The organism is Corallococcus sp. AB045, from assembly GCF_003668895.1.
GTDB lineage: Bacteria > Myxococcota > Myxococcia > Myxococcales > Myxococcaceae > Corallococcus > Corallococcus coralloides.
In genome coordinates, this window is record NZ_RAWN01000053.1 from 1 (window position 1) to 52,413 (window position 52,413).

Genomic DNA, 52,413 nt, shown 5'->3' on the forward strand with positions numbered 1-52,413 from the left:
GGCTGACGCTGGAGAAGCTGAAGGGCGCCAAGGCGGCGTGGGTGGACCGCGATTCGGTGGCGGGCTACCTCCTGCCCAGCGCGTTCCTGAAGACGCAGGGGCTGGAGCCGTCGCGCGCGTTCGTGTCGCAGCAGTTCACGGGCTCATACCAGGGCGCGCTGGAGGCGGTGCTGGAGGGCAGGGCGGACGTGACGAGCGTCTTCTGTCCGCCGGCCTCCACGGGGCTCACGTTCACCACGGGCGTGGAGGACGTGCTGGGGCGGGGCATGGGCGCGAAGTTCGAGCTCCTGGCGTACACGGACGAGGCCCCCAACGACGGCGTGCCGGTGGCCATGGGGCTGCCCGCGCCGCTGGTGGCCGCGCTGGAGACGGCGCTCCTGGGGCTGCAGTCCACGCCGGACGGGCAGGCGCTGCTGCGCGACATCTTCAACGCGGAGCGCTTCGAAGTGGCGCCGCGCATGGGCTACCGCGCGCTGTACCGCGTGGCCCTGGCGAGCCTGTAGGCGCGCGGCTCCGGCTGGAGCCTACTTGTCGGAGTCGGGCCCGTTGCCGCGCACGGGGCGCCGGGCGGAGGACACGGAGCCTTCGGTGCGTCCCGTCTTCGCGGGCGCCTTGGTCCCGACGGAGTCCTCCGACGCACGCACGGCCTTCGCGGCGGAGCGGCTCCCCGTCGCGTCCCCGGTGGCCTTCACGGCCTTCGCCGCGGAACGGCTTCCCGTGGAGCCCTCGGTCGGACGGGACGGCTTCGAGCCCTCCGCGCGCACGGCGCCGAACTGGGCGGTGGACGAGCGGCCGGTCTCCGCGCGCACGGCCTCATGCTTCGCGGTGGAGGCGCGAGCCGGACCCGCGTCCTCGCCGCGCACGGCCTCATGCTTCGCGGTGGAGGCGCGAGCCGGACCCGCGTCCTCGCCGCGCACGGCATCGAACTTCCCGGTGGAGGCACGCGCCTCGCCGCGCATGGCCTCGTGCTTCGCGGTGGGACGGCCCGCGTCCTCGTCGTGCAGGGGGCGGGTGTCCGCCAGGCTCACGCCCGTGTTCTCCCTCGTCCTCACGGGCCGGGCCTCCGGGCGGCTCAGTCCGGAGTTCTCCTTCGTGCGCGAGGTCCGCTCCGCGGCAGGTCCCACGCCGGAGTCCTCCGGGCGCGCGGCGGCCTTCGTCGACGACTGGCTCACCGACGGCTCCGGCGCGCGCGGCGGCGTCTTCGCCGGGGCCTGCGCCTTGCCCGCGGACGGCGTCGCCCCGGGGGCCGGTGCCTTCGCGGGCGCGGCACTTCCCGGCCGGGCCATCAGGCGCGGGTCGAAGTAGATCATCGTCGGCTCGGCCGCGAAGCGCTCCTCCTCCAGCTCGTCCGAGTACACGTCCCGCATGAACGCCGCCAGGTGCGCGCTGGTGCCGGGCAGCTTCTCCTGCTGGAGGAACTCCTCCAGCGCCAGCTGCAGCTCGCCCGCGGTGGAGAAGCGGTCGTCGCGCTTGCGCGCCAGCGCCTTGAAGACGATGGGATCCAACGACTTCGGAATCCCGGGCACCGCTTCCGACGGCGGGACGATCTTGTGTCCCACGACGGCCTTCAGCGTGGCCATCTCCGTCTCGCGCTTGAACAGGCGGCCGCCCGTCAAGAGCTCGTAGAACACCGTCCCCAGGCCGAACACGTCCGAGCGCGCATCCAGCGGCTCGCCCCGCGCCTGCTCCGGGGACATGTACGCGTGCTTGCCCTTGATGGTGCCCACCACCGTCTGCGACAGCTTGCCCTGCGCCTTCGCCACGCCGAAGTCGATGAGCTTCACGCCACCGTTGAAGCCCACCAGCACGTTCTGCGGCGACACGTCCCGGTGGATGAGCGACAGCTTCCGGCCGGACGGACTGCGCGCGTTGTGCGCCGCGTCCAGGCCCGCCGCCGCCTCCGCGATGATCCGGCACCGCAGGCCCAGGGGAAACCCGCCCGGGTGCGCCGACGCGCGCGGCACCAGCGAGCCCAGCGGCTCGCCGTGCACGTACTCCATCGCGATGTAGTACTGCCCGTCCACGTCCCCCATCTCGTAGATCTGCGCGATGTTGGGGTGGTTGAGCAGCGCCGCGATGCGCGCCTCGTCCAGGAACATCTGGAGGAACTCGTCGTCCTCCGACAGGTGGGGCAACAGCCGCTTCACCACCAGCAGCTTCTGGAACCCGACCGGTCCCTTCTGCCGGGCCAGATAGACGGCCCCCATGCCGCCGGTGGCCAGCTTGCGCAGCAATTCATAGCGGCCGAACGTTTCCACTCCGGCCGTGACGATAGCCGTGTCAGCGCGGATCTCAAAAGCCCGGGCTTCCGCAAAAACGCGAACCGGGCCGACCCCCTCTGGGACCGGCCCGGCCGCGCTGCGTCACGAACCTGTTCCGGCTACGGCGTCGCGGCGCAGATGCTGCGGTAGCGGATCTCCACGGCCTGGCCCGGGGTGGGCACGGAGCCCGCCGCGAAGATGACCGCGTTGCGGCCCGCGTCGTAGGTCCACTGGTCCGCACCCAGCGTGCGGCCATTCACGCGCACGCTCATCTCCGCGGTGCCGTCCGGCGTCGCGGTGAGGTGGAAGTCCGCCTGCGGCTCACCGGCCTGCTGGATGATGGGGTCCAGGAACCCGCGGTAGTCCCCCTCGCAGATGGAGCCCACGGAGCCGCCCGTGCCCCGGGCCACCGAGGTGAAGCGATCCGCGCTGGACCCGGCGGTGGAGCAGGACGTCCCGGCGGGGACGAGCGCGTGCAGGTTGCTGCGCTGGGACATGCCCGTGCCCTTCAGCGTCTGGAGGAACTGGATGTAGCTGTCCGGTTCGAAGCCGGAGTGGTCGTCCTCGTCCGCCAGCACCACCACGGCCATGCGGGCCGCGGCGCGGGTGAAGCCCAGGTTGCCGTCGTTGGGCTGCGGGGTGCGGACGTCGTCGGCCTGGTCGGACAGCGGGGCAGACAGGCCCTGGCGCATCGTCTCCAGGCCCTGCACCAGGTTGTGGCACAGGCCCACGTCGAGGTTGGACTGGATGGTGGCCGCCGCGTTGGCGCTGTTGCCGGACACCACGCGGGCGCGGCTGCCGTCCACCGGGAAGAGCCGGCCGGCCTCACCGCCGTTGGCGCCGCCGCCGCACAGCCCCGGGCGCTGCACCAGGCCCGTGCTGGTGACACCCACGCGCACATCCACGTTCAGCTCCCTGGCGCGCGTCAACCACCCGGGAATCGCGTTGCGCAGGCGCTGCTGGTACGTCTCCATGGTGGTGGTGTTGGAGACGACGAAGAGCACGTCCAGCTGGCTGTCGGTGCCCTGCGTGAAGCGGTCCACCTGGATGCCTTCGTGGTTGGTCTCCGCCAGCATCGGGACGAGGAAGCGGTTCGCCTCCGTGTCCGTCTGGAAGTACAGCGGGCTGTAGTGCTGGCCCAGCACGTTGCGGGCGTAGTCCACCTCCATCTCGAAGCCCTCGCCGGGCTGGAGCGTGATGGGCGACGTCACCGGCGTGAGCAGGGAGAACTGCTTGGACGTGCCGTTGCCGATGATGGCGTCCGCCACGGTGAGCGGCTCGCTGCAGCGGTTGGACAGGAACGTCTTGCGCGGCTTCGCCGGGCAGTCGTAGCGGATGGGCCCGAAGTCCACGAAGGACGGCGTGGCCACCAGGCACGACGGGTTGGACACCGCGTGGATGGGCAGCGTCACCGTGGGGTGGGCCGGGTTGTTGACGGTGAGCATCAGCTCGCCGTTGAACTCGCCGCCCGTGGTGGGCGCGCGGAAGGCAATCATGGAGCTGAAGGCCGTGTCGTAGAGCACCACGCCGCCCGTGATGGGACCGCCCGGCATGGTGAACACGCCGCCGCCGTCATTGGACAGGTGCACGTTCTTGATGGCGCACTCGGCCCGGCCCGGGTTGCGGAAGTAGAAGCCCAGCACCGCGCCGCGGCCCGGCACCACGTTGGCGAACTCCAGCGACGGCTGCGGCAACAGCTCGTACACGCAGGGGCCGGACGTGCGGGCGCGCCCCGTCAGGGTGATGGCGCGCTCGGGCGTGAAGAGGTCGTTGGACTGCACGTAGAGCGTGGCGGTGAAGGTGCCCTCGTTCCTGGGCTCGAAGTAGACCTTCAGCTCCAGCGCGTCGTCGCCCGGGTTGATCTGCAGGCCGTTGGCCTCCAGCGTGGGCCAGGTGCCGCCCTTCCAGGGGTAGTTCTGCGTGCCGCGCGTGGGCGTGGCCACGTTGAACTGCACCGCGTCGCCGTCCGCGCGCACGCCGGTGAAGGTGAGGGGGCCATTGCTGCCCGCGTTGGTGATGCGGATGACCTGCTCCACCTTGCCGCCCACCGGCAGCTCGCCGAAGTCCAGCGCCACCGGGGCCACCGCCAGCGTGGGCCGGCCACCGCGCGCATCCAGCATCACGCGCGACTCACGCGCCTTGTCGGACGCGTACGCCACGGTGAGGTTGCCCACGTTGGGGCCGGAGAAGCGCGCGGCGAACTCCATGCGCATCTCCACCACCTCGCCCGGCTGCACCGTGGCGCCCTCCGGCTTGGACAGCGGCGAGAAGGCCCGGTCGCTGGTGGCCAGCGCGGAGATGGTCACCGGGCGCCAGGTGATGTTGCGCGCGCGGGTGAAGGACTCGGTGCGCTCGTGCACCGGAATCTCGTCGAAGGGCACGGGCGCCGGGTCGAACACGAAGGCGCTCGCCACGGAGTTGCCCTTCAGGTCCACCACGGACGGAGTGCACGTCTCGCAGGACACGACCTCCAGCCGCGCGCCCATCTGCCCCAGCGCGCGGGGCAGGTACTTCGTCTTCACCACCTGCGTGCTGTTGGGCGGCACGGTGATGGTGTCCGCGGTGAACGGATCCGCGCTCTCGCCCGCCACCTTCAGCGTCAGCGGCAGGTCCACCGGGTTGGTGACGGTGACCTCCAGCGTGCGGTCGCTGTCCACCTCCAGCGTCTCGTAGTCCAGCACCGGCGGGTTGACGCCGATGCGCGTGGGCGTGCCCAGGCCCTGCACGGGCAGCTGCTGCAGGGCGCCCACGTTGGCGTCCGTCGTCACGCGCAGCGTCTCCTCCACCGGCCCTTCGGCCAGCGGGTGGAAGCGCACCTTGACGACGTGCGACTCGCCCGGCGGAACGCGGCCTCCTCCGTCCGTCAGCTCCACCTGGTAGGACGGGTTGTTGCCCAGCCCCAACGCCTCCAGCGCGGAGAAGGGCACGTAGCCGACGTTGCGGATGCGGACCTCCTTCTCACGCCACTCGCCCACCGGCACCTCGCCGAAGTCGAGCGCGTCCACGTCCAGCACCGCCGTGGCCTTCACCCCGCGCGTCTGGTCCTCCTCGTGACACGCCATCGTCCCTGCCACCAAAGACGCCAGCAGGACGAACCGACCCCTCCACCCCATCACCATTGTCCGCTCCCCACCCTTCCCCACCACACGCACACGGATGCCCGGGACACGTGATTCATCTCGGGCTCTCCCTAATCAAGACCCGTGCCGCGCGTGAAGGCCCCTCAGCAGTGACCGAAAATCAAGGACTTGGCGGATGCTGCGGCGACCAAGTGAGCGCTGGAGGGAAGAGGGGTGCCCTGGAGGGTGAAAGGTTTTTCCCGACCCTTTGCCAAGGTGCACCCCCAACTTTTCAGGTCATGAACCCGACGCTTCCGGCGCCGGGGCGTCAGCGGCTCCGGCGACGAAGGCCGCGATCGCAGCGGCCACGCCAGCGGGCTGCTCCAGGTGCACGTGGTGACCGCCTTCGAAGAAGCGGGGCGGGGCGGCCAGCGTGCGCAGGGCGGCCAGCCGCGCCTCCAGCAGCTCCGGGGCGGGGGACAGGCCTTCGGTGCCGCGCAGCAGCTGCACGGGGCAGGTGACGGCGGACTCCAGCGCCAGCCACTGGGCCTCGTCGTAGCCCTGGCCGAAGCGGCGGCGGTGGCGCGGATCGAAGGTGAAGGCGAAGTCGCCCTCCGGCGTGCGCCGGGTGCCATGGCGCGCGAAGAGCAGCGCCGCGTCCGGGGAGAGGGTGGGGTTGGCCTGCCGCAGGCGCTCCGCGGCGGCCTCCACGGTGGGGTAGCGCTTGCGGTTGGGCGGCCGGCGCGTGTCGTCCAGGAAGCCGCGCAGCCGCTGCACGGCGCCCGTGGGCGGGCCACCGGACGGCCCCAGGCTTTCGATGAGGGTCAGGCTCTTGACGCGCTCCGGGCGCGCGGCGGCGTACGCGAGCGCGACGATGCCGCCCAGCGAGTGCCCCACCAGGTGCACCGGCGGCAGGGCCAGCCCGTCCAGGGTGGCCTCCACGTCCAGCAGGTGGTCGCTGAAGTGGTACGCGGCGCCGGGGCCCGCGTGGCCGCTCTCGCCCATGCCGCGAAAGTCGAGCAGCACCGTGCGCCAGGCTTCGGGCAGGTGCTCGCAGAGCGGATCAAAGCTGTGGGAATGGTCCAGCCACCCGTGAAGCATCAGCACGGCGGGGGCGCCCTGGGGGCCACGCTGCCGCACGTGCAGCGGCAGCCCTTCTGCGTCGACGGTGAGGGATTCGAATGCGGCGGCGGGCACGGGTGTCTCCTCGTGCCTCTACGCCTTACTCCGTCCCCCAGGGTGCTGGCGACCCTACGCGACGGTGCTGGACGACGACGCCGCCGGGCGCGGTGGGCCGCCGGTGTCCGGCTTGCCGAGCACCATGGCCAGCTGCCGGGCCTGGCTCTCCGTGGCGCAGCGGTACTCCTGGGTCTTGCCGTTGGGCCGGTCGATCCGAATCACCCAGACGTCATTCTCCTTGGTCACCACAGGCGCTTGAGACATGCATTCCCTCCGTGTGCAGAAAGGAAAGCATCCTTCGTGCCGACCTCGCGGACGGAGCCAAATGCCTGATTTCCGGCCGTCTCCCACGCCCGGCGGCCGAGCAGGTGACAAAATTCGTTCAGCGAGGCGACAAATTTCGGGCGCCCGGGTCGCACTCCTTGCGTAGTCCCCCGGGGCAGCCCTGAGTCGTTGGGATGACAATCATTGTTCAGCGGGGTCTGGCCACTCCCAGGCGGAGCGGTAGCCGCCGTCCGTCTGGGTTCCTTCGATGAAGCGCGCGTAGAAGGGGTGGCTGCTGAGGGTGGCGGAGTCGCCCACGACGAACAGGTGCCGGCGGGCGCGGGTGAGGGCCACGTTCATGCGGCGCAGGTCGTTGAGGAAGCCCAGCTGCCCCTCGCTGTTGGAGCGGGTCATGCTCACCAGGATGGCGTCCTTCTCCCGCCCCTGGAACGCGTCCACGGTGTCCACCTCTACCTCCGGGTGCACGGCCTCCAGGGCCTCGCGCAGGTGGCGGGCCTGGGCGCTGTATGGGGCGATGACGGCGACCTCGCGCGGCGCCAGGCCCAGGGCCAGCAGCTGGCGCACGCGGGCGATGACGTAGGTGGCCTCGCCCGGGTTGAGGAGGGAGTGCGTGGTGGGCTCCACCTCTTCGTCGAAGCCCTTGCCCGCGGTGTCCAGGTAGAGCACCGGCGGTGCGTCCACCTCCGCGCCGGTGTTGAGCACCCCGGTCAGCGTGCGGTCCGCCACGGACGGGTGGGCGCGCAGCTCGCCGCCGTACATCTCCTGGGAGGGGAAGGCCATGATGGCGGCGTTCATCCGGTACTGCTCGCGCAGCATGCGCTTCACGTCGTCGCCGTGGTCCTTGAGCAGGCGCTCGAAGAGGCTCGTGCCCAGGCCCGCCTTGGAGGCCTCCTGGGACAGCACGGTGGGCGGCAGCTGCTGCGGGTCTCCGGCGAGCACCACCTTGGGCGCGCGCAGGAAGCCCAGCAGGGCCAGGGGCTCGGTGGCCTGGGTGGCTTCATCCAGGAGGGCGCGGTCGAACTCCTCGCCCGCGAGCACGCCGGAGCCCAGGCTCGCGAGCGTCACGCACACCACGTCCGCGCGGGCGAGCACGGCCTTCACGGCCTTCTTCTCCAGCTTGCGCGCCTCGTCCATCAGGTCCTTGGCTTCGGCCGTGGACGAGCGCGCGTTGGAGAAGCGCTCGCGGCTGCGGCCCTGGTTACGCTGGCGCCGCGCGTAGCCGAAGAGGTCGAAGGCTTCGTCGAACAGGTCGCGGCTGACGACGCGGTCCGGGTGCTCCTCCACCACGATGTCCAGCGTGTGCTCCTGCAAGCGGGCGGCGACGCGCGCGGGGTGGCCCACGCGGATGGCGCGCAGGCCCTGCTCCAGGCACAGCTCCAGCAGGTGGTCCACCGCGGCGTTGCTGGCCGCCGTGCACAACAGGCGCTCGCCGCGCGCGACGGCCTGGGCCGCGACCTCCGCCAGCACGGTGGACTTGCCGGTGCCGGGCGGGCCGTGGACCAGGAAGAAGTCCTCCGCGGCGAGCGCGCGCTTCGCGGCGTCCTGCTGCTCCGGGTTGAGCGGGCGGGTGGGGGTGAAGTCCTTGGTGTTGTCGAAGCGCGGGGGCTCGTTGCCCAGCAGCACCTCGCGCTTGTGGCGCTCCTGGCCCTTGTCCATCGCCTTCACGCGCTGGAGGCCCGCGCGCACGCGCTCGTAGGTGACGTCGTTGGGCACGACGTCCAGGCGCAGGAGGCCTTCGGACAGGTAGGCGGGCGGCTCGCGGTCGAAGGCCAGCTGGATGCGGGTGGAGGTGGCGCGCGACACGAGCGCCTTCGCGGGGTCCTTCACCTCCGCGCGGCGGGGCAGCACCGCCACGAAGTCGCCGTTGGACAGGCGCGTGGGCAGCTTCCCCCGGTCCGCGCGGGCGAGCGTGAGGAGGATGCGGCCGCCCAGGCCCACCTCCTCCTCGACGGTCTCCAGGTCCAGCACCGACAGGCCCTGCTCCTCGCGCTCGCGCAGGGAGAGCCCCTGGGCGAGCGCGGTCGTGCGGGCCTTCTCGGCCTCGCGTTCCTGGGCGAGCAGCGAGGCGAGCTTGTCGAAGAACGAGACGTCACGGGCCATGGCCCTGGGTCATGCCATCCCGGGGCGCCCGCCGTCACGGCCCGTGTGCCGGACTGTCCTGCCTACTGACAGGAATACGTGTACGAGGACGGCGTGCTCCAGGTGCCGTCCGGGTTGATGCTGCGCACGGTGTAGCCGCTCGCCGGGTAGGTGGTTCCCCAGCAGTCGCGGGCGCGCACGTCGTTGCGCAGGGCGGTGCCCAGGTCCCAGTTGCCCACGCGGCGCTGCTTCTCGTACGCGGCCACGCGGTCCACCGCCTCCACCCAGGTGGAGTCCCCCGCCAGCACGTCGCGGCGCTTCTCCAGGAACTTCTGGAGCCAGGCCGTCTCCGTGATGCCGTTGTAGCCAATCACCGGCGCCACCTGTCCGCTGTTGCCCAGGGCCGTGTTGGCCTTGCGGATGAGGTCCTTCATGCCGTCGAAGCCGTGGTTGATGGACGCGTCGTAGAGCGCGGCCTTGGTGAGCGCCTGGGTGAGGCCCCACTTCGCGGCCTCGGTGATGGTGGGCGTGTAATAGAGCGCGTCGTTCACCTGGTCCTGGCACTGCTTGAAGTCCGCCTTCGTTGCGGCGGTGTTGAAGCTGGCCGCCCAGTCCGAGGTCCAGTTGCCCACCGCGTCCAGCTCCGCCGTGGACGCCTGGGATTGGCCGGTGGACAGGAAGCGGTTGTTGATGACGGTGAGCGCGTTCCAGTACTTCGCCATGCGGTTGCCGTTGGCCTCCGTGCGCAGGGCCCGGTAGCACTGCACCACCTGGATGGCGTCGCCCGTGCCGGTGCAGAAGCCCGCGCGCCCGCTGGTGTAGCCGCGCCCGTCGAAAATGTTCTCCGAATAGGCGTAGTCCAGCGTGGGCGTGTCGTTCTCCCAGATGCTCGTCAGCCCTTCGGCCACCTTCTTCTGGTTCGCGGTGAGGCCGGAACCGCCAGGGGACGTGCCGCCGCAGCTGTCGGACTGGACCTTCACGTTGGTCGCGGTGAACGACGTGTTGGAGTTGGTGGAGTAGTTGAACGTGTAGGACGCGTTCACCGCAACCGTCAGCGACGACGTGCGAGTGAAGGTGCACGTGCGGCCCGACTGCGTATGCGTCCAGCCGGGCTGATCATCGTCACACGTCACGCCCGAGGGCACGTCGAGCGCGATGACCGGGTTGGCGATGGCCACCGTCCCCGTGTTCTTGATGACGAGCGTGCCCCAGTAGTCCGGCCCGTTGTACGTGTTCGTCGTCACCGAGTGCGTGCACGCGCCCAGCGCCTGCTCCACCGCGGCCGGCATCACCGCGTCCTCCTGTGCGCCACAGCCGCTGGCCAGCGCCAACAGCCCCGCCGTCATCCACGTCCGCGAATCCGCCATGTGCCTGCCCCCGCTTGGGTAAGGGACGGCCCGCCCTGCGGCGAGCATCCCGGATAGAGCAGGAATAGCTGTATTCGCGGCGAATCGCCAGTGGCGCTCAGCCCTGCACGTCCGGCAGCGGCAGCACGCGCCACAGCTGCGGCTTGTCGTACTGCGGCGGAATCATCCCCAGCGGCCAGCCTTCGGCGGTGAGCTCCGCGTACTGGTACCCGCGCCCCGCGAAGGGGATGCGGGTGCCGGTGCCGGGCAGCCCCACGCCGATGGCCGCGTGCGCGAGCGCGTCCGAATAGAGCATCACCGCGTCCACGCCCACCTGCCGCAGCAGCATCAGCGCCAGCACCGCCTTGGAATCGCAGTCGCCCCGGTCCTGCGCGGGCACCAGTCCCGGCGGGACGATGCCGAAGGGCTCGTCGCCGGGCAGCTCGTAGCGGATGCGGCGCACGAAGCCGAGGATGAGCTCGGTGGCCTGCGCCGCGTCCAGGCCGCGCTCGCGGATGGAGGTGGCGAAGCGCTCGCCCAGCACGCGCACCGGCTCCGCGTTGCTGCGCATCAGCTCCGCGTAGATGCAGCGCATGTCCGTGCCGCAGCCCGGCGGCGCCACGTAGGTGAAGCGCTCCGGGCCCATGGCGCGGTAGCGCAGCCGCACGCTGTAGTCGCGGTGCGCCTGCTCCAGCCCGCGCTCCACCGCTTCGCCCAACCCGTAGGCCAGTTGCTGACGGGCGGGCTCCATGCCGTCCACGCGCCAGTCATAGGACTTCGCCCGCTCCGGCGGCGTGTCCTCCGGCACCAGCACCACGCCCAGGTCCCGCATCGCCTCCTGCGGATCCGCCGCGGGGACTTCCGTCCGCGGCTGGGGGGGATCCGGAAGCCGGCCCGCCTTCCGGCTCACCACGAGCCCCCAGCTGGCGAAGGCCATGAGCGCGCCCATCAGCACCAGCGACAGCAGCGTCTTCCACGAGCGCGCGACCATGGCGGCTTCAGGCGGGCGCGCGCAGCACGCCGGTGGGCAGCTGCGGGAAGGGGATGAGCCCGTTGAGCGCGGCCTGGAGGCCCGGCGCGGTGAGCAGCGCGATGACCAGCAGGAACGCGCACAAGAGGAGCGCGGCGGCGATGTTGCCCTTGCGCACCTCCGCCAGCTCCTCGATGCCCGGCGTCATCTTGTCGAACAGCCGCACGCCCAGGGCGAGCACCGCCACGCCCACCGCCAGCGACAGCGCCACGTGCACCAGCGCCAGGCCCAGCAACTGGAGCACCGAGAGGGCGGACACGGGCGGGTTCTGCACCGCCAGGTCCACCGCATCGCCCGTGGCCTTCAGCGCGTGCTGCACCAGCAGGCCCAGCGACACGAGGCTGGTCGCATGCACCAGCCCGGAGGCGACGTTGCCCTGGCGCAGCTCCTCCACGGGGTGGCTGTCCAAGAGGCGGCTCAAACCGCGCATGCTCAGGCCGATGCCGAGCGCGGCCACGAGGCCGCCGAGGACGACCTTCATGAGTCCGACGACGAAGAGGGTGAGGTCCATGGGGCGCGCAGGGGACTGTAGCGGAAGTCCCCCTCGCCGCCATGGCCCATGGTTCACCCGCGTGGCTTGCCGTCCTTCAGACGGCGGCTGAGCGTCCAGGCGAGGGCGACGAGCGCGACCCAGCCCACCGCCGACTCCGGGCCGCTGCCCACCGAGCAGCCCATGCTCTGCCGCATGTCGCTCGTCGGGTCGTACTGCACGGTCAGGTGGAAGTCGCAGAGCGCCGCGTTGCCGGCCGCGTCGATGGCGGTGACCTGCACCGCGTGCAGGCCCGGCGCGAGCGGCGTGCCCACGACGGGGCTGTAGAGGAGCTCCGCTTCGGAGACGCTGTCCGCGGCGGTGGCGGCCGGGTACTCCGCGCGGGTGCCGGACATCACCGAGGTGGTGAGCGTCTGGTCCTCCGGGCACGTGAGCGCGGGCGGGCGCGAGTCGCGCACCCTGACCTGGATTTCGCACGTGGTGCTGTTGCCCGCATCGTCGGTGCTGACGACCTGCACGCGGGTGAGGCCCAGCGGGAACAGGTCGCCGGACGCGTGCGTGCTGGTGACGGTGACCTGGCTGGAGATGCTGTCGCTGGGCGTGAGGTCCGGCCAGAACGCGTGCGCGCCCCCGGGGCCTTCCGCCTCCACGCGGACCTCGTTCACCTTGCAGGCCCGGCCAGGCCCCTGGTTGTCGCGGACGGTGACGGGGAAGGAGCAGGTGTTGACGTTGCCGGACGCATCCTTCGCCGTCACGGTCATCTGGGTGGTGCCCAGGGGCAGCACGCTGCCGTTCTCCGGACTGTAGGTGACGAGCACGTCCCGGCTCGTCTCGTCCACGATGAGCAGGCCCGGATAATAGAAGGTGACGCCCCGGGCGGATTGCGCGCTCAGGGTGAGCGCCGTCGGGCAGTTGTTCATTGCCGGCGCCGTCAGGTCCCGCGACGTCGTCACGGTGGTGCAGTACGCGAAGCGGCCCAGGGCGTCCTCGGCCTGGTAGGTGATGGGGGTGGGCTCATGGAGCCGAAGCAGGCGGCCGTTCATGAAGGTGGAGCGGATCGCCGCCCCCTCCGGCCCGCTTCGCAGCTCGGGAGGGTGGTTGAACAGATCCGTGCCCTCCGGACGGTTGGAGGGGACGTCCTTCGTGGCCGGGCACACGAAGGTCAGCGACGCGTCATCCCGCTCCAGCCGCCACAGGGCGCGCGGCGTCCACGCGTCCCCGGCCGTCGTCAGGAGCGCACCCTGGAAGGGCACCAGCCCCGCGGACGTCGCGGACGGTTGGCCCGAGGGCAGCCGCGTCAGCCGGGACGTGCCCGCGTCCGTGCCATCCGTGCGCCACAGCTCGCTGGCGCCCTCGCCCGTCGTCACGGTGAACGCGAGCCCTCCTTCCCACGCGGTGGCGCCGTCAATGAACGCACGCTCGAACGGGGCGGGACGCGGAAGGCGCGTGGTGCCCTCCGGGGTGCCGTCCGTCACCCACAGCGAATCCCCGGCGACGGAGTCCTGGCCCACCAGGTAGAGCCGGTTGCCCACGGGAAAGAGGCCCTGGCTCGTTCCCCCGATGAGCGACGCGGGCTTCGTCATCACCGGCAGGGTGCCCGCCTCGGTGCCATCCGAGCGCCACAGCGAGATGCCCTCCGGTGCGTACGAGATGAAGAACACCGTGTCGCCCAGCGCCGTGAGATGGAAGATGTGGTTCCCCGCGCCCTCGCGCGGGAAGTCCGCGACGCGCACGGTGCCCTCCGCCGTGCCATCCGACTTCCAGAGCGAGTGCCCCTCCTGGCGGGTCTGGGCCGCGAAGTAGACGAGGCCCCCCACGGCGGTGAGGTCCCGGGGAAACGCGCTCCCCGGGCCCGGATTGAGGTCCCGCACCATCAGGGTGCCCGCCTCGGTGCCATCCGTGCGCCACAGCTCTTCGCCCGCGGGGCCAGACGCGGTGAAGAAGACGGTGTCTCCCAGGCGTGCGCTGCCGCCGGCCGTCACGTAGGCGGAGTCCGCGGCGACGTTCTTGATGGGCACGGTGCCCGCTTCGGTGCCGTCCGACTTCCAGAGCTCGGCTGGCAACCCACCCGTGCCCAACACGGTGAAGAGCACGCTGTCCCCGACGGGGATGATGGGCGTCTGGTAGCCAACGCCATGGATCCGGTCGGGGGGGAGCTCGCGCGTCAGGTGCGTCCCCTCGCGCGTGCCATCGCTCGTCCAAAGCTGGAAGCGGGCGCCCGGCGTCCTCGCCGTGAAGAACAGGCGGTGGGGTGTGGCGCGCAGCGACAGCGGATCAATGCTCGTGGAAGGCGGAAGCCATTCCTGCAGCGAACGCGTGCCCTGGGGCGTGCCGTCGGTCACCCAGAGTTCGCCGACCCGGATCGAGCTCTTTGGATCGTAGACGTTGGAGAGGAAATACAGGCGCCCGTTGAACTCCACGGAGTTGCGCGAAGCCAGAATGTAGGGGGAGCCGAGGAAGGCGGCCTCGCCGGGGAGGTCCGTCAACCGGCGCACCGTCATCGGGTCCAGCTGGACGGGCTCGCTCTGCGCGAACGCCGGGGCCGCGCCCACCACCAACGCCAACGCCGAAAGCCACGCACGACCGCTGAACGTCCCCATGCCCACCCCTCCACGCCCGCCTGCCCACTGTCCTGCTGGGTGCGCACCGTCATCACGCCCCCGCCGGGCTACAACCCACGACCTGTCCGACTGTTCGACAGGTGGCGCACCGCCGGTGTCCTACCGGGTTCAGGTGTTCACCACCGGCCGCTGCCCTGCGCCGCATGAAGGGCGCGGACGCGAGGGCCCTGCACGACCCGACGCCCGCGTTCCAGAACATGCTGGGGTTCAGCGACGGGCGCGTCTACCACTCGCGTACATCAACACGTGCTTCGGGCTGGCGCGCAGGCTGTTGCTCAAGTGGACCGGGGAAGCTCCAGCGCGTTGCTGGGTGAGTTCGGAGACCGGGGCGTGCAGGAGCTGAACGTGGAGCGTCCGAACCCGCGGGGCACGCCGTGGGACCTGGCTGGTGCGTGAGCCTGGACGGGGTGTTCGGCGTGCTCGACGGGGGAGGGGGGCTGAAGTTCTCCCCGGACCTGCTGCACGTCGCGCTGAGCATCTTCGGCGTGGGCTACTTCATGCGCATCGTGGATGAGCTGCGCGACTACGTGTGGCTGACCACGGGCTGGCTCTTCCTTCTGCCCCTGGGAATGGCGGTGAGCAACCTGACGCTGTTCTTCAAGAGCCGCAGGCCCCGAGCCCTGTCAGGACGGCTGGCGGCGCGGAGTTACTTCGCGTTCCTCTTCGTCATATTGATGGCTGCATTCACTTGGAGTGTGGCTGAAGTGGGCTGGACATGGTCTGTTGCTGCTCTCTCGAACCCGTACGAGGAGTGATGTCCATGAAGCGCATCCTGTCATTGATGATCGCCACGTTGGCCCTGGCCTGCTCGGGCCCGGACATGCATGACGCAGGTGAGGAAGGTGGCGCGTCCCTGGCCACCCAGGAGAACGCCGCGAGCTACTACGTCTGTGGTGCGCCGGTGTTCAGCTGCCCGTCCGGCTACACCATCCTCAATCAATTCTGTTCGGCGCACTGCACGACGCTGGGCTATTCGTGTTCGACCTGGGGTTACAACGAAACCCTCTGTTACAAGCCGGATCCCATCACCGGGACCATCAGCGCGACGCCCACGAACGTGCGCATCAACCTGGACGTGACGCAGACGGGGACGACGAACATCTGCTTCGACGTCAGCGGCGTCTCCGAAGGAGAGGTCTGGCTGAGCGTGAACAACCAGTCCGAAGTGCTCTTCGCCCGGGGCGACAACTTCTGCCAGGCCGCGCCCTGGATCACGGCGGGCAACACCTTCGCGTTCAAGCTCTACTCGGGCCGGGCGCACACCACGCTGCTCGCCACCGCGACCGTGACGGGCGAGGGCTACCACGGAGGCTCCAATCCGCCCCCGCAGTGCGGCCCCTGCCAGTCGGGCTACTCCTGCTTCTGCGGCGACCGCGTGTGCCGCCGCGAAGGCACGCTCTGCCCCTGACGTGAGTCACCATGCCGGGGGAAGACGCTGTCCCCCGGTTTCGTGCCGGAAGGATTCTCCACTGAGCGCGGTAGGGTGCGCGCCATCCCCATGGAGAATAGGCACAAGGCGATGAACGAGCTGCTTGAGGAGATATCTCGCCTCCACGCGCCCAACCCGCCTGCAACGCTGGAGCAACTGGCTGCGTTCGAACAGCGTGTGGGGTGGCGCCTGGACCCGGACCTGCGCGCTTTCTACCTGCATTGTGATGGGGCCCGGCTGTTCGCGCAGCGGGATCCCACGTTTGGCTTCGTCGATCCCGCCTTCACGTTCCTGCCCCTGTCACGGATTGCCCGCGCGCGAGTGGTCATGCGCGACGAGGATACGGATCAGGCCGGACCGCCGTCCTGGTATGCCATCAGCGAGGTCCGGGATAGCAACTACATCCTCCTCGACGTGAGCCACCAAGAGGCGGGGCGCTACCCCATTCGCGATGGCTACAACGAAGCGTTCCCTGACCCTGCGTATTGCGCGCAGATTGCCAGCTCCTTTCAGGAGTTCCTCGCGGGAGCGCTTCGGTCCAAAGGGCGTTGGTTCTGGCTCCGCGGCGAAGAGTGACAAGTCCGCGTCGAACACTGGCAGCTCAGCGCTGATGGGGATGTGCTACGGCTGCACGGCGGAGTTCAACGTTCGAATCCGCCACACCGTGAACGTGTGCAGCCTTCGCCCCCGGAACACACCCGTGAGCTTCACGGGGCCTTCCACGGAACCAAAGCGTTGCACCAGTTCCTCCGGCGGCGCCGCGCCGTTCTCCGAGCACCACAGCACGTCCTGCCCCGGCTTCAATTCCAGCTCAGGCCAGAGGTCATACTGACTCTTGCGCCGTGACGGCCCCACCGTGTCCGTCTCCACGCCCGCCGTGTATGCAACCTGCGAGGCCAACTGGTACGTGGGCGCGTAGACCGCCGTGGGACCCGGCGCCATGCCCGGGAACAGCTGCTCCGGCGTCCTCAGCCGCTCCAGCACGCCCCATCCGTGCGTCCTCGCCAGCACCACGTCGCGCTCGAACGTCAGCACCGGGAACAACAGGTGCGACGTCACCGCCAGCACCACCGCCATCCCGCTCCACGCCGCCGCCCGCTGCCACACCGGCCGCATCCCCGCGACGCCAATGCACGCCGCCACGTACGCCGCCGCCGGCCAGTTCGCCTCGCCCCGCGTCTTCGCCGCCGCATAGCCGAAGAACAGCAGCGGAATCACCGCCGCCACGCGCAGCAGGAACTGCTCCTTCGGCCCTCGCACCGCGTACACCAGCGCCAGCGGGAACAGCACCGGCCCACCCATGGCGAACTGGCCCGCGACGTACTCACCGAACGTCGCCCACCCTCCGCGCCCGCCCAGGCCGTGGTTCAGCTGGAACTTGAACCCCACCCACTCATGGCTCGCGTTCCACAACACCACCGGCAGGAAGCACAACAACCCAAGCCCCGCCGTCACCCACGCTCCCGCCGGCAACCGCCGAGCCCGCAGCGCCGCGACCATGAACGCCAGCCCCAGCAGCACGGACGGATACTTGGACAGCAGCGCGAGCCCACACGTCAGCCCCGCCAGCACCCATTTCTCGCGGTAGAGCGCCCACAACCCCAGCGCCCAGAACAGCAGCATGGGCGAATCCGGCGTGGCCCAGACTCCGGAGAGGATGCCCACCGGCACCGCGCTCCACAGCGCCAGCGCCCTCCAGGCTGCGTCCCTGGACCGATACACGTCCAGCGCCAGCCCCCACACCGCCACGCCCGTCCCCAGCCCGCACAGGAGCGCCGTCCCTCGGATGCCCAGCGCGGCGATGAGCCACGCCACCATCGGCGGATGGTCGAAATATCCCCATGCGAGATGCCGGGCCCATTGCCAGTAATAGGTTTCGTCGAAGTAGACGTCCGTTCCCAGCGCCAGCGCGAGCCGCACCCCCACGCCCAGCCCCACCAGGACAAGGCACGTCTTCATTCCCGGGCCGGGGCTGGAGTGGGCGGACGCACGCACGCCCCCGGACAAAGCGCACCGGAGGGCCGTTGGCCAGCGGGGAGTGAGGCCATTTCAGCTTGCCCTCGCGAACCCAGGCTCACAATGTGAAGGGCCGCGCAGCCGCTGCACACCGGGAGTACCCCATGGCAGACCATCCCCCCTCCGCCCATACCAACCGTCTGGCCCAGGAGCCGTCGCCGTACCTGCGCCAGCACGCCACGAATCCCGTGGACTGGTACCCCTGGGGGGACGAAGCCCTGGCCCGCGCCCGCGCGGAGAACAAGCCCATCCTGCTCTCCGTGGGCTACTCCGCGTGCCACTGGTGCCACGTCATGGCCCACGAGTCCTTCGAACACCCGGACATCGCGCGCCTGATGAACGACGGCTTCATCAACATCAAGGTCGACCGCGAGGAGCGCCCCGACCTGGATCAAATCTACCAGGGCGTCGTGCAGCTCATGGGGCAGGGCGGTGGCTGGCCCCTCACCGTGTTCCTCACTCCCGACCTGCGCCCCTTCTACGGTGGCACCTACTTTCCGCCCTCGGACCGCTACGGCCGGCCCGGCTTCCCGCGCCTGCTCACCGCGCTGCGCGACGCCTGGGAGAACAAGGCGGACGAAATCGAGGAGCAGGCCCGGCGCTTCCAGGAGGGCCTGGGCGAGCTGTCCACCCACGGACTGGACGCCGCTCCCGCGCATCTGTCCGCGGAGGACATCGTCGCCATGGGCCAGTCCATGCTGAAGCGCATGGATCCGGTGAACGGCGGCTTCGGCGGCGCCCCCAAGTTCCCCAACCCCATGAACGTGGCGCTGCTCCTTCGCGCATGGCGGCGCGGCGGCGGGGAGCCCCTGAAGGCCGCGGTGTTCCGCACGCTGGAGCGCATGGCCCTGGGCGGCATCTACGACCAGCTGGGCGGCGGCTTCCACCGCTACTCCGTGGACGAGCGCTGGCTGGTGCCCCACTTCGAGAAGATGCTCTACGACAACGCCCAGCTCCTGCACCTGTACTCGGAAGCAGAGCAGGTGGAGTCACGGCCGCTCTGGCGCAAGGTCGTGGAGGAGACCGTCGAGTACGTCCGCCGCGAGATGACCGACCCGGCCGGCGGCTTCTACGCCACGCAGGACGCGGACAGCGAAGGCGAAGAGGGGAAGTTCTTCGTCTGGCATCCCGAGGAGGTCCGCGCGGCCCTGTCCGTGGGCCAGCAGGCGGACACCGTGCTGCGCCACTTCGGCATCAAGCCCGGAGGCAACTTCGAGCACGGCGCCACGGTGCTGGAGGTCGTCGTCCCCGTGGAGCAGCTCGCGAAGGAGCAGGGTCGCCCCGTGGAGGCGGTGGAGAAGGAGCTGGCGGAAGCGCGCCGCGTCCTCTTCCTCCTGCGCGAGCAGCGCGTGAAGCCGGGTCGCGACGACAAGATATTGGCGGGCTGGAACGGGCTGATGATCCGCGGGCTCGCGCTGGCGTCGCGCGTGTTCGACCGCCCGGACTGGGCGAAGCTGGCGTCGGACGCGGCGGACTTCGTGCTCGCGAAGATGTGGGACGGCAAGCGGCTGCTGCGCTCGTACCAGCACGGCCAGGGCCGCATCGACGGCTTCCTGGAGGACTACGGCGACTTTGCCTCCGGCCTCACCGCGCTCTACCAGGCCACCTTCGACGCGAAGTACCTGGACGCGGCGGACGCGCTCGTGCACCGCGCGGTGGAGCTGTTCTGGGACGAGGAGAAGCAGGCGTACCTGTCCGCGCCCCGGGGGCAGAAGGACCTGGTCGTGGCGGCCTTCTCCCTCTTCGACAATGCGTTCCCGTCCGGTGCGTCCACGCTGACGGAGGCGCAGGTGACGCTCTCCGCGCTCACCGGCGACGTGTGCCACCTGGACCAGCCGGAGCACTACGTCGCCAAGCTGCACGACCAACTGGTGCGCAACCCCATGGGCTACGGCCACCTGGGGCTCGCGGCGGACTCGCTGGTGGACGGCGCGTCCGGCGTCACCTTCGCGGGGACTCGCGAGGCCGTGGCCCCGCTGCTGGCCGCCGCGAACCGCACCTACGCGCCGGTGTTCTCCTTCGGCTGGAACGACACGGGCTCCGCTCCGCCCGCGCGCCTCCAGGAGCTCTTCGAGGGGCGCGACCCGGTGGAAGGGAAGGGCGCCGCGTACCTCTGCCGCGGCTTCGTCTGCGAGCGGCCCGTCACCGAACAGGCCCTGCTCGCGGAGCGACTGGTGGCGGCCCCGGGCCACTGACGCGGCCACGGGGACGCGGCACCGTGACTACTTCACGTCCGTGACCTGGAGCGAACCGATGAGGGGCGTGATCTCCGCGTTCCCCTCGTAGCCCACGTAGAAGTGCGTGGCGTCCGCGACGGGCTGGTTGAACGTGGGATCCAACTGGGTCCACTCGCCCACGAAGGCCTCCACCCACTCGTGCCAGTACAGCGCGGGCACGCCGTCCGAGTTCACCATGTAGATGACGCCGTCCACGCGGCGGGCGGGGATGCCGGACGCGCGCAGCATCGCCACCGTGAGCAGCGAGTGCTCCGTGCAGTCGCCCTTCTTCTGGCGCAGCACGTCCGTGGCCCGGTCCGCGCTGGCGCCGTAGTCCTTCTGCAGGTTGCTGTACACCCACGCGGACAGCATCCGCGCCGCCGTGTACGCGTCCTTCTCCTCGCGGATGATGCTCTTGGCCTGCGCCTTGATGGCCGGCGCGTCCGCCTCCACCGCGAGCGTGGACTTGAGGTTCTCCCCACCGTCAGGGTCCGCCACCGGCCTGGCCGCGCGGCCCTTGGGCGAAGGCGGCGCCGCCAGCAGCGTCACCTCCACGCGGCCGTCCGGCAGCCGCTGGTACTTCTGCCGGTACGTGTCCTGCTGGAACTTCTCCGGCAGGTTCTTCATCACCAGCTTCACCTGGCCGGGAACCTCGCGCGCCTTCGCGGGCAGCGGCTTGGGCAGCACCACGCGCGTGAGGCCGAACACCTCCACCAGGTCCATCCGCTTCGCCACCGACTCGGACTCGGCCCGCGCCTGCATCGTCTGGCCGAAGTCCACCCGCACCATCTTGCCGTCCGTCGTCAGGAAGGCCGCCACCGGCACCTTCTCCTTGTCCGACAGCGTGCTCACCCGCGACAGCTTCACCTTCACGCCGCCCAGCATCTGCTCCTCGGGCGCCTCCACCGTGGTGACGGTGCGGTAGGTCTCCAGGTCCGTGCCGTCCAGCGCCGAGCCCTCCACCTTCTGGCCACGAAGCAGCGCCACGCGCGCCTGGTCCGCGTCCTCCACCGTCTCCTTGGGCAGCGGCATCGGCTTGAGCACTTCATCCGGTTGCCCCGGGCGCTTGCGCACCACGCGCAGGGCGTCACCCGTCACCGTGCCCACCAGCTCGTTGTCCCCGCCGTCGCCCTTCTGCGTGACGGTGAAGGACAGGAGCTTGCCGCCGGGCTTCGCTTCGTAGACGCGCACCTCGCGGTGCACGCGCTCCGACACGCGCGTGCCCACCTGCGCCTTGAAGATGAGCTCGTTGATGCTCTGCGCCTTGTTGCCCGGCAGCACCGTCAGGTCGGTGAAGAACCAGCCCACCTTCTTGTCCATCAGGTACAGGCCGAAGTACTCGCCGCCCTTGGGGCGCGGGGCCTTCAGCGCGTCGGAGAGCTCCTGGGCCTGCGGGGCCTGGGACGTCTTCGCCTGCGCCTTGGCCGCCGCGGCCTTCACCTGGTTCTTCAGGGCGGGGGCCTGGGCCCAGGCGGGGGAGGGCGCCCCCGTCAGCAGGGCGAGCAGGCTCAACAATCCCAGACGGGTGCGTCGCATCGGTCGGTTCATGGAAGGCATCTGCCCCCTCCTGACGGGGACCCGGGCGGAAGTCTTCACGCCCAGGGATTGGGACCGCTTGGGACTACAGGCGCTTGGTCAGGATGATGAGGTCATCACCCTGCTTGTAGAAGTCGCGCAGGCGCGCCTCTTCGCCGTACTTCATGGACGCGTAGAAGCCGCGCGTGGGGCCGTAGGCCTCCGTGGCGCTCGTCTCCACGCGGATGAGCCGCGCCTTGCGGCGGCGCAGGTCGCCTTCCATGGAGGACACCAGCTGCGCGCCAATGCCCTGGCCGCGAACTTCCGGCGCGGAGGCAATCCAATACAGGTCGAACGCGTGCTCCGTCATCGGCGTGGGGCCGTAGCAGCAGTAGCCCACCAGCCCGCCGCCGTCCTGCCCGCGGTCCGCCACGAGGATGGAGTAGTCCCGGTTGCCCGCCGTGAGCGCGGTGTCAACCAGCTCGATGGCGCAGTCCTGCTCCTCCTGCGAGAAGGTTTCGATTCGCCGGATCAGCGCGGCGAGCGGTTCCCGGTCCTTTCTTTCGAGTGTGCGGATTTCCATGGGCTCTTTCGAGAGCGACCTCCACGAGTCGCGAGGCCAGGGTCGCGTAGTCCATGCCGGCGGCCTGCGCCGCCTTCGCGAACCCCGCGCCCGGGTGCAGGTCGCAGTTGGGGTTGATGTCGATGACGTACGGCACACCCTCGGGCGACACCCGAAGGTCCACGCGTCCATAGTCCTGGCAATCCAGCGCTGCAAATGCTTCCAGCGCCGTCTGGATGCAACGCGCTTCCTGCACTGCGTCGAGCCGGCAGGGTCCCGTGGGCGAGTCCCGGTACTCCGGTGACTCCGCCTCCCACTTGGCCCGGTACGACACGATGTTCGGCCGGTCGTCGAACGCGCGACCGAAGTGGATCTCCGTGAGCGGCAGCGCCTGGCGCGGGCTGTTGCCGAGCAAAGGAACGTAGACCTCGCGCCCCTGGATGAACTGCTCCACGAGCGCGGGCTGATGGAAGGTGCGCAGCACGGACTCGCACGCCCGCACGAGCGCCGAGCGCTCCGTCACCACGGAGTCGAAGTCCATGCCCACGCTGGCGTCCTCGCGCGCGGGCTTCACGATGAGGGGCCACGGCAGGTCCACCGCCAGTGCATCCTCGCGCTTGCGCACCACGAAGGAGGCGGGGGTGGAGACGCCGTGGGCGCGCAGGATGTCCTTGGCCTTGGGCTTGTGCAGCGCCAGCCCCAGCGACAGGGCGGACGAGCCGGTGTACGGCAGGCCCAGCGCGTCCAGCAGGCAGGGGACGGCCATCTCTCCGCGGCTGTCAGCGGCCAGCGACTCGCAGAGGTTCACCACGAGGTCAGGCTGGAGGAAGCGCAGGGCCTCCACGAAGTCCAGCTTGTCTCCTTCGATGGCGAGCGGCTCGGCGACCACGCCGTCCCGGCTGAGCGCGTGGGCCAGGCTCTCGGCCACCCGGACCACGTCCTCGCGGGCTTCGCGCCCGGGGTCGTCCTCGAGGAGGTCGTGGTCACGATTGTGCAGCAGGATGATGTGCATTCGGAGTGCCCCGAGGGTTAGCACGTCCCCACGGACCTTCCCAGCCTGTGGCGTGGTGGCCGGTCGGTCCCTCACAGGGCTACCGCCTGCCGGGGTATGCGCTACGGTGGGTGACCCGTTGGAGCGGAAACCGGCCACCCCCGGCTTCAGGTTCCGACAAGGACGACATGCGGATTCGCGACCCCATTCACGGCGTCATCCCGGTGAGCGACCCGGAGAAGGCCGTCATCGACAGTCGCTTCTACCAGCGGCTGCGCTACGTGCGGCAGCTGGGCTTCGGGGACATGGCCTTCCCCGGCGCCACCCACACCCGCCATGCCCACTGCCTGGGCGCCATGTTCGTCGCCTCGCGCGTCTTCAACGCCGTGGCCAGCCGCTCCGACCTGCCGGACGATGTGCGTGAACATTTCTGCACCGCCGTGCGCCTGGCGGTGCTCTGCCACGACCTGGGGCACATGCCCCTGTCGCACGCGTCCGAGCGCATCGCGCCCCGGCGGTCGCTGCTGCGGCTGCCCGGCTGGCTGGACTCCGTGGCGGAAGGGGAGCAGGCGACCCACGAGGACTACACGGCGAAGCTGCTCCTGGACAGCTCGCTGACGGAGATCATCCAGAAGGAGTTCGGCTCGCGCGGCATCACCCCCACGGCGGCGGTGGCGCTGATTACGGGGGCGAAGCCGCCCAAGGATCCGGGCTTCACGTACAAGGGCGTGGACTGGACGCCGCTCTTGCGCGCCATCGTCTCCGGTGAGCTGGACGCGGACCGGATGGACTACCTGCTGCGCGACTCGTTCTACACGGGCGTGAACTACGGCCGGTACGACATGGATTGGATCGTCTCCAACCTGAACCCGGCGGTGAAGGACGGGCGCGCGGTGCTGGCCCTGTCGCGCGCGGCGGCGTTCGCGTTCGAGGACTTCCTGCTCAGCCGCTACCACATGTTCGTGTCGGTGTACCTGCACCACACGTCGGTGAACTTCGACCACATGCTGCGCCGGTACTACGAAGAGACGCCCGGCGAGTTCGAGATTCCCCACGACCCGGAGGCCTTCCTGCTCTGTGACGACGCGGCGCTCTGGTACACGCTGCGCCGCTCGAAGAACCGGTGGGCGGAGCGCATCAGCCGCCGCCAGGGCTTCAAGCTGCTGGCGCAGTTCACGGAGCGCGACACCGGCTACGACCTGGAGGTGCTCAACAGCGCGCTCACCAGCGGCGGCTTCGAGCACTACACGGTGCTGTCCAAGGGGACGCTCAGCAAGTACGTGGGGTCCTCCGGGGGCGGCGGCAACCCGGGGTTGTTCATCCTGGACGTGTCCACGGGGCGGCTGACGGAGGTGGCGCGCTACACGCCGCTCTACCAGCGCTACAGTGGCGCGGTGCGACTGACGCGGCTCTATGTCCGGCCGGATCAGGCGGAGCGGGCGCGCGAGATGATGGGCCGGCTGCTCGGCCAGACGACGCAATCCTGAAGGACGACGGTGCAACCATGAGCGAGCCCCTTCCCGGCATGGGCCTCTTCACGCCCCACACCCCCGTGGAGCCCCGGCCCTCCTCGGTGGTCATCCTCTACCGCCGCGCGCACTCCGGCGTGGAGGTGTTCTGGGTGAAGCGCGAGCGCGCGCTCACCTTCGCGGGTGGCTTCCAAGCCTTCCCCGGCGGCAAGCTGGACAAGGACGACCACGAAGTCCCCGTGCAGGGCGCCCAGGACGAGGAGGCCGCGCTGCGGTCCGCGGCGGCGCGTGAGCTGTTCGAGGAAGCGGGCGTGCTGGTGGCGGAAGGCGCGCGCGGCCTGTCTCCGGAGGCGCTGGAGGAGGGGCGCGCGGGGCTGCTCGCGGGCACGGTGAAGTGGAGCGAGTGGCTGGTGCGCCACACGCTGTCCCTGCGCGCGGAGGACCTCAAGCCCGCGGGGCGGTGGGTGACGCCGCCGGCCATCCCGGTGCGCTTCGACACGCGCTTCTACCTGGTGGAGCTGCCGGAGGGCGCGGCGGCGAGCATCATCCCGGGCGAGCTGACGGAAGGCGCGTGGATCCGCCCGGAGGACGCGCTGTCGCGCTGGAGCGACGGCACGGCGCTGCTGCATCCGCCCGCGCAGCACGCGTTGCAGGTGCTGTCGGAGTTCACGGACGAAGCGGACGCGCGCGCGAAGCTGAGCACGCCGCCGTACTGCCCGGGCTATGTGGCCCAGCGCATCGAGTTCCAGCGCGGCGTGCGCGTGGTGGCGCTGGAGACGCCCACGCTGCCTCCGGCGACGCACACCAACGCGTACGTGCTGGGCACGGGCGACCTGCTCATCGTGGACCCCGGTTCGTCGGACGTGAAGCAGTACGCGAAGCTCTTGTCGCTGGTGGCGGGCCTGAAGGCGGAGGGCGCCCGTCCGGTGGCGGTGGTGCTCACCCACCATCACGGCGACCACGTGGGTGGGGCGTTCGTGGTGAAGGAGCGGCTGGGCATTCCGCTCTGGTGCCACGCGCGCACGGCGGACCGGCTGGACTTCCCGGTGGAGCGGCTGCTGGAGGACGGCGAGGTGCTGAACCTGGACGGGCCGATGGTGCAGCGCTGGCACGTGCTGCACACGCCGGGGCACGCGCGCGGTCACGTGTGCCTGGTGGACTCGCGGAGCAAGGCGGCCATCGTGGGGGACATGGTGGCGAGCGTGGGCTCCATCGTCATCGACCCGCCGGAGGGCAACATGGTGGAGTACCTGTCGCAGCTGAAGCGGCTGCGCGACTGGCCCGTGACGACGCTGTACCCCGCGCACGGGTCACCGGTGCCGGACGGGCCGGGCAAGCTGAACGAGTACCTGCGCCACCGCGCCCAGCGCGAGGCCCTCATCCTGGAGGCGGTGCCCGCGACGGGCGCGACGCTCGCGGAGGTGGTGGCCACGGCCTACGCGGACACGCCGCCCCTCTTGCACCCGGTGGCGGAGCGCAGCGCCCTGGCCTCCCTGGAGAAGCTGGTGGCGGAGGGCCGCGTGCGCGAGGATTCCTTCACCTGGTTCCGCGTCGGGGCGTGAGCCCGGCGGAAGGCGGCTAGAAGCTGCCCATCAGGCCCAGGTGCGGGCCCTTGGAGCTGTAGGTGGCCACGGGCATCAGGCGCACGGCCGGAGTGGGGGTCTCCTGCATCGCGGCCTCCTGGCGCAGGGCATTGGCGTGGGACAGCTCGAAGCCCGCGCTCGCGCCCACCACCGGCAGGATGAAGAGGGCGGCGTTGAGGGCCGGGGGCGCCTCCGTGCCTCCGCTGTTCACCAGCGTGAGCGCCAGGAACGTCGCGCCCCAGCCCACCATGCTCCCGGCCACCGTCGCGCCCACCCGGCCGCGCCCGCCCATGAACCGGCCGCCCGCGTAGGTGCCCACCGGGATGCCGATGATGCCTCCCGCCGCGGCGCCCGCGACGGCCATCACCAGGCACTCGTCACAGCCCACCGTGGCGGACCCCAGCAGGTACCCCACCGAGCCCAGCACCGTCGCGCCCACGACGCCGCCCGCCGTGCCGCCCAGCACCTCCACCGCCACGCGCGGCACCGGGTCCTTCGCGGCGGGCGCGGTCTTCACGGAGGGCAGCGCCTTGGCGGGGACGGAGGCACGCGTGGGGACCTCGTCACCGGAGGTGACCTCCGGCGGCGGAGGCACGTCCTCGTCCGGCGCGCCCACCAGCGGTGGGGGCGTGAGGCTCCCGGCGGGAGCCTGTGCCGGCTCGGCGGGGGCCTCCTGGGCGGAGGCCAGGCCCGACACGAGCAGCAGTGCGAGGAGTGTGGACAGACGTGTGCGCTTCACCAGGACTTGAGGCTACCGCAACGGCTGCGTCGGCGTCGCGCTGTCGCCGGAAGTGGGCGTCTCCTCGCGAGGCCGGCGGCGCAGGGCCCGGTAGACGAGCGGCGCCACGGCCAGCAGCGCCTGCGGCACCAGCGACAGCGCATCCGGATACAGGCCCAGCATGTCCACGTAGATGAAGCGCACCGGCACCAGCGGCAGCGCGCCCACCTCCTGCAGCGAGTGGAGGCCCTTGCCCAGCAGCATCACCGCCGTCACCACCATCACCACCGTGGAGAGGCTGAAGAGCGTCTTCATGGGCAGCCGGTAGCCCATGCGGTTGATGAAGAGCACCAGCACCGCCAGCGCCAGGATGCCGCCCACCACGCCCCAGACCACGCCCGCCGCGGAGTCCACCGCCAGGCCCTGGAGGAAGATGGCCGTCTCGAAGCTCTCACGCAGCACGGACGTGAACGCGATGACGAACAGGCCCACCGTGCTGCCCCGGCCCAGCGCGCCCTGCATCTTCTGGCGCAACTCGCCCATGAAGTGGCTCACGTTCGCGCGCGCGTTGAGCCACAGCGCCGCGTACAGCAGCATGCCCACCGCCACGAGCGCGGTGACGCCCTCCAGCCACTCGCGCTGCGCGCCCGCCAGCAGCTTGCGCCCCACGATGTACGCGATGGCGCCCGCGATGAGCGCGGACACCCAGCCCGCGTGCACCACGCGCACCTGGTCCATGGCCTTCATCTTCTTCAGCGCCGCCAGCAGCGCCGTGACGATGATGGTCGCCTCGAAGCCCTCGCGCAGCAGGATGAGCAGCGTGAGCCACGCCACGGACAGCACGTCCGTGGTGCTGCCCGTGGTCTTTCGCGCCTGGTCCAGCAGCGACAGCAGCTCGCGTCCCTCGTCCTGCAGGTGGGGGCTCTTGCGCTCGGCGGCGAGCCGCGCCTGCATGAAGGCCTCCTCCAGCTTCTGGGTGAGCGCCGGGTCGCGCCCGCGCAGCTTGGGCTCCACCGGCTCCAGGCCGTTGAGGTACGCGTCCAGCAGCGCGTTCTTCGCGCCCGTGTAGTCGCCCTCCGCGCCCATGCGCATCGCGTGGCCCACCGCCGCGCGCGCGTTGAGCAGCACCTTCTCCTCGTCCGCGTCCGGCATGTTCTGGCGCAGGCACGCCACCTTGTCCGCGCCGAACGCCTTGGCCAGCTCCGCGTCCGTGGACGTGGCCAGCCGCTCCAGCGACGCGTTGGGCGGCTCGCCCTGGCACGGCGGCTGGCGCAGGGTGAAGACGAAGAAGGCCAGCGACCAGCGGTCGTCCTCGGTGAGCGTGGGGAATGCCGGCATCGCCGTGCCGGGCACGCCGAAGCTGGTGGTGTTGAACGCCTTGTACGGAGTGAGCCCGTCCTCCATCAGCTCCGGGTCGTGGAAGTTCGCCGGCCGAGGCTCCATGTCCGCCGCGATGGCCACGTCCGCCTTGCCCTCCGCGCCGTGGCACGCCGTGCAGTTGGCCTGGAAGAGCTTCTTGCCGTGCTCCAGGTCCGGCGCCACGCGAGGGCTGCGCGCCAGGCCCCCGGCCAGCACCAGGCTCTCCACCAGCTCCCCGCAGTCGCGGCTCACGCCCTCCGGGTCCTTCGCTTCATTGACGCGCGTCTGGATGGCCTCCACGCGGGGCACGAACGTGGCCGCCGCCGGGCCCAGCTCCTTCGCCGCCGCCAGCGCCTCCGCCGCGAAGCTCTTCTGCTCCGTCAGCTCGAACTCCGACTGGGACGACACCGCCGCCGGATAGTCCGCCTGGAGGTACTGGAGGATGCCCACCAGCCGGTGCCAGGTGCGCCCCTCGTCGGTCGCCGGAGCTTCAGCCCGGGCAGAAGAGGACAGCGCGAGCAGCAGGCACAACGTGAGGGCGGCGGCGTGTTTCACGGCCGTCTTCTACCAACCACGTCACGGGTGTTCAATTCTGCGAATCAAATTCAATTGATAAGACCCCCTCAGGAAACGAGGGGGGCCCGCGGGTCAACACCCGGGGTGTTCCCGGGGATGACTCAGCGCTAGTTGAGGTCGCAGTACTGCGGGTACGTCCGGCACGGATAGCAGGGGCCGCCCGGGCCGTAGTAGCAGGACTCGCCGGCGGGACAGACGCCGGTATCCGGGCAGATGCGCAGCTCCTGCTCCTGCGAGCCCAGCTCCGCGGCCGTGCCCTCCTCGATGGGCCCGCCACAGGCCGCCAGGCCCAGCACCGCGAACAGCCCCAGTCCACGAATCAGACGGCGACGCATGCACGCTCCTTCGGTGAGAGGAACCCGCACGATAAGTCGTCCAGGAAACGCCAGGAATAAGGGCTAGCCCTGACGCTCGTAGGTGAAGAAACCGAAGGGCAGGGCACCCTCCGGGTGCCGTTCCTCCTCCACCAACCTCCATCCGGTCAGGTCCACGGACGGGAAGAACGCGTCTCCGGGGAAGTCCCGCTCGATGCGGGTGAGGTAGAGCCGGTGCCACAGCGCTTGCGTCTGCGCATAGAGGTCCGCGCCGCCCGCGATGAAGACCTGGCTGTCGCCGGCTTGTCGCAGGGCGTCGTCCACGGTGTGGGCCACGCGGACGCCTTCCGGGGCGGCCCAGTCTCGCTGGCGGGTGAGCACCACGGTGGTGCGGCCGGGCAGGGGCCTCCCGATGGAGTCGTACGTCTTGCGACCCATGACCAGGGTGTGGCCCAGGGTGAGGCGCTTGAAGCGCGCCAGGTCCGGCGGCAGGCGCCAGGGCAGGGTGTTGCCCTGGCCGATGACGCGGTTCGCTGCCATGGCGACGATGGCGGAGATGCGCGGGCTCATACGGCCACGGGCGCCTTGATGGCGGGGTGCGGGTCGTAGCCTTCCAGCGTGAAGTCCTCGTAGCGGAAGGCGAACAGGTCCTTCACGTCCGGGTTCAGGCGCATGCGCGGCAGCGGGCGCGGTTCGCGTTTGAGCTGCTCCTGCGCCTGCTCTACGTGGTTCAGGTACAGGTGCGCGTCACCGATGGTGTGGATGAACTCGTGCGCGGTGAGGCCCGTGGCCTGCGCCACCATCATCGTGAGCAGCGAGTACGACGCGATGTTGAAGGGCAGCCCCAGGAAGATGTCCGCGCTGCGCTGGTAGAGCTGGCAGGAGAGCTTCCCGTCGGCCACGTAGAACTGGAACATCACGTGACAGGGCGGCAGCTTCATGGAGGGCACGTCCGCCACGTTCCACGCGCTCACCAGGTGCCGGCGTGAGTCCGGGTTCTTCTTCAGCCCGTCCACCAACTGCTGCATCTGATCCACATGGCCGCCGTCCGGCGTGTTCCAGGAGCGCCACTGGTGGCCGTAGACGGGGCCCAGGCTGCCGTCCGCGTTGGCCCACTCGTCCCAGATGGTGACCCCCACCTCCTGGAGCGAGCGCACGTTGGAGTCGCCCCGGAGCATCCACAGGAGCTCGTGGATGATGGACTTCAGGTGGAGCTTCTTCGTCGTCACCAGGGGGAAGCCCTGGGTGAGGTCGAAGCGGAGCTGGTGGCCAAAGAGGCTCAGCGTCCCCGTGCCGGTCCGGTCGCCCTTCTTCGTCCCGTGCTTCAGGACGTGCTCCATCAGACTCAGGTAAGGCTGCATGGGGCCCTTTTTCCCTAGGTGGGGTCGGGCAGGCGAGCAAAATATCGGCCCCTGTCCACCCGCGCACGGCGTCGCCGTGTCGCATCGTTAAACAAGGGCTGCCATGAAGATCTACACGAAGACCGGCGATGCGGGAGAGACGGGCCTCTTCGGCGGCGGCCGCGTGGCGAAGGACGACGCGCTGGTGGACGCCTACGGCGAGGTGGATGAGCTGAACGCCACGCTGGGCCTCGCCCGCACGTTCCCGCTGCCGGCGGACCTGGAGCACTTCCTCCAGCGCATCCAGGACCAGCTCTTCACGGTGGGCGCGGTGCTGGCCACGCCTCCGCACACCAAGGCGGCGGCCCACATCCCGGAGCTGCGCCCGGAGTGGGTGGAGGAGATGGAGCGCCACATCGACCGCTACGAGGAGGAGCTGCCGAAGATGACGCACTTCATCCTCCCGGGCGGCTCGCAAGCGGCCGCGGCGCTGCACCTGTCCCGCACGGTGTGCCGCCGCGCCGAGCGCCGGGTGGTGACGCTGCTTCGCGAGGACAAGGCCCCGCCCGCCGTGGCCATGTATTTGAACCGCCTGTCGGACCTGCTCTTCGTGGTAGCCCGGCTGGTGAACTTCCGCGCCGGTCTGCCGGACGTGAAGTGGATCCCCGAGAAACCGACGAAGTAAGCCGTGTACGCGACACAACTGCCCACTGCCCGGCTCCGACAGCTCGCCCAGGACGTGGGCTTCGACCTCATCGGCTTCGCGCGCGCGGAGCCCATTCCGCCGTCGTCGCTGATGTCGTGGCTGGAGGCCGGCTACGACGCGGACATGGACTGGATGGGGTCGCGCGCGGAGGAGCGGCTCGACGTGTCGGTGCTCCTGCCGGGCGCGCGCACGGTGCTGTCCTTCGCGAACAACTACTGGCGTGATGATGAGCCGTCACAGGGCTCACCCATCGCGCGGTACGCGAGGGGCCGCGACTACCACTCCACGCTGCGCGACCGGATGAAGGCGTTCCGCAAGACCATCAACGCCTGGTACCCGGGGCTGGGCACCTACGGCGGCGTGGACAGCGGTCCCATGATGGAGAAGGTCTGGGCCGCTCGCGGGGGCCTGGGCTACGTGGGCAAGAACGGCTGCCTCATCACGGAGTCACACGGCTCGTGGGTGCTGCTGGCCACGCTCATCCTGGACGCGGAGGTGGACGCGTACCCGGACGGACCGGTGGCGGACCGCTGCGGCTCCTGCCGGCGGTGTCTCATGGCGTGTCCCACGGGCGCGCTGGTGGGCAACCGGCAGGTGGATGCGCGCGCGTGCCTGTCGTACCAGACCATCGAGAACCGCGACCGTGACGTGCCGGAGGCGTTCCGGCTCAAGTTCGACAACCTCATCTTCGGCTGCGACATCTGCCAGCAGGTGTGCCCGCTGAACCGCAAGCCGGTGTTCGCGGACGACGAGCGCTTCATGCCCCGCGCGGTGGCGTCGCTGGGCACGCTGGAGCTGGCGGCGCTGACCCCCGAGCAATACAAGGAGCTCATCCCGGGCACGGCGCTGGCGCGCGCGCGGTACGACGGTTTGAGGCGCAACGCTGTCTACGCACTGGGCGTCGCACGGCAGGCCCACGCCCGACCGCTGCTCGAAAAACTCAGCGGCGACGACAGCGAGCTGGTACGCAGCGCCGCACGATGGGCGCTTCTACAACTGGAGCCGTGACGCCGTCCGCCGCGCCGCCGCCGTTCGGGCGGGTGTACGCGGCGCTGACGGTGCAGGTGCTGATCAGCGCGGGCTCGTACCTGGCCGCCAAGCGGGCGATGACGGAGCTGTCGCCGTTCACGGTGGTGCTGTGGCGCTTCCTCATCTGCGGCGTCGCGTTCGTGACGCTGCTCGCGGTGACGCCGGGGCCCAAGCTGCCGCCGCGCCATGCGTGGCCGCGCATCGCGCTGTTGGGGTTGATGGGCGGGCCGGTGAACCAGATGCTGTTCTTCTCCGGCCTGTCGCGCTCCACGGCGGCGCACGCGGCGCTGTTCTACGCGCTCACGCCGCTGGGCGTGTACGTGGCCAGCCTGGTGCTGGGCCGCGAGCGGGCGTCCACGCGGACGACGGCGGCCATCCTCACGGCGCTGGTGGGCGTGGTGGTGCTGCTGCTGGGCCGGGGGCTCGCGAGCGCGCGGGGCACGCTGGTGGGGGACCTGCTCATCCTCGCGGCGGTGGTGGCGTGGGTGGTCTACACGACGGAGGGCAAGCCCCTGGCCACCGAGCATGGACCGCTGCGCGCGACGGCCTGGACGACGACGGTCGCCACGGTGTTGCTGTTGCCGCTCGCCCCGTTCGTGCTGGAGCCCGCGGCGGTGTGGGCCTCCAGCGCCGCGGCGAAGGCCTCCATCGTGTACGTGGGGCTGATGATGTCGGTGGTGGCGTACCTGCTCTGGTCCTACGCGCTGTCCAAGGTGCCCGCGTCGCGCGTGGCCATCTTCTCCAACCTGCAACCGGCGGTGACGGCGCTCGTCGCGTGGCTCTTCCTGGATGAAGGGCTGCACTGGGAGCTGGCGCTGGGTGGCGCGCTGGTGCTCGTGGGCGTGCGGTTGACACAGAGCGCGCCGGTGAAGGCCGCGCCGGTGGTGGTGCGCGCGGGCTGAAGGCGTTGACCCGTGAAGGGCGGCGGACGCACGCTGCCGTCCATGCTGCGTGCCGGAGAGGATCTGCTGAAGGTCGAGGACCGCCTGTGGCTGCTCACCGCGGCGACAGGGAAGGGCGTCTATGACTTCGCCTTCGACCGGTTCTTCGCGTGCCGCCGGCCGTACGTGCTGCCCGACGAGCCCATCGAAGTCGTCGCGCGCGCGGGCGCGTGGCCCGACTACGCGGAGCGCTACCGCGAGCTGGAGGCGCAGGGCGTGCGGCTGGTGCATTCACCGGCGCAGCACCTGCTCGCGACGGAGCTGCCGCACTGGTATCCGCTGCTGGAGGACCTGACGCCCCGGAGCCGCTGGTTCGACACGCCTCCGGATGCACGCACGGTGGAGGAGCAACTCGGCTGGCCGGTGTTCCTCAAGGGCGCGCGGCAGACGAGCCGCCATCGCAGGTCCCTCTCCATCATCGAGGGCCCGGAGGCCTTCCGTCATGCGATGGACGCCTATGCGCAGGACGACATCCTGCACTGGCAGCAGGTGGTGTGCCGAGAGCTGCGGCCCTTGCGGCGCGTGGACGACACGCAGGGCGCGGACGCGCTGCCCCGCTCGTTCGAGTTCCGGACCTTCTGGTGGCGGCAGCAGTTGGTGGGCTTCGGTCCCTACTGGTGGCAGGGGACGCCGTACGCGCTGACGCCCGGAGAAGAGCGGGACGCGCTGGCGCTCGCGGGCGAAGCGGCGCGCCGGGTCGCGCTCCCGTTCCTCGTCGTCGACGTGGCCCAGGAGGTGTCCGGCCGGTGGATCGTCATCGAGTGCAATGACGGCCAGGAGAGCGGCTACGTGGGCGTGTCACCCTTCGCGCTCTGGCAGCGCGTCCTGGACCTGGAGCGCGAGCGCGCGGGCTGAAGAAAGAAGCCCCCCGAAGGCAGGCTGCCTCGCGGAGGGCTTCTGGCTGCTTGCTGTGCGGGAGACGGCGTCAGTCGCCGTTGGGGTCCCACTCGGAGATGTCCTTCCGGGCGGGCTCCACCGGAATGACGGGACGCGGCGGCTCCTTGATGCGGGGCGGCGGCTCCTTCTTCGCCACCGGCGGAGGCGGCGGGGCCGGCAGGTCATCGTCATCCGAGCGGCTCGGCTGCGCGGGCTCGGCCACCACCGGCTTCGGCTCGGGCTTGCGCGGGGGCGGAGCCGCGCGGGGCGGCGGCTCCGCGAAGGCCTCGATGTCCGGCGTCTCCGAGCGCTGGGGCTCCGGCTCTGGCGCCACGGCGGGAGAGGGCGGGGGCGGCGTGCGCGCGGGCTCCCGGGCCTTCGCCGGGACGGCCGCCTGCTGCCTCCCGTTGTTCCTCGCGGGCTTCTCGTCCGACGCGCGGTAGCCCGTGCGCTCCGGGGGCGGCTCCGGCGGATCATCGTAGGAGTCGCGCACCGGCCTCGCGCGCGGCTGCTTGTCCTCGTCGTCGCCGAAGGGGTCCTCGTCGCGGCGGCGGTCCTTCTCCTGGATTTCGCGCAGCTTGGCCGCTTCCGTCTTGCTCCCCCGGCGCTCGGGCGCGGCCTCCGGTGCGTCCGGCGCCCGGTTGTTCACCGCGTTGAACTGGCGGGTGCACTGGCTGCGCGTCTGCAGGCAGCCGTCGAAACAGCGCGTCAGCTTCTTGAGGGCTGCGCCGTTGCCGCCGTACTCGATGGTGCAGTCCTCCTTGCACGTGGTGGCGTCCTCCTCGCAACCGGGCGGGACGGGACCGGCCAGGGCAGGGGTTCCAAACAGGACGCTGAGGACGACGAGGCGCGGAAGAAGACGCATGGCAAATGTGAAAGCTACCAGTCTTCCGCGCTTCCTGGGCGAGCCCCCCGCGATATCGTCAGGCCTACGCCCGGCGACCGGGCGAGAGGAGACGCATGGCGGCGGTCAAGGTGGGCATCATCGGGGGCCAGGCCCTCTACCAGGCCCTGGGACTCCAGGGGCGCGGCGAACACCTCTCCGTGGAGACGCCCTTCGGGCCCCACAGCGCCCCACTCATCGCCACGGAGCTGGACGGCGTCCCCATCGTCTTCGTCTTCCGCCACGGCCAGGGCCACGTCCACAACGCCACCCGCGCCCCGTACCGCGCCAACCTCTTCGCCCTGAAGTCGCTCGGCGTCACCCACGTCATCGCCACCGGCACCGTGGGCAGCCTGCGTGACGCCATCCAGCCGCTGCACCTGGCCCTGCCGGATCAGGTCATCGACCGGACCTACCGCCGCCCCTGCACCTTCTACGACGACGTCGCCGTGCACGTGGAGCTGGCCCAGCCCTTCTGCGCCACCCTGCGCCAGACGCTCACCGACGCGGCCCCCAAGAGCGACACGGCGAGCGACACCGTGGTGCACCCCTCCGCCACCTACGTCTGCATCGAGGGCCCCTCCTTGAGCACCCAGGCGGAGAGCCAGCTGTACCGCACGTGGGGCGGGGACCTGGTGGGGCTCACCGCCATGCCGGAGGCGCGGCTCGCCCGCGAGGCGGAGCTGCACTACGCGCTCATCGCGCTGCCCACCGACCATGACTCCTGGCGCTCGCAGCCCGCGGGCCAGGAACCCGAAGCGCTCCTGCCGCAGTTCACCCAGCGGCTGGACGCCGTCACCGCCCACGGCGCCGCGCTCCTGCGCCGCGCGCTGCCCCGCATCGCGAGCACGCCCTCCACCTGCCGCTGCGCCAGCGCGCTCGCGCTGGCCATCTTCACCGACCGCACCCGCATCCCCGCCGACGTGAAGAGCCGCCTGCGCCCGCTGCTGGGCCGCTACCTGCCCTCCGGGCTCGTCTAGCGTTCAACACCCGGCACGTCCCGCCGCGAGCGCCCGGCTGGCCGCCTGCTGCCGAATGGCCGGGCCGTCCACACATTGGCTCCCCACAGACCCGGAGGGGGAACCACATGGGGCTGCCACGGCTCAAGTACCTGACGTGGAGGGAGTTCGCGCGTCGCTTCTGGAAGGAGATTGAAGAGGACACCGTCACCGACGTGGCGGCGCAGCTGTCCTACTACTTCATCTTCTCCCTGTTCCCCTTCCTGTTCTTCCTCGTCACGCTGGTGGCGTACATGCCGTTCGCGCCCGGCGCAGTGGACGCGATGATGGAGCGCGTCCGCCCGCTGGTGCCCGGCGACGCGCTGGGTGTGGTGAGCCAGCACCTGACCTCCATCGTCGGGGAGACGCGCCCCCGGCTGCTCACCGTGGGTCTCGTCGTGGCGCTCTGGACCGCGTCGCGCGGCGTGGATGCCCTGCGCAAGGCGCTCAACATGGCCTACGACGTGTCGGAGTCCCGGCCCTACTGGAAGACGCAGGGCCTGGCGCTGCTGGTGACGCTGATGGGCGGCCTGCTGATCCCGCTGTCCTTCGCCATCCTGCTGTTGGGCGGGCGCATGGGGGCGTGGGTGGCGGACAAGCTGGCGCTCATCGACGAGTTCCACCTCGTCTGGTCCTGGCTGCGCTGGCCCTTCACCGCGGCGCTGGTGATGCTGATGCTGTCGCTCTGCTACTACCTGCTGCCGGACGTGAAGCAGCGCTTCAAGTACATCACCCCGGGCTCCGTGATTGGCACGCTGGCGTGGCTGGGCAGCACCTGGGGCTTCACCCAGTACGTGGAGCACTTCGGCAAGTACGACGTCACCTACGGCTCCATCGGTGGCGTGGTGGTGCTGCTGCTGTGGCTCTACATCTCCGGGCTCATCTTCATCCTCGGAGGGGAGCTCAACGCCATCCTCGAACACGCCTCCGCCCAGGGGAAGGCCAAGGGCGCGCGGGACTTCGGCCAGCCCGCGCCCCTGGAGCCGCCCCTCAAGACGCCCGGCGCGGCCAAGAGCGCCGCCAGCGCCCGGAAGACGCGGCTCGCGCTGTTCAGGCGCAAGCGCCGCGTGGCGGAAGGCAAGGATCCGGAGCCCCCGGGCCTGGTGCCGGACGGGAGCGACAACCCGTCCGTGCACTGAAAGCGCCGGGGAACCCGAAGGGGTGACTACTGCTTGGGCAGCTTCGCCTGGATGGCCGTCAGCCCACCCGCGGTGTTGCGGTCGCCCTTGAGCCCCTGCTGCGCGATGATCTTCCGCAGGTGCGCGATGCGGTCCTCGTTGGTGGGGTGCGTGGACAGCCACTTGAGCACGCCCGGCGTGGAGCCCTGCTCCTTCTGCAGCTTCTGGAAGAAGGTGATGAGGCCGTTCGGGTCGAAGCCCGAGGCGGAGGCGTACTTCGCGCCGTACTCGTCCGCTTCCGTCTCCTCGCCGCGGCCGTGCGCCAGCTGCAGCCCGCCGCCCGCCAGCTGCGCGGCGATCTGCGCGGCGGTGCCCGGGTTCTGGCCCAGCGCCACCTGGGTGATGGCCTGCAGGCCGTAGGCGTTCACCATGGCGCGCGCGGAGTGCCGGCCCACCACGTGGCCTGCCTCGTGCGCCATCACGCCCGCGAGCTCCGCCTCCGTGTCCGCCGCGAGCAAGAGGCCCGTGTACACGTAGAGGAAGCCGCCCGGCGTGGCGAAGGCGTTGACCGTCTTCGGGTCGTTGATGACGTTGACCTTCCACTTCACCCCGGAGCGGTCCTTGTTGGCCTGCGCGAGGATGGGCTGGGAGATGCTCCGGACGTACGCCAGCACCTCCGGGTCCTCCACGTACTTGATGTTCTCCTTCGTCTCGAGCTCCTTCTTCACCTGGAGGCCGAGCTGGTTCTCCTGCTCGTCGGAGATGAGGACACTGGCAATCGCCTTCTCCGCGCCCACGCGCTGCTTGGTGCAGCCCGTGGAGAGGCCCGAGGCCAGGGTGAGGGTCAGCAGTGCGGTGACCATCCGTTGCATGGGCGAGTCGTCCTTCGAGTAGGGGTTGGAGGCTTTCTCGGCCCGTCGTAGCCACACCCCCATGTCCCGGGCAAGCGTCTTCCCCACGCCCCATCCACCGGGGGACATGCGCCGGAGACAGTCCGGTGGTATGCCCCGGCGCTCAGATGCCTGAGTTACCGGAAGTGGAGATCGCCCGGCGCAACCTGGAGCGCTGGTTCAAGGGCCACCGCATCGTGCGCGCGGAAGCGGACGCGACCCGCGTCTTCCGGGGCGCGGAGCTGCCCCACTTCACCCGGCTCACCGGGCGGGTGACGGCCCTGGAGCGCAAGGGGAAGTACCTGCTGCTCACCCTGGAGGGCGGCCACGGCCTGATGGCCCACCTGGGCATGACGGGCAAGTTCGTGCGCCGCAAGGAAGGCGAGCCCGTCCCCCACAGCCGCGCCCGCTTCCACCTGGAGGACGGCCACGTGGTCCACTTCAGTGATCCACGCCTCTTCGGCCGCATGGAGCCCGTGCCCGCGAAGGTGCTATGGGAGCTGCCCGCGGTGAAGGCCCTGGGACGCGACCCCCTGACCGAAGGGCTCACCGGCCCCCAGCTCCAGGAGGCGGTGGGGGACTCCAAGCAGGACTTGAAGGTGGCGCTGATGGACCAGGGCCGCGTCGCCGGCCTGGGCAACATCCACGCCGCGGAGGCGCTCTTCCGCGCGGGGCTCCACCCGGCGCGCAAGCCCGGCACCCTCACTCCGGATGACTGGAAGCACCTGGCCAGGGCCATCCACGCCGCGTTCGACTTCGCCTTCAAGGAGCAGGAGGGCGAGGACATCACCTATCTGGAGGAAGCAGGCTCCGTGAACCGCTTCCGTGTCTATGGGCGGGCGGAAGGGCCGTGCTCGAAGTGTGGAACGACGGTGAAGTCCTTCACCCAGGGTGGGCGCACCACGCATTTCTGTCCGAAATGTCAGCCGCTCTCCACGGTTGCTGTCCGCGCGTCCCGGAAGGGGACGGCGGCGGGGAAGGGGCCGGCTCCCGCCGTTGCCGGCCCGAAACCCCGATCCCGTAGACGTTGACACCCCAGGGGGGCATGGCTTGAATCGCCCGCCCTTTACACCCGGCCGCGTCATATCGCGGCCCCGGAGACCGTTGACCATGTCTCACGTCCTGCTGGCGGCGCTGCTCGTCGCCTCGTCCACGGCCACCGCGCAGACGCCGGTGCCTGATGGTGGCACGCCCTCGGCACCCCAGGAGTCGGCTCCCGCCGCGACTCCCGCGGCTCCGGCCGCCGTTTCCCCCGCCCCCACCGCCGAAGGCTCCGTCAGCCGCGAGGAGTTGGAGCAGCGCCTGGAGGCCACGCGTCAGGAGCTGCGCGAGGACATCCGCGCCCAGACGGCCACCCAGGCCGTGGCCAACAACGACTGGCAGGAGGAGTGGACGGAGGAGAAGCGCAAGCTGGAGCTGTTCACGCTGGACGGCTACCTGCGCGTGCGCCCCGTGCTCTTCTACAAGTTCGACCTGGGCAAGCCCCCGCTGCCCTCCGGCACGCCCCTGGGCCGCCAGCTGTGGACGCGCTCGCCGCGCTCCGCCACCGAGCAGACCCAGGCGGGCGCCAACATGCGCTTCCGCCTGGACCCGTCCTTCAACATCTCCGAGGACGTGCGCATCAAGGCGCAGGTGGACGCGCTGGACAACGTCCTCCTGGGCTCCAACCCGGACAGCGCCTACAGCGGGGATGGGCGCAACAACTTCACGCTCTTCTCGGAGAACGAGTCCCCGTCCAACTCCGCCGTCAACGCGTTCAAGGACTCCGTCATCGTGCGGCGCGCGTACGGTGAGGTGACGACGCCGGTGGGCATCCTGCGCTTCGGCCGCATGGGCAGCCACTGGGGCCTGGGCATGCTGCGCAACGACGGCAACTGCCTGGACTGCGACTACGGCGACACGGTGGACCGCATCCAGTTCGTCACGGAGCCGTTCGCCGGCTGGTACGTGACGCCCATGCTGGACTTCAACTCGGAGGGGCTGTCCACGGAGAAGGCCAACACCCTGGGCGAGCCGGTGGACCTCACCCAGTCCGACGACGCGCACAGCCTGGTGCTGGCCATCGCGCGGCGCGACACCGACCAGCAGCAGAGGGCCAAGCTGGACAACAACCAGGGCGTCCTCAACTACGGCCTGTACTTCACCTACCGCACGCAGCGGTACTCCACCCTGACGGAGACGGGCGTCCCGTTCGAGGACGCCAACCCCTCCATCCCCATCTACGTCACCACGCCGACGTTCGTCCCGCGCGGCGGCACGCTCTACATCCCGGACCTGTGGTTCAAGTACGAGGAGAAGAAGTTCCGCATCGAGGCGGAGTTCGCCGCGCAGCTGGGCACCATCGACGGGCGCGCGCTCACGGCCAACGACCCCACCACCCAGGCGCTGCGCATCGCGCAGTTCGGCGGCGTGCTCCAGACGGAGTTCCACGTCATCGAGAACAAGCTGCACCTGGGCATCGAGATGGGCTTCGCGTCCGGTGACAAGGCGCCGGGCTTCGGCAACTACCCGGGCCGCCAGGGCACGGGCTCGGACGGCAACACCGCGCCGGGCGACGTGGAGGGCCGTCAGTACCGCTGCGACAACGGCGGCTGCAGCGACAACGCCATCCGCAACTTCCGCTTCAACCGCGACTACCGCGTGGACCTCATCCTGTGGCGGTCCATCCTCAATGGCGTCACGGACGCGTTCTACGTGAAGCCGGGCCTCAAGTACTCCATCGCGGAGGGCTTCGACGTCTACGGCAGCGTCATCTACTCGCAGGCGTTCTACGCGGAGTCCACGCCGTCCTACATCAGCAAGAGCCTGGGCCTGGAGGCGGACATCGGCGCGCGCTACATCACGGAAGACGGCTTCGTGGCGGGCATCGACTACGGCATCCTCTTCCCCCTGGACGGCCTGAAGGACCTGAACCTGCCGGGCCAGGAGCTCAGCACCGCGCACGCCATCCGCGGCATGCTGGCCATCCGGTTCTAGTCCATGCGCTCCTCCCTCCCGCGGCTGTGCGCCGCCACCAGCCTGACGCTCGCGCTGGTGGCGTGCGGCATCAAGGGCAGCCCGCGCGCGCCCCGGCCGGCGCCGCTGCCCGCGCCCACGGCGGAGACGGTGCCCGCGCAGCAGCAGCAGCGCGGACCCGTGGAGCCCTCGGGCCCCACGGTGCCTCCGTCCACCTTGGACGCCGGGCTGCCCGAGTGAGCGTCTTCCACCACCAGAAGGGCGTGCTGCACGCCGAGCAGGTGCCGCTGCCCGCCATCGCGGACGCGGTGGGCACGCCCACGTACGTCTACTCCACCGCCGCGCTCACGGAGCGCTTCCAGGCGGTGACGGAGGCGTTCCAGGGGCAGAAGCACCTCATCTGCTACTCGGTGAAGGCCAACTCCAACCTGGCCATCCTGGGCCTCTTCGCCAGGCTGGGCAGCGGCTTCGACATCGTGTCCGGCGGCGAGCTGGCGCGCGTGAAGCAGGCCGGCGGCGAACCGGGCAGGACGGTGTTCGCGGGCGTGGGCAAGACGCCGGACGAGATGGCCCAGGCGCTGTCCCAGGGCCTGTTGCTCTTCAACGTGGAGAGCGCGGAGGAGCTGGAGGCGCTGGATGCCGTGGGGCGAAAGCTGGGCAAGCGCGCGCCGTTCGCCCTGCGTGTGAACCCGGACGTGGACGCGCGCACGCACCGCTACATCTCCACCGGCCTGAAGACGTCCAAGTTCGGCGTGCCCTTCGAGGAGGCGGTCGCCCTCTACGCGAAGGCGAAGAAGCTGAAGGGGCTGAAGGCGCTGGGGCTGGACTGCCACATCGGCTCGCAGCTCACGCGCACCGCCCCCATGAAGGCCGCCCTCACCAAGGTGGCGGACCTCTATGTCACGCTCAAGGCCCGGGGCCACGCCCTGGAGTACCTGGACGTGGGTGGCGGGCTGGGCATCACCTATTCGAATGAAACGCCGCCCAGCCCCCAGGAGTACGCGCGCACGGTGCTGAACGCGACGGAAGGCACCGGGGCCACGCTGCTCTTGGAGCCGGGGCGGGCGCTCGTGGGCAACGCGGGGGTGCTGCTCACGCGCGTGCTGTACCGGAAGCCCACGGAAACGCGCACCTTCGTGGTGGTGGACGCGGGCATGAACGACCTGATGCGCCCGGCCCTCTACGAAGCGCACCATGACCTGCAGCCGGTGGTGAAGCGCCGCGGCCGGGACGTGGAGGTGGACGTCGTGGGGCCGGTGTGTGAGTCCACGGACGTGCTCGCGCGGGCGCGCCCCCTGGTGCTGCCGCGCCAGGACGACCTGTACGCCTTCATGAGCGCCGGGGCTTACGGGATGAGCATGGCTTCCACCTACAACTCGCGGCCCCGGCCGGCGGAGGTGCTGGTGGACGGAGCGGCCTGGCGTGTCGTGCGGGAGCGCGAGCGCGTCGAGGACCTCTGGCGCGGTGAGCGGGCCTGAACGTATAAGCGCCGGCATGAAGACCTTCGAAGGCTCCATGACGGCGCTGGCTACTCCGTTCCACGACGGCGCGCTGGACGAGGGCGCCTTCCGAGCCCTGGTGCGCTACCAGCTGGACGGCGGCACGAACGTGCTGCTGCCCATGGGCACCACCGGCGAAGCGGTCACCATGGACGCGGACGAGCGCGCGCGCGCCATCGCCGTCGTCGTGGACGAGGTGAAGGGCCGGGTGCCGGTGGTGGCGGGCGCGGGCAGCAACAGCACGCGCGAAACCATTGAGTCCGTGCGCCGCGCGCGCGAGGTGGGCGCCGACGGCGCGCTCATCGTCACGCCCTACTACAACAAGCCCACGCAGGCGGGCCTGGTGGAGCACTACCGCGCCATCGCGAAGGCGCACCCGGGCTTCCCGCTCATCGCCTACAACGTGCCGGGCCGCACGGGCGTGGACCTGCTGCCGGAGGCGGTGCTCCAGCTGTGTGACATCCCGGAGGTCGTGGCGCTGAAGGAGGCCACGGGCAACCTCATCCGCGCGGTGGACCTGGTGGAGAAGTGCGGCGACCGGATGACGTTCCTGTCCGGCGACGACTTCACGGTGCTGCCCTTCATCGCGTGCGGCGGCAAGGGCGTCATCTCCGTGTCCTCCAACGTCGCGCCCCGCATGATGGCGGACCTGGTGGCTGCGGCGCGGAGCAACGACATCGCGAAGGCGCGCGGCCTCCAGGTGCGGATGAACGCGCTGCACCGGCTGCTCTTCGTGGAGTCCAACCCCATCCCGGTGAAGTGGGCGCTGCACCTGATGGGCCTGTTCGGTCCGGAAATCCGCCTGCCGCTCGTGCCCATGGGCGAGTCGAACGCCGCGAAGCTCAAGGCCGAGCTGTCCGGGCTGGGATTGCTGAAGGCCTGAAGGGAAAAGAGCGCCATGACCCGCACCGTCATCACCGGCATCTCCGGCCGCATGGGCAGCACGCTGGTGCGCCTGGCGAAGGCCGCCAGCGACCTTCCGGTGGTGGGCGCCACGGTGCGCCCGGGCAATCCCCTCTCCGGGCAGGACGCGGGGCTCGTGGCCCGGCTGGGCGCGCCGCTGGACGTGATTGCTCACGACGACCTGGGCCGCGCGCTGGACGGCGCGAAGGCGGACGTCGTCGTGGACTTCACCGGCCCGGAGGCCACGCTGCATCACGCGCGCGTCTGCGCCGAGCGCGGCGTGGCGCTGGTGGTGGGCACCACGGGCTTCACGCCGGAGGGGCGTGCGCAGCTGGAGGAGCACGCGAAGCGCATTCCCATCGTCGCGGCGCCCAACATGTCCGTGGGCGTGAACCTGGTCATCCGCATGGCGGCGGAGCTGGCGCGCGTGCTGGGCCCATCGTTCGACGTGGAGGTGCTGGAGACGCACCACCGCATGAAGAAGGACGCGCCCAGCGGCACCGCGCTCAAGCTGGCGGAGGTGCTGGTGGACGCGCTGGGCCGCACGAAGGACGACCTCACCTTCGCGCGCGAGGGGCAGACGGGGGCCCGCCCGCCGGGTGAGATTGGCGTGCAGGCGCTGCGCGGCGGGGACGTCGTGGGCGAGCACACGGTCTACTTTTTCGGCGAGGGCGAGCGCATCGAACTCACCCACCGCGCGACGAACCGTGATCAGTTCGCGCAAGGGGCGCTGAGGGCCGCGCGCTGGGTGGCGGGCCGCGCGCCGGGACTCTATGACATGGCCGACGTGCTCGGCCTCCAGGGGAAGACATGACCGCCCGTTACTGCCGCTTCCAGGTCGAGGGCCGCGCCAGCTACGGCCGCGTCGACGGCAACGAGGTGGTGGTGCTCACCGCCGCGCCGTGGGCCGGCGGCAAGGAGACCGGCCTGCGCCGCTCGCTCCAGGGGCTCACGCTGCTCACGCCGTCGGACGCGTCCAAGGTCGTCTGTATTGGCCAGAACTACCGCAAGCACGCGGAGGAGATGGGCAAGCCCATCCCCACGGAGCCGCTCATCTTCACCAAGCCCTCCACCGCGCTCAACGGCCCCGGCTCTCCCATCCGCCTCCCCAAGGCGAGCCAGGAGGTCCACTACGAGGCGGAGCTGGCGCTCGTCATCAGTGAGCGCCTGAAGAACGCCGACGAGGCCACCGCCGCGCGCGCCATCTGGGGCCTCACCTGCTTCAACGACGTCACCGCGCGCGACATCCAGCGCAAGGAAATCCAGCACACTCGCGCGAAGGGCTATGACACCTTCGCCTGCGCGGGCCCCTGGGCCGTGACGGGCCTGTCCCCCGCGGACCTGCGGGTGGTGTGCCGGGTGAACGGACAGGTGCGCCAGGATGGCCGCACGTCCGACATGGTGTTCAGCCCCGCCCGCCTGGTCTCCTTCATCTCCCACATCATGACGCTGCTGCCCGGCGACCTGGTGAGCACGGGCACTCCGTCCGGGGTGGGCGCGCTGAAGGCCGGGGACACGGTGGAGGTGGAGCTGGAGGGAATCGGAACCCTGGTGAACCCGGTTGAGATGGAGCCTTGAGTGCGACCGTCTATGTAGGACTGGGTTCCAACGAGGGCGACCGCGAGTCCCACCTCGTGGCCGCCCTCGCCGCGATTTCGTGCATCGACGCGGTGTCGGTGCTGGGCTGTTCCTCCCTCTATGACACGGCCCCGGTGGGGCCCGCGCAGCCGCGCTTCCTCAACGCCGTGGTGGCGCTGGAGTGCGACCTGACGCCGCAGCGCCTGCTGTGCATCCTCCAGCGCATCGAGCAGGACCTGGGCCGCCGCCGGATGCAGCGCTGGGGCCCGCGCACCATCGACCTGGACATCCTCCTGTGGGACGAGGAGGACCACTGCGTCGTCGCGGACGCGAACCTCCAGGTGCCCCACCTTGAACTGCACAAGCGCCGCTTCGCGCTGGAGCCCCTGGCGGAGCTGGCCCCCGACGCCCGCCATCCAGTGCTGGGCGTGACGGTGCAGGAGCTGCTCGCGAAGCTCGCCCCCCAGGACGTCCGCAAGCGCGAGGCCCTCTTCTGGCCCGACATGGGCGCCCGTTTCCCCGTCCACGAACTATGAGCCTGTCCCTCGTCCTGGCCACGACCGCGCTGCTCGCGGCCGAGCCCACCTCCCTGCCTCCTGGCCACCCCACGATTCCCCCTGGTACCCAGGCCTCTCCGGCGATGGGCTCGGGCCCTGGCTCCAATGCCGCCAACGGCGCGTTGCCTCCCGGCCACCCCACGATGCCCGCGGGCTCTCCCGTGGCGCCGGGCACGCCGCTGCCGTCGGGCCACCCCACGGTGGACACGAACAAGCTGCCGCCCTCCGCCGAGGAGCTGATGAAGCAGCTCGACTCGTCCGAGGGCCTGCGCGAGCGGGAGAAGACCTTCGAGATCGCCTCGTCGCTGGGCCGGCTCTATTACATGAACGGCCGCAACGCGGAGGCGCTGGCCTACCTGGGCCAGGCGCAGGCCAAGGCGGACGGCGTGCGCTCGCTGTTCCTCGCGTCCCGCAAGAAGCTGGGCAAGGCCGCCATCCCCACCCCGGAGGCCGCCAACTGCGGCTTCACGCCGGGCCAGGCGCTGGACTCCATGGAGGCCGTGGCGCAGGCCCGCGCGAAGTCCGGGGACTCCGCCGGCGCCGCCGCGTGCGCGCTGGCCGCGCTGGTGCCCGCGCTGGACGTGGACACGCTGCGCGGCAACGCGCTGTACCTGGGCGGTGACACCGCCAACGCGCTGAAGGCGTACGCGCGCGTGCTGGAGGTGGAGCCCCGCCACGAGGAGGCGCTCTACGCCCACTCCGCGCTGCTCTTCGAGACGCAGGGCGAGGACCTCCAGGCGCTCGGGGCCGCGCGCCAGGGCTTCGACGCGCTGGCGACGGCGTACCCGCAATCCCAGCGCGCGCCCATGGCCCGCGAGCTGAGCGTGCGCATCGCGGAGATTTCGAAGGCGGGCGGCCGGAAGAAGTGGCTCGCCACGCGCGCCGCGGACCGCAAGGTGCGCCTGTCCCAGTCCACCGCGCAGGCCGCCGCGATGCCGTCGGACGCGCCGCGCCCGCTGTCGCCGGAGATGGTGGACGCGGTGAAGAACACGGAGCGCACGCCGGAGCTGGAGGCGGGCCTCACCAAGCTGGTGGAGGAGGGCGAGGAGCACCTGGCGCGCGGCCGCTACCAGGAGGCCCTGGCCAACTACACCCGCGTGGTGCCCTTCCAGCCGGAGAACGGCCGCGCCAAGGCGGGCATGGCCTGGGCGCTGGTGGGCCTGGGCCGTCCCATGGGCGCGCGCGTGTGGAGCGTGGCGTTGGAGTCCGACGCGGGCGCGGTGGAGAAGCTGGGCGACACGCTGCTCGCCAAGGGCGACGCGAAGGGCGCCAAGGCCCTCTGGGAGAAGCTGGCCCAGGACGTGCCCAACTACCCCAACAAGGCCGCGCTCCAGGCGAAGCTGTCGCAGTAGCCCTCGGCTTACTTAGACGAACTTCGCCGCCAGCAGGTCCTGGACGTCGAGCAGGCCCACCGCGCGGCCCTCGACGTCCACCACGGGCAGCTGGTCCACCCTCAGCTCGCGCATCTGCGTGGCGGCGGTGAGCACCAGCGTGTCCGGGGTGATGCAGCGCGGGCGCTTGCCCATCACCTCACGCACCGGCACCTCGAAGTTCGTGTGGCCCTTCTCCACCAGCCGGCGCAGGTCGCCGTCCGTGAAGATGCCCTCCAGCTTCCCGTCGCGGTCCACCACGCACGCGGCGCCCGGCCGGCCCGGCGTGTTGGTCATCACCACCACCGCCAGGGACAGCCGCGCGGTGTCCAGCACCAGCGGGTTCGCGGGGCCCGTGCGCATCAATTCGAAGACGCGCAGCACGGAGCGCCCCAGCTTCCCGCCCGGGTGCAAGAGCGCGTAGTCGTCCCGTCCGAAGGGGCGTGAGCGCAAGAGCGTCATCGCCAGCGCGTCGCCCACGGCGTGCAGCGCGGCGGTGGACGCGGTGGGGACCAGGCCCATGGGGCACGCCTCTTCAATCCGGCCGATGTCCAGCACCACCTCCGCGCCCTTCGCCAGCGGGCTGTCCGCGTCTCCGGTGAGCGCCACCACCGGCGTGCCCATGCGCTTGAAGAGGGGCAGCAGGCGCAAGAGCTCCTCCGTGCTGCCGCTGTTGGACAGCGCGAGGATGACGTCGCCCAAGCCCACGCGGCCCAGGTCACCGTGCACGGCCTCCGCGGGGTGGAGGAACACGGAGCGGATGCCGGTGGACGCCAGCGTGGAGGACAGCTTCTGTCCGATGTGGCCCGCCTTCCCCATGCCCGTCACCACCACCTGCCCCGGGCAGTCGCGCACGAGCTTCAGCGCGCGCAGGAACGCGTCCCCCAGCCGGTCCGTGACACCCAGGATGGCGCGGGCCATGGCTGGGCGCTACCTCTACTCCGCCGCCGCGTGGGCGGCCATCCTTGACGCATGGGGGGGCCTGGGCTACGGCCTGCTCGCCCGGCCGCCCGTGGTCGGGGGAATCTTCTTCACCACCGGAAACCAAGGGGACGGCATGAAGTTCTTCATCGACAGCGCGGACGTCGGCGAAATCCGCAAGGCCCACGAGATGGGCTGTGTGGACGGCGTCACCACCAACCCGTCACTGCTGGCCAAGGTCGGCCGGAACCTGGAGGAGACCATCCGGGAGATCTGCTCCATCGTGGACGGTCCCATCAGCGCCGAGTGCGTGTCGCTGACGGCCCCGGAGCTCATCAAGGAAGGCCAGGGCCTGGCGAAGATCCACGACAACGTCGTGGTGAAGATCCCCATGGGCGTGGAGGGCATGAAGGCCGTCAAGGCGCTCACCGCCGACGGCATCCGCACCAACGTCACCCTCTGCTTCTCCGCCAACCAGGCCCTGCTGTGCGCCAAGGCCGGCGCCACGTACGTGTCGCCCTTCGTGGGCCGGCTGGACGACATCTCCCAGGACGGCATGGAGCTCATCGCCCACATCCTGGAGATCTACCAGAACTACGACTTCACCACGCAGGTGCTGGTGGCCAGCGTGCGCAACCCCGTCCACGTCCTCCAGGCCGCGCGCCTGGGCGCGGACGTGGCCACGCTGCCCTACAACGTCATCACCCAGCTGGCGAACCACCCCCTCACCGACGCGGGCATCCAGAAGTTCCTCGCGGACTGGGAGAAGGTCCCCAAGCAGGCGAAGCCCGCCGGGAAGTAGCCACCCGGCCGTCCCCCTGCCGTTCCGGTGTCCCTGGAACGACGGGGGGGCCCTCGCGGGGGCTGGCGCCAGGACGGCGGGAGCGGTATGGCAGGGGAAGCGGATTGATATTTGAATCAACCCTTCCGGAGCCCCGCCCATGGATTTCCAGCTCAGCGAAAACCAGCGCGCCTTGCAGGACGCCGCTCGCAAGTACGCCCGTGACGTGGTGCGCCCCAAGGCCCCCCACTACGACGAGACCTCCGACTTCCCCAAGGACCTCATCTCCGCGGCCTTCGAGCTGGGCCTGCTGAACATGGCCATCCCGTCCGAGTACAACGGCGTGGGCCTGACGCACCTGGAGCAGGTCATCGTGTGCGAGGAGCTGGCGTGGGGCTGCGCGGGCGTGGCCACGTCCCTCATCGCCAACGACCTGGCCAACCTGCCCATCATCCTCCACGGCACGGACGACCAGAAGAAGCGCCTCTTGGCCCCCTTTGGGGAGAAGCTCAAGCTCAGCTGCTTCTGTCTCACGGAGCCCGCCGCGGGTTCGGACGTGGCGGCCATGGGCACCACCGCGCGCCGCGAGGGTGACGAGTACGTCCTCAACGGCAGCAAGTGCTTCATCACCAACGCCGGCTACGCGGATCAGTTCACCGTGTTCGCCACGCTGGACAAGGGCAAGAAGCACAAGGGCATCACCTGCTTCGTCGTGGAGGGCCGTCCGCAGGGCCTGACCACCGGCAAGCACGAGAACAAGATGGGCCAGCGCGCCAGCAACACCACCACCGTCACGTTCGACGAGGTGCGTGTCCCTGTCGCCAACCGCATCGGCGAGGAGGGCGAGGGCTTCAAGATCGCCATGGCCACGCTGGACAACAGCCGCCCGCTCACCGCGAGCATCTCCATTGGCATCGCCCGCGCGGCGCTGGAGCACTCGCTGGAGTACTCCGCTCAGCGCCAGACGATGGGCAAGCCCATCCGTGAGCACCAGGCCGTCCAGTTCATGCTGGCGGAGATGGCCATGAACACCCACGCCGCGCGCCTGCTCACCTACGAGAGCGCGCAGGTGCTGGATGAGGGACAGCGCAACACCCTCCAGTCCAGCTATGCGAAGTGCTTCGCCGCGGACATGGCCATGAAGGTCGCCACGGACGCCGTGCAGGTGTTCGGTGGCTACGGCTACATGAAGGAATACCCCGTGGAGAAGCTGATGCGCGACGCCAAGCTCATCCAGGTCTACGAGGGCACGAGCCAGGTGCAGCGCCTGGTCATCGCGAAGGAACTGTTCAGGTAGAAAAGCAAAACTGTGCCCGGCGGGGCTTTCCCGTTGCCGCCGCCGTGTGCGGATGTCTATTACTCCGGCCCTGATGCGCGACGCGTCAAGCCGCCCGAATTTCCAAACACTCCCCACTGAGGAGAGCCCGCCGTGAAGATTCTCGTCACCGCCAAGCGCGTGGAAGATCCCGAGTCGAAGATCAAGGTGAAGCCGGACGGCTCGGACATCGTGAAGGAGGGGTTGAAGTACAAGATCAACCCCTTCGATGAAATCGGCGTGGAAGAGGGCCTGCGCCTCGCGGCGAAGCACACCGGCGAGGTGGTGGTGGTCTCCATCGGCGGCAAGGAGGTGCAGGAGCAGCTGCGCCACGCGCTGGCCATGGGCGCCAACCGGGCCATCTGGGTGAACCACACGGGCCCGCTGGATCAGCTGGGCATCGCGGGTCTGCTCCAGAAGGTCGCGGAGAAGGAGAAGCCGGACATCGTCCTGCTGGGCAAGCAGTCCATCGACGACGACCAGAACCAGGTGGGCCAGTACCTGGCCGAGTTCCTGGGCTGGGGTCAGGCCACGTTCGCCTCCAAGGTGGAGTCGCTGGAGAGCGAGCAGGAGAAGAACAAGGTCCCGGCGGTGGTGGTGTCCGCGGACAAGAAGAGCGTCCAGGTGGTGCGTGAAGTGGACAACGGGCTGGCGACCCTGGAGGTCCAGCTGCCCGCCATCGTCACCACGGACCTGCGCCTGAACCAGCCGCGCTACGCCAGCCTCCCGGGCATCATGAAGGCGAAGAGCAAGCCCATCGAGGAGCTGACGCCGGAGAAGCTGGGCGTGGACGTGGCCCCGAAGATCCAGGTGCTCAAGCTGGCGTCGCCCCCGGCGCGCAAGGCGGGCATCAAGGTGCCGGACGTGGCCACCCTGGTGGAGAAGCTGCACAACGAGGCGAAGGTCGTCTGACCGCGCTCCCAACCCTTCCAACGATTCCGGAGACAGACACCATGTCCATCGTCCTCATCGTCGCCGAGCAGCAGCCGGACGGGAACCTGCGCAAGGCCTCCCTCAACGCCATCGCCGCCGGCAAGCAGCTGGCCGACAAGGCCGGCGCCGAGCTGCACCTCGTCCTGTTGTCCAAGGACCCGTCCAAGCTGGCGGAGGAGCTCAAGGGCTCCGGCGCCAAGGCCATCCACACCGCCGCCGCTCCTGAGTTCGAGCACTACCTGGCGGAGGTCTACGCCCCCGTCGTCGCCGGGCTGGCGCAGGAGCTGAAGGCCACCTTCGTGGGCGCGGCCTCCACGGCGCAGGGCAAGGACCTGCTGCCGCGCGTCGCCGCCCGGCTGAAGGCCGCCATGGCCACCGACATCACCGCCATCAACGGCAGTGGCGCGGACATCACGTTCACCCGTCCCATGTGGGCCGGCAACGTGTTCGCCGAGGTGAAGCTCAACACGCCGGTGCAGGTCATCAGCATCCGCGCCACGGAGTTCACGCCGGTCGCTGGCGCGGGCGCGTCCGCGGAGGTGAAGTCCTTCCAGCCGAAGCTGGAGGCCTCCAAGACGAAGTTCGTGTCGTTCAACGAAGTGAAGAGCGCCCGTCCGGAGCTGACCGAGGCCCGCGTGGTGGTGTCCGGCGGTCGCGGCACCAAGGGCGACTTCAAGGAAGTCGAAGCGCTGGCGGACCTGCTGGGCGCCGCGGTGGGCGCGTCCCGCGCGGTGTGCGACGCGGGTTGGGTTCCCAATGACCTGCAGGTCGGTCAGACGGGCAAGGTCGTCGCGCCGCAGCTGTACATCGCCGCGGGCATCAGCGGCGCCATCCAGCACCTGGCCGGCATGAAGTCCTCGAAGACCATCGTCGCCATCAACAAGGACCCGGAGGCGCCCATCTTCCAGGTGGCCGACTACGGCCTCGTGGACGACCTCTTCAAGGTCCTGCCCGCGCTGCGCGAGGGCATCCAGAAGCTGAAGTAGTCCGCTTCCGCCGTCCTGACGGCGGGCCGTGACACCGTGGGGCGCGTCACCGGGAACCTTCCCGGGGGCGCGCCCTTCGTCGCGTCTGGGGGCTTTGGGGGAGCCTGCTTCCGCGCCTACAGCTCGATGTCGGTGTCGTTGCCGGGCTTCTTCTGCGCGGGCGGCTCGGGGACTTCCGGCTCCAGCTCGTGGGGCACCTCCGGCTCCGGTGCTTCCGGGGGCAGCTCGCCCGTGTCGAGCAGGTTGATGCGCTGTCCGTCCTCCACCTGGACGTAGAGGGTGCGGAAGATCCACGCCTCGCCGTTCTTGTCGGCCACGGCGTGGAGGTTGCCGTCCGCCTTGGGGCCGTCCAGCGGGACGGTGAACTCCGCGTGGGTGCGGCCGTTGCGGGTGCTCACCTGGGTGTTGCTGGGGAAGCCCGGCTTGAAGGAGCCGCCCAGGGCCTGCTGCACGTGCGGATCCTCCTGGGCCTCCGTGATGGCGTCCGTGTACGCGCCCATGTCCTTGAACGACGAGTAGCCCCAGCCCACGGCGATGGCCGCGAAGCAGAAGCACGAGCCCAGCATCCCCAGACAGCCCACGGGCACCGCCCACTTCCAGTTGCGGCTCCACCACCCCTGGCGGGGCACGGGTGCGTAGTCACCCTCGGGCATTGTCGGCGGCATGGGGCCCTCCTGGCCTGGACCTGGGGCCGTGTCATAGCCGGTTCCGGACGAAGCGGGGGTGGGCCTGCACC

48 protein-coding genes are annotated in these 52,413 nt (G+C 70.3%); 26 read left to right on the plus strand and 22 right to left on the minus strand.

Annotated elements, in window-relative coordinates; genetic code table 11:
* On the plus strand, window positions 1-503 hold a 503-nt coding region (locus tag D7Y21_RS15195), incomplete at its 5' end, for a phosphate/phosphite/phosphonate ABC transporter substrate-binding protein (RefSeq protein WP_147469286.1).
* Window positions 504-524: 21 nt separating this feature from the next.
* Here the strand turns inward: D7Y21_RS15195 and D7Y21_RS43460 are convergent.
* The 9 genes from D7Y21_RS43460 to D7Y21_RS15240 all read right to left on the minus strand — a co-directional run bounded on the left by D7Y21_RS43460 (window position 525) and on the right by D7Y21_RS15240 (window position 14,329).
* Entirely contained in the window at window positions 525-2,258 is a 1,734-nt protein-coding gene (locus D7Y21_RS43460) for a serine/threonine protein kinase (RefSeq protein ID WP_304988564.1), read from the minus strand.
* Between the two features lie 122 nt (window positions 2,259-2,380).
* A complete protein-coding gene (locus D7Y21_RS15205) occupies window positions 2,381-5,380 on the minus strand; it encodes a choice-of-anchor D domain-containing protein (protein WP_120567380.1) in 3,000 nt (999 codons plus the stop codon).
* Between the two features lie 237 nt (window positions 5,381-5,617).
* A complete protein-coding gene (locus tag D7Y21_RS15210) occupies window positions 5,618-6,517 on the minus strand; it encodes an alpha/beta fold hydrolase (RefSeq protein WP_121714002.1) in 900 nt (299 codons plus the stop codon).
* A gap of 54 nt (window positions 6,518-6,571) precedes the next feature.
* Window positions 6,572-6,763, minus strand: a complete 192-nt coding sequence (locus D7Y21_RS15215) for a hypothetical protein (protein ID WP_120579346.1) — start codon at window positions 6,761-6,763, stop codon at window positions 6,572-6,574.
* 201 nt (window positions 6,764-6,964) lie between these two features.
* Window positions 6,965-8,884, minus strand: coding sequence for an AAA domain-containing protein (locus D7Y21_RS15220; protein ID WP_121714004.1), 1,920 nt, complete (start codon window positions 8,882-8,884; stop codon window positions 6,965-6,967).
* A 62-nt stretch (window positions 8,885-8,946) separates the two neighbouring features.
* Window positions 8,947-10,230 (minus strand): chitosanase, encoded by a 1,284-nt coding sequence (locus D7Y21_RS15225; protein WP_121714006.1) that lies wholly within the window; start codon window positions 10,228-10,230, stop codon window positions 8,947-8,949.
* Between the two features lie 97 nt (window positions 10,231-10,327).
* The gene (locus D7Y21_RS15230) at window positions 10,328-11,200 is read right to left on the minus strand and encodes a hypothetical protein (RefSeq protein ID WP_121714008.1); all 873 of its coding nucleotides are present in this window, start codon (window positions 11,198-11,200) and stop codon (window positions 10,328-10,330) included.
* A gap of 7 nt (window positions 11,201-11,207) precedes the next feature.
* Entirely contained in the window at window positions 11,208-11,750 is a 543-nt protein-coding gene (locus D7Y21_RS15235; protein WP_120622834.1) for a DUF350 domain-containing protein, read from the minus strand.
* A gap of 53 nt (window positions 11,751-11,803) precedes the next feature.
* Window positions 11,804-14,329, minus strand: coding sequence for an HYR domain-containing protein (locus tag D7Y21_RS15240; RefSeq protein WP_121714010.1), 2,526 nt, complete (start codon window positions 14,327-14,329; stop codon window positions 11,804-11,806).
* Window positions 14,330-14,742: 413 nt separating this feature from the next.
* Here D7Y21_RS15240 and D7Y21_RS15245 point away from each other — a divergent pair, with 413 nt between their 5' ends.
* From D7Y21_RS15245 to D7Y21_RS15255, 3 genes are all read left to right on the plus strand, one after another.
* The gene (locus D7Y21_RS15245; protein ID WP_199735424.1) at window positions 14,743-15,105 is read left to right on the plus strand and encodes a hypothetical protein; all 363 of its coding nucleotides are present in this window, start codon (window positions 14,743-14,745) and stop codon (window positions 15,103-15,105) included.
* Window positions 15,106-15,110: 5 nt separating this feature from the next.
* The gene (locus tag D7Y21_RS15250; protein WP_147469287.1) at window positions 15,111-15,758 is read left to right on the plus strand and encodes a hypothetical protein; all 648 of its coding nucleotides are present in this window, start codon (window positions 15,111-15,113) and stop codon (window positions 15,756-15,758) included.
* Window positions 15,759-15,869: 111 nt separating this feature from the next.
* Entirely contained in the window at window positions 15,870-16,355 is a 486-nt protein-coding gene (locus tag D7Y21_RS15255; protein ID WP_121714038.1) for an SMI1/KNR4 family protein, read from the plus strand.
* A gap of 45 nt (window positions 16,356-16,400) precedes the next feature.
* Here D7Y21_RS15255 and D7Y21_RS15260 read toward each other — a convergent pair whose 3' ends face one another.
* The gene (locus D7Y21_RS15260) at window positions 16,401-17,738 is read right to left on the minus strand and encodes a glycosyltransferase family 39 protein (RefSeq protein ID WP_121714014.1); all 1,338 of its coding nucleotides are present in this window, start codon (window positions 17,736-17,738) and stop codon (window positions 16,401-16,403) included.
* A gap of 161 nt (window positions 17,739-17,899) precedes the next feature.
* Here D7Y21_RS15260 and D7Y21_RS15265 point away from each other — a divergent pair, with 161 nt between their 5' ends.
* Window positions 17,900-19,990, plus strand: a complete 2,091-nt coding sequence (locus D7Y21_RS15265; RefSeq protein ID WP_120567667.1) for a thioredoxin domain-containing protein — start codon at window positions 17,900-17,902, stop codon at window positions 19,988-19,990.
* 27 nt (window positions 19,991-20,017) lie between these two features.
* Here D7Y21_RS15265 and D7Y21_RS15270 read toward each other — a convergent pair whose 3' ends face one another.
* The 3 genes from D7Y21_RS15270 to D7Y21_RS15280 all read right to left on the minus strand — a co-directional run bounded on the left by D7Y21_RS15270 (window position 20,018) and on the right by D7Y21_RS15280 (window position 23,100).
* Complete coding sequence (locus D7Y21_RS15270; RefSeq protein WP_233592036.1) at window positions 20,018-21,547, minus strand: transglutaminase family protein; 1,530 nt, start codon at window positions 21,545-21,547, stop codon at window positions 20,018-20,020.
* An 85-nt stretch (window positions 21,548-21,632) separates the two neighbouring features.
* The gene (locus D7Y21_RS15275) at window positions 21,633-22,109 is read right to left on the minus strand and encodes a GNAT family N-acetyltransferase (protein ID WP_120556661.1); all 477 of its coding nucleotides are present in this window, start codon (window positions 22,107-22,109) and stop codon (window positions 21,633-21,635) included.
* Window positions 22,000-23,100, minus strand: a complete 1,101-nt coding sequence (locus D7Y21_RS15280) for an ATP-grasp domain-containing protein (protein ID WP_120567665.1) — start codon at window positions 23,098-23,100, stop codon at window positions 22,000-22,002. The genes D7Y21_RS15275 and D7Y21_RS15280 overlap by 110 nt, the downstream gene beginning before the upstream one ends.
* 167 nt (window positions 23,101-23,267) lie before the next feature.
* Between D7Y21_RS15280 and D7Y21_RS15285 the strand changes: the two genes are divergently transcribed.
* A complete protein-coding gene (locus D7Y21_RS15285; RefSeq protein WP_121714016.1) occupies window positions 23,268-24,566 on the plus strand; it encodes an HD domain-containing protein in 1,299 nt (432 codons plus the stop codon).
* 17 nt (window positions 24,567-24,583) lie between these two features.
* Window positions 24,584-26,110, plus strand: coding sequence for an MBL fold metallo-hydrolase (locus tag D7Y21_RS15290; RefSeq protein WP_121714018.1), 1,527 nt, complete (start codon window positions 24,584-24,586; stop codon window positions 26,108-26,110).
* A 16-nt stretch (window positions 26,111-26,126) separates the two neighbouring features.
* Here D7Y21_RS15290 and D7Y21_RS15295 read toward each other — a convergent pair whose 3' ends face one another.
* The 5 genes from D7Y21_RS15295 to D7Y21_RS15315 all read right to left on the minus strand — a co-directional run bounded on the left by D7Y21_RS15295 (window position 26,127) and on the right by D7Y21_RS15315 (window position 30,459).
* On the minus strand, window positions 26,127-26,870 hold the full coding sequence (locus D7Y21_RS15295) for a GlsB/YeaQ/YmgE family stress response membrane protein (RefSeq protein ID WP_121714020.1): 744 nt from the start codon (window positions 26,868-26,870) through the stop codon (window positions 26,127-26,129).
* Between the two features lie 12 nt (window positions 26,871-26,882).
* Window positions 26,883-28,763 (minus strand): FTR1 family protein, encoded by a 1,881-nt coding sequence (locus D7Y21_RS15300; RefSeq protein WP_121714022.1) that lies wholly within the window; start codon window positions 28,761-28,763, stop codon window positions 26,883-26,885.
* 128 nt (window positions 28,764-28,891) lie between these two features.
* Window positions 28,892-29,119, minus strand: a complete 228-nt coding sequence (locus D7Y21_RS15305) for a hypothetical protein (protein WP_120567660.1) — start codon at window positions 29,117-29,119, stop codon at window positions 28,892-28,894.
* Between the two features lie 63 nt (window positions 29,120-29,182).
* Window positions 29,183-29,668, minus strand: coding sequence for a dihydrofolate reductase (locus D7Y21_RS15310; protein WP_121714024.1), 486 nt, complete (start codon window positions 29,666-29,668; stop codon window positions 29,183-29,185).
* Window positions 29,665-30,459, minus strand: coding sequence for a thymidylate synthase (locus D7Y21_RS15315; protein ID WP_120567658.1), 795 nt, complete (start codon window positions 30,457-30,459; stop codon window positions 29,665-29,667). Before D7Y21_RS15315 ends, D7Y21_RS15310 begins: the two co-directional genes overlap by 4 nt.
* A 103-nt stretch (window positions 30,460-30,562) precedes the next feature.
* Between D7Y21_RS15315 and D7Y21_RS15320 the strand changes: the two genes are divergently transcribed.
* From D7Y21_RS15320 to D7Y21_RS15335, 4 genes are read left to right on the plus strand one after another with little or no spacing between them, the layout of a single operon-like run.
* Window positions 30,563-31,123 carry a cob(I)yrinic acid a,c-diamide adenosyltransferase gene (locus D7Y21_RS15320; protein WP_120567657.1) on the plus strand — a complete coding sequence of 187 codons (561 nt, stop codon included), beginning with the start codon at window positions 30,563-30,565 and terminating at the stop codon, window positions 31,121-31,123.
* Between the two features lie 3 nt (window positions 31,124-31,126).
* Window positions 31,127-32,152, plus strand: a complete 1,026-nt coding sequence (gene queG / locus D7Y21_RS15325; RefSeq protein WP_014399274.1) for a tRNA epoxyqueuosine(34) reductase QueG — start codon at window positions 31,127-31,129, stop codon at window positions 32,150-32,152.
* Window positions 32,149-33,075, plus strand: a complete 927-nt coding sequence (locus tag D7Y21_RS15330) for a DMT family transporter (RefSeq protein WP_370038661.1) — start codon at window positions 32,149-32,151, stop codon at window positions 33,073-33,075. The genes queG and D7Y21_RS15330 overlap by 4 nt, the downstream gene beginning before the upstream one ends.
* A gap of 12 nt (window positions 33,076-33,087) precedes the next feature.
* Complete coding sequence (locus D7Y21_RS15335; protein WP_233612114.1) at window positions 33,088-33,969, plus strand: ATP-grasp domain-containing protein; 882 nt, start codon at window positions 33,088-33,090, stop codon at window positions 33,967-33,969.
* Window positions 33,970-34,039: 70 nt separating this feature from the next.
* Here the strand turns inward: D7Y21_RS15335 and D7Y21_RS15340 are convergent, their stop codons facing one another.
* Complete coding sequence (locus tag D7Y21_RS15340; RefSeq protein WP_121714028.1) at window positions 34,040-34,855, minus strand: hypothetical protein; 816 nt, start codon at window positions 34,853-34,855, stop codon at window positions 34,040-34,042.
* Between the two features lie 95 nt (window positions 34,856-34,950).
* Here D7Y21_RS15340 and D7Y21_RS15345 point away from each other — a divergent pair, with 95 nt between their 5' ends.
* Together D7Y21_RS15345 and D7Y21_RS15350 are read left to right on the plus strand one after the other, a co-directional pair.
* Window positions 34,951-35,853, plus strand: a complete 903-nt coding sequence (locus tag D7Y21_RS15345) for an MTAP family purine nucleoside phosphorylase (protein ID WP_121714030.1) — start codon at window positions 34,951-34,953, stop codon at window positions 35,851-35,853.
* Window positions 35,854-35,960: 107 nt separating this feature from the next.
* Window positions 35,961-37,010: a YihY/virulence factor BrkB family protein gene (locus D7Y21_RS15350; protein ID WP_121714032.1), complete on the plus strand. Its 1,050-nt coding sequence runs from the start codon at window positions 35,961-35,963 to the stop codon at window positions 37,008-37,010.
* Between the two features lie 26 nt (window positions 37,011-37,036).
* On the opposite strand, the gene D7Y21_RS15355 is transcribed toward D7Y21_RS15350, so the two are convergent.
* Window positions 37,037-37,861 carry a M48 family metallopeptidase gene (locus D7Y21_RS15355; RefSeq protein WP_120567652.1) on the minus strand — a complete coding sequence of 275 codons (825 nt, stop codon included), beginning with the start codon at window positions 37,859-37,861 and terminating at the stop codon, window positions 37,037-37,039.
* Between the two features lie 146 nt (window positions 37,862-38,007).
* Between D7Y21_RS15355 and mutM the strand changes: the two genes are divergently transcribed.
* The 9 genes from mutM to D7Y21_RS15400 all read left to right on the plus strand — a co-directional run bounded on the left by mutM (window position 38,008) and on the right by D7Y21_RS15400 (window position 46,723).
* Window positions 38,008-38,910: a bifunctional DNA-formamidopyrimidine glycosylase/DNA-(apurinic or apyrimidinic site) lyase gene (gene mutM / locus D7Y21_RS15360; protein ID WP_120567651.1), complete on the plus strand. Its 903-nt coding sequence runs from the start codon at window positions 38,008-38,010 to the stop codon at window positions 38,908-38,910.
* A 79-nt stretch (window positions 38,911-38,989) separates the two neighbouring features.
* The gene (locus tag D7Y21_RS15365) at window positions 38,990-40,855 is read left to right on the plus strand and encodes a TIGR04551 family protein (RefSeq protein WP_233592034.1); all 1,866 of its coding nucleotides are present in this window, start codon (window positions 38,990-38,992) and stop codon (window positions 40,853-40,855) included.
* A 3-nt stretch (window positions 40,856-40,858) separates the two neighbouring features.
* A complete protein-coding gene (locus D7Y21_RS15370; protein WP_120567649.1) occupies window positions 40,859-41,074 on the plus strand; it encodes a hypothetical protein in 216 nt (71 codons plus the stop codon).
* Window positions 41,071-42,312: a diaminopimelate decarboxylase gene (gene lysA / locus D7Y21_RS15375; protein ID WP_121714034.1), complete on the plus strand. Its 1,242-nt coding sequence runs from the start codon at window positions 41,071-41,073 to the stop codon at window positions 42,310-42,312. The genes D7Y21_RS15370 and lysA overlap by 4 nt, the downstream gene beginning before the upstream one ends.
* Window positions 42,313-42,328: 16 nt before the next feature.
* Window positions 42,329-43,216, plus strand: coding sequence for a 4-hydroxy-tetrahydrodipicolinate synthase (dapA, locus tag D7Y21_RS15380; protein WP_120567647.1), 888 nt, complete (start codon window positions 42,329-42,331; stop codon window positions 43,214-43,216).
* A gap of 15 nt (window positions 43,217-43,231) precedes the next feature.
* Window positions 43,232-44,050 (plus strand): 4-hydroxy-tetrahydrodipicolinate reductase, encoded by an 819-nt coding sequence (gene dapB, locus D7Y21_RS15385; RefSeq protein ID WP_120567646.1) that lies wholly within the window; start codon window positions 43,232-43,234, stop codon window positions 44,048-44,050.
* A complete protein-coding gene (locus tag D7Y21_RS15390) occupies window positions 44,047-44,814 on the plus strand; it encodes a fumarylacetoacetate hydrolase family protein (RefSeq protein WP_120567645.1) in 768 nt (255 codons plus the stop codon). Before dapB ends, D7Y21_RS15390 begins: the two co-directional genes overlap by 4 nt.
* Window positions 44,811-45,350 (plus strand): 2-amino-4-hydroxy-6-hydroxymethyldihydropteridine diphosphokinase, encoded by a 540-nt coding sequence (folK, locus tag D7Y21_RS15395; protein WP_120567644.1) that lies wholly within the window; start codon window positions 44,811-44,813, stop codon window positions 45,348-45,350. Before D7Y21_RS15390 ends, folK begins: the two co-directional genes overlap by 4 nt.
* Window positions 45,347-46,723, plus strand: a complete 1,377-nt coding sequence (locus tag D7Y21_RS15400) for a hypothetical protein (RefSeq protein ID WP_121714036.1) — start codon at window positions 45,347-45,349, stop codon at window positions 46,721-46,723. Before folK ends, D7Y21_RS15400 begins: the two co-directional genes overlap by 4 nt.
* Before the next feature lie 12 nt (window positions 46,724-46,735).
* On the opposite strand, the gene D7Y21_RS15405 is transcribed toward D7Y21_RS15400, so the two are convergent.
* Complete coding sequence (locus tag D7Y21_RS15405) at window positions 46,736-47,662, minus strand: SIS domain-containing protein (RefSeq protein ID WP_233612115.1); 927 nt, start codon at window positions 47,660-47,662, stop codon at window positions 46,736-46,738.
* 136 nt (window positions 47,663-47,798) lie between these two features.
* Here D7Y21_RS15405 and fsa point away from each other — a divergent pair, with 136 nt between their 5' ends.
* The 4 genes from fsa to D7Y21_RS15425 all read left to right on the plus strand — a co-directional run bounded on the left by fsa (window position 47,799) and on the right by D7Y21_RS15425 (window position 51,677).
* Window positions 47,799-48,464: a fructose-6-phosphate aldolase gene (gene fsa / locus D7Y21_RS15410; protein WP_120530299.1), complete on the plus strand. Its 666-nt coding sequence runs from the start codon at window positions 47,799-47,801 to the stop codon at window positions 48,462-48,464.
* A gap of 139 nt (window positions 48,465-48,603) precedes the next feature.
* Window positions 48,604-49,740 (plus strand): acyl-CoA dehydrogenase family protein, encoded by a 1,137-nt coding sequence (locus D7Y21_RS15415; RefSeq protein ID WP_120567641.1) that lies wholly within the window; start codon window positions 48,604-48,606, stop codon window positions 49,738-49,740.
* A gap of 132 nt (window positions 49,741-49,872) precedes the next feature.
* Window positions 49,873-50,670: an electron transfer flavoprotein subunit beta/FixA family protein gene (locus D7Y21_RS15420; protein ID WP_120567640.1), complete on the plus strand. Its 798-nt coding sequence runs from the start codon at window positions 49,873-49,875 to the stop codon at window positions 50,668-50,670.
* A gap of 41 nt (window positions 50,671-50,711) precedes the next feature.
* Window positions 50,712-51,677 (plus strand): electron transfer flavoprotein subunit alpha/FixB family protein, encoded by a 966-nt coding sequence (locus D7Y21_RS15425; RefSeq protein WP_120567639.1) that lies wholly within the window; start codon window positions 50,712-50,714, stop codon window positions 51,675-51,677.
* Window positions 51,678-51,793: 116 nt separating this feature from the next.
* Here D7Y21_RS15425 and D7Y21_RS15430 read toward each other — a convergent pair whose 3' ends face one another.
* Window positions 51,794-52,342: a cytochrome c oxidase assembly factor Coa1 family protein gene (locus D7Y21_RS15430; protein WP_120567638.1), complete on the minus strand. Its 549-nt coding sequence runs from the start codon at window positions 52,340-52,342 to the stop codon at window positions 51,794-51,796.
* Between the last annotated feature and the right edge of the window lie 71 nt (window positions 52,343-52,413).

Bases quoted from the DNA above. Each gene is read 5' to 3' on its own strand.
- D7Y21_RS15205 (WP_120567380.1), bottom strand. From the start codon at position 5,380: ATGGTGATGGGGTGGAGGGGTCGGTTCGTCCTGCTGGCGTCTTTGGTG.
- D7Y21_RS15215 (WP_120579346.1), bottom strand. From the start codon at position 6,763: ATGTCTCAAGCGCCTGTGGTGACCAAGGAGAATGACGTCTGGGTGATT.
- D7Y21_RS15220 (WP_121714004.1), bottom strand. From the start codon at position 8,884: ATGGCCCGTGACGTCTCGTTCTTCGACAAGCTCGCCTCGCTGCTCGCC.
- D7Y21_RS15225 (WP_121714006.1), bottom strand. From the start codon at position 10,230: ATGGCGGATTCGCGGACGTGGATGACGGCGGGGCTGTTGGCGCTGGCC.
- D7Y21_RS15230 (WP_121714008.1), bottom strand. From the start codon at position 11,200: ATGGTCGCGCGCTCGTGGAAGACGCTGCTGTCGCTGGTGCTGATGGGC.
- D7Y21_RS15235 (WP_120622834.1), bottom strand. From the start codon at position 11,750: ATGGACCTCACCCTCTTCGTCGTCGGACTCATGAAGGTCGTCCTCGGC.
- D7Y21_RS15240 (WP_121714010.1), bottom strand. From the start codon at position 14,329: ATGGGGACGTTCAGCGGTCGTGCGTGGCTTTCGGCGTTGGCGTTGGTG.
- D7Y21_RS15250 (WP_147469287.1), top strand. From the start codon at position 15,111: ATGAAGCGCATCCTGTCATTGATGATCGCCACGTTGGCCCTGGCCTGC.
- D7Y21_RS15255 (WP_121714038.1), top strand. From the start codon at position 15,870: ATGAACGAGCTGCTTGAGGAGATATCTCGCCTCCACGCGCCCAACCCG.
- D7Y21_RS15260 (WP_121714014.1), bottom strand. From the start codon at position 17,738: ATGAAGACGTGCCTTGTCCTGGTGGGGCTGGGCGTGGGGGTGCGGCTC.
- D7Y21_RS15265 (WP_120567667.1), top strand. From the start codon at position 17,900: ATGGCAGACCATCCCCCCTCCGCCCATACCAACCGTCTGGCCCAGGAG.
- D7Y21_RS15270 (WP_233592036.1), bottom strand. From the start codon at position 21,547: ATGCGACGCACCCGTCTGGGATTGTTGAGCCTGCTCGCCCTGCTGACG.
- D7Y21_RS15275 (WP_120556661.1), bottom strand. From the start codon at position 22,109: ATGGAAATCCGCACACTCGAAAGAAAGGACCGGGAACCGCTCGCCGCG.
- D7Y21_RS15280 (WP_120567665.1), bottom strand. From the start codon at position 23,100: ATGCACATCATCCTGCTGCACAATCGTGACCACGACCTCCTCGAGGAC.
- D7Y21_RS15285 (WP_121714016.1), top strand. From the start codon at position 23,268: ATGCGGATTCGCGACCCCATTCACGGCGTCATCCCGGTGAGCGACCCG.
- D7Y21_RS15290 (WP_121714018.1), top strand. From the start codon at position 24,584: ATGAGCGAGCCCCTTCCCGGCATGGGCCTCTTCACGCCCCACACCCCC.
- D7Y21_RS15305 (WP_120567660.1), bottom strand. From the start codon at position 29,119: ATGCGTCGCCGTCTGATTCGTGGACTGGGGCTGTTCGCGGTGCTGGGC.
- D7Y21_RS15310 (WP_121714024.1), bottom strand. From the start codon at position 29,668: ATGAGCCCGCGCATCTCCGCCATCGTCGCCATGGCAGCGAACCGCGTC.
- D7Y21_RS15315 (WP_120567658.1), bottom strand. From the start codon at position 30,459: ATGCAGCCTTACCTGAGTCTGATGGAGCACGTCCTGAAGCACGGGACG.
- D7Y21_RS15320 (WP_120567657.1), top strand. From the start codon at position 30,563: ATGAAGATCTACACGAAGACCGGCGATGCGGGAGAGACGGGCCTCTTC.
- D7Y21_RS15340 (WP_121714028.1), bottom strand. From the start codon at position 34,855: ATGCGTCTTCTTCCGCGCCTCGTCGTCCTCAGCGTCCTGTTTGGAACC.
- D7Y21_RS15345 (WP_121714030.1), top strand. From the start codon at position 34,951: ATGGCGGCGGTCAAGGTGGGCATCATCGGGGGCCAGGCCCTCTACCAG.
- D7Y21_RS15350 (WP_121714032.1), top strand. From the start codon at position 35,961: ATGGGGCTGCCACGGCTCAAGTACCTGACGTGGAGGGAGTTCGCGCGT.
- D7Y21_RS15355 (WP_120567652.1), bottom strand. From the start codon at position 37,861: ATGCAACGGATGGTCACCGCACTGCTGACCCTCACCCTGGCCTCGGGC.
- mutM (WP_120567651.1), top strand. From the start codon at position 38,008: ATGCCTGAGTTACCGGAAGTGGAGATCGCCCGGCGCAACCTGGAGCGC.
- D7Y21_RS15365 (WP_233592034.1), top strand. From the start codon at position 38,990: ATGTCTCACGTCCTGCTGGCGGCGCTGCTCGTCGCCTCGTCCACGGCC.
- D7Y21_RS15370 (WP_120567649.1), top strand. From the start codon at position 40,859: ATGCGCTCCTCCCTCCCGCGGCTGTGCGCCGCCACCAGCCTGACGCTC.
- dapA (WP_120567647.1), top strand. From the start codon at position 42,329: ATGAAGACCTTCGAAGGCTCCATGACGGCGCTGGCTACTCCGTTCCAC.
- dapB (WP_120567646.1), top strand. From the start codon at position 43,232: ATGACCCGCACCGTCATCACCGGCATCTCCGGCCGCATGGGCAGCACG.
- D7Y21_RS15390 (WP_120567645.1), top strand. From the start codon at position 44,047: ATGACCGCCCGTTACTGCCGCTTCCAGGTCGAGGGCCGCGCCAGCTAC.
- D7Y21_RS15400 (WP_121714036.1), top strand. From the start codon at position 45,347: ATGAGCCTGTCCCTCGTCCTGGCCACGACCGCGCTGCTCGCGGCCGAG.
- D7Y21_RS15405 (WP_233612115.1), bottom strand. From the start codon at position 47,662: ATGGCCCGCGCCATCCTGGGTGTCACGGACCGGCTGGGGGACGCGTTC.
- fsa (WP_120530299.1), top strand. From the start codon at position 47,799: ATGAAGTTCTTCATCGACAGCGCGGACGTCGGCGAAATCCGCAAGGCC.
- D7Y21_RS15415 (WP_120567641.1), top strand. From the start codon at position 48,604: ATGGATTTCCAGCTCAGCGAAAACCAGCGCGCCTTGCAGGACGCCGCT.
- D7Y21_RS15425 (WP_120567639.1), top strand. From the start codon at position 50,712: ATGTCCATCGTCCTCATCGTCGCCGAGCAGCAGCCGGACGGGAACCTG.
- D7Y21_RS15430 (WP_120567638.1), bottom strand. From the start codon at position 52,342: ATGCCGCCGACAATGCCCGAGGGTGACTACGCACCCGTGCCCCGCCAG.